The organism is Streptomyces sp. NPDC005820, from assembly GCF_040630255.1.
In the GTDB taxonomy this organism is placed as follows: domain Bacteria; phylum Actinomycetota; class Actinomycetes; order Streptomycetales; family Streptomycetaceae; genus Streptomyces.
This window is the reverse complement of the sequence record NZ_JBEXXE010000056.1, coordinates 1-56,561: the sequence shown is the minus strand read 5'-3', so window position 1 is coordinate 56,561 and position 56,561 is coordinate 1. Positions and strand designations below refer to the sequence as shown.

The 56,561-nt window shown below is 71.0% G+C and carries 47 protein-coding genes and 5 pseudogenes; 31 read left to right on the top strand and 21 right to left on the bottom strand.

The window, feature by feature from the left end; all coding sequences use genetic code 11:
* Positions 1-98: 98 nt before the first annotated feature.
* Positions 99-1,436, bottom strand: coding sequence for a PLP-dependent aminotransferase family protein (locus ABZ464_RS44665; protein ID WP_359287669.1), 1,338 nt, complete (start codon positions 1,434-1,436; stop codon positions 99-101).
* 86 nt (positions 1,437-1,522) lie between these two features.
* On the opposite strand from ABZ464_RS44665, the gene ABZ464_RS44660 reads away from it, so the two are divergent.
* The 4 genes from ABZ464_RS44660 to ABZ464_RS44645 all read left to right on the top strand — a co-directional run bounded on the left by ABZ464_RS44660 (position 1,523) and on the right by ABZ464_RS44645 (position 7,423).
* Positions 1,523-2,146, top strand: a complete 624-nt coding sequence (locus ABZ464_RS44660; protein WP_359287668.1) for a DJ-1/PfpI family protein — start codon at positions 1,523-1,525, stop codon at positions 2,144-2,146.
* 158 nt (positions 2,147-2,304) lie between these two features.
* Positions 2,305-2,937 carry a hypothetical protein gene (locus ABZ464_RS44655; RefSeq protein WP_359287667.1) on the top strand — a complete coding sequence of 211 codons (633 nt, stop codon included), beginning with the start codon at positions 2,305-2,307 and terminating at the stop codon, positions 2,935-2,937.
* A gap of 171 nt (positions 2,938-3,108) precedes the next feature.
* Positions 3,109-5,028: a pentapeptide repeat-containing protein gene (locus ABZ464_RS44650; protein WP_359287666.1), complete on the top strand. Its 1,920-nt coding sequence runs from the start codon at positions 3,109-3,111 to the stop codon at positions 5,026-5,028.
* 184 nt (positions 5,029-5,212) lie between these two features.
* Positions 5,213-7,423 carry an alpha-galactosidase gene (locus ABZ464_RS44645; protein ID WP_359287665.1) on the top strand — a complete coding sequence of 737 codons (2,211 nt, stop codon included), beginning with the start codon at positions 5,213-5,215 and terminating at the stop codon, positions 7,421-7,423.
* Between the two features lie 64 nt (positions 7,424-7,487).
* On the opposite strand, the gene ABZ464_RS44640 is transcribed toward ABZ464_RS44645, so the two are convergent.
* The 5 genes from ABZ464_RS44640 to ABZ464_RS44620 form a co-directional block, all read right to left on the bottom strand.
* On the bottom strand, positions 7,488-8,153 hold the full coding sequence (locus ABZ464_RS44640) for a hypothetical protein (protein WP_359287664.1): 666 nt from the start codon (positions 8,151-8,153) through the stop codon (positions 7,488-7,490).
* A gap of 28 nt (positions 8,154-8,181) precedes the next feature.
* Complete coding sequence (locus tag ABZ464_RS44635; protein ID WP_359287663.1) at positions 8,182-8,847, bottom strand: dihydrofolate reductase family protein; 666 nt, start codon at positions 8,845-8,847, stop codon at positions 8,182-8,184.
* Positions 8,847-9,380, bottom strand: a complete 534-nt coding sequence (locus ABZ464_RS44630; RefSeq protein WP_359287662.1) for an SRPBCC family protein — start codon at positions 9,378-9,380, stop codon at positions 8,847-8,849. Before ABZ464_RS44630 ends, ABZ464_RS44635 begins: the two co-directional genes overlap by 1 nt.
* Positions 9,364-9,726, bottom strand: a complete 363-nt coding sequence (locus ABZ464_RS44625; protein ID WP_359287661.1) for a metalloregulator ArsR/SmtB family transcription factor — start codon at positions 9,724-9,726, stop codon at positions 9,364-9,366. Before ABZ464_RS44625 ends, ABZ464_RS44630 begins: the two co-directional genes overlap by 17 nt.
* Before the next feature lie 244 nt (positions 9,727-9,970).
* Positions 9,971-10,891 carry a LysR family transcriptional regulator gene (locus tag ABZ464_RS44620; protein WP_359287660.1) on the bottom strand — a complete coding sequence of 307 codons (921 nt, stop codon included), beginning with the start codon at positions 10,889-10,891 and terminating at the stop codon, positions 9,971-9,973.
* A 117-nt stretch (positions 10,892-11,008) separates the two neighbouring features.
* On the opposite strand from ABZ464_RS44620, the gene ABZ464_RS44615 reads away from it, so the two are divergent.
* From ABZ464_RS44615 to ABZ464_RS44600, 4 genes are all read left to right on the top strand, one after another.
* Entirely contained in the window at positions 11,009-12,166 is a 1,158-nt protein-coding gene (locus ABZ464_RS44615) for a diaminopropionate ammonia-lyase (protein ID WP_359287659.1), read from the top strand.
* 205 nt (positions 12,167-12,371) lie between these two features.
* Positions 12,372-12,950, top strand: coding sequence for a LysE family translocator (locus ABZ464_RS44610; protein WP_359287658.1), 579 nt, complete (start codon positions 12,372-12,374; stop codon positions 12,948-12,950).
* A 48-nt stretch (positions 12,951-12,998) separates the two neighbouring features.
* Positions 12,999-14,273 carry a M20 family metallo-hydrolase gene (locus tag ABZ464_RS44605; protein ID WP_359287657.1) on the top strand — a complete coding sequence of 425 codons (1,275 nt, stop codon included), beginning with the start codon at positions 12,999-13,001 and terminating at the stop codon, positions 14,271-14,273.
* A 75-nt stretch (positions 14,274-14,348) separates the two neighbouring features.
* Positions 14,349-15,533 (top strand): ArgE/DapE family deacylase, encoded by a 1,185-nt coding sequence (locus tag ABZ464_RS44600; protein WP_359287656.1) that lies wholly within the window; start codon positions 14,349-14,351, stop codon positions 15,531-15,533.
* A 317-nt stretch (positions 15,534-15,850) separates the two neighbouring features.
* Here the strand turns inward: ABZ464_RS44600 and ABZ464_RS44595 are convergent, their stop codons facing one another.
* The 3 genes from ABZ464_RS44595 to ABZ464_RS44585 all read right to left on the bottom strand — a co-directional run bounded on the left by ABZ464_RS44595 (position 15,851) and on the right by ABZ464_RS44585 (position 20,595).
* Entirely contained in the window at positions 15,851-17,866 is a 2,016-nt protein-coding gene (locus ABZ464_RS44595; protein ID WP_359287655.1) for an FtsX-like permease family protein, read from the bottom strand.
* 21 nt (positions 17,867-17,887) lie between these two features.
* A complete protein-coding gene (locus ABZ464_RS44590) occupies positions 17,888-18,571 on the bottom strand; it encodes an ABC transporter ATP-binding protein (RefSeq protein WP_359287654.1) in 684 nt (227 codons plus the stop codon).
* A gap of 410 nt (positions 18,572-18,981) precedes the next feature.
* The gene (locus tag ABZ464_RS44585) at positions 18,982-20,595 is read right to left on the bottom strand and encodes an MFS transporter (protein WP_359287653.1); all 1,614 of its coding nucleotides are present in this window, start codon (positions 20,593-20,595) and stop codon (positions 18,982-18,984) included.
* A gap of 321 nt (positions 20,596-20,916) precedes the next feature.
* On the opposite strand from ABZ464_RS44585, the gene ABZ464_RS44580 reads away from it, so the two are divergent.
* Positions 20,917-21,708, top strand: a complete 792-nt coding sequence (locus ABZ464_RS44580) for a DUF2993 domain-containing protein (RefSeq protein ID WP_359287652.1) — start codon at positions 20,917-20,919, stop codon at positions 21,706-21,708.
* A 98-nt stretch (positions 21,709-21,806) separates the two neighbouring features.
* On the opposite strand, the pseudogene ABZ464_RS44575 reads toward ABZ464_RS44580, so the two are convergent.
* A pseudogene (locus ABZ464_RS44575) lies at positions 21,807-21,902 on the bottom strand (TetR/AcrR family transcriptional regulator); the annotation flags it as partial.
* A 134-nt stretch (positions 21,903-22,036) separates the two neighbouring features.
* Between ABZ464_RS44575 and ABZ464_RS44570 the strand changes: the two are divergent.
* From ABZ464_RS44570 to ABZ464_RS44555, 4 genes and pseudogenes are all read left to right on the top strand, one after another.
* On the top strand, positions 22,037-23,191 hold the full coding sequence (locus tag ABZ464_RS44570; protein WP_359287651.1) for a VOC family protein: 1,155 nt from the start codon (positions 22,037-22,039) through the stop codon (positions 23,189-23,191).
* The gene (locus ABZ464_RS44565; RefSeq protein WP_359287650.1) at positions 23,188-24,150 is read left to right on the top strand and encodes a fumarylacetoacetate hydrolase family protein; all 963 of its coding nucleotides are present in this window, start codon (positions 23,188-23,190) and stop codon (positions 24,148-24,150) included. Before ABZ464_RS44570 ends, ABZ464_RS44565 begins: the two co-directional genes overlap by 4 nt.
* A gap of 8 nt (positions 24,151-24,158) precedes the next feature.
* Positions 24,159-25,780: pseudogene (locus ABZ464_RS44560) on the top strand (bifunctional 3-(3-hydroxy-phenyl)propionate/3-hydroxycinnamic acid hydroxylase).
* Positions 25,777-26,459: pseudogene (locus tag ABZ464_RS44555) on the top strand (acetyl-coenzyme A synthetase N-terminal domain-containing protein); the annotation flags it as partial. The pseudogenes ABZ464_RS44560 and ABZ464_RS44555, both read left to right, overlap by 4 nt.
* On the opposite strand, the gene ABZ464_RS44550 reads toward ABZ464_RS44555, so the two are convergent.
* The gene (locus ABZ464_RS44550; protein WP_359287649.1) at positions 26,440-27,276 is read right to left on the bottom strand and encodes a fumarylacetoacetate hydrolase family protein; all 837 of its coding nucleotides are present in this window, start codon (positions 27,274-27,276) and stop codon (positions 26,440-26,442) included. The pseudogene ABZ464_RS44555 and the gene ABZ464_RS44550 overlap by 20 nt on opposite strands.
* A gap of 106 nt (positions 27,277-27,382) precedes the next feature.
* On the opposite strand from ABZ464_RS44550, the gene ABZ464_RS44545 reads away from it, so the two are divergent.
* The 6 genes from ABZ464_RS44545 (at position 27,383) to ABZ464_RS44520 (ending at position 31,655) form a co-directional block, all read left to right on the top strand.
* Positions 27,383-28,105, top strand: coding sequence for an IclR family transcriptional regulator (locus ABZ464_RS44545; RefSeq protein WP_359287690.1), 723 nt, complete (start codon positions 27,383-27,385; stop codon positions 28,103-28,105).
* Between the two features lie 112 nt (positions 28,106-28,217).
* A complete protein-coding gene (locus ABZ464_RS44540) occupies positions 28,218-28,880 on the top strand; it encodes a TetR family transcriptional regulator (RefSeq protein ID WP_359287648.1) in 663 nt (220 codons plus the stop codon).
* A gap of 89 nt (positions 28,881-28,969) precedes the next feature.
* The gene (locus tag ABZ464_RS44535) at positions 28,970-29,695 is read left to right on the top strand and encodes a GntR family transcriptional regulator (RefSeq protein WP_359287647.1); all 726 of its coding nucleotides are present in this window, start codon (positions 28,970-28,972) and stop codon (positions 29,693-29,695) included.
* Between the two features lie 139 nt (positions 29,696-29,834).
* Positions 29,835-30,905, top strand: coding sequence for an Ldh family oxidoreductase (locus tag ABZ464_RS44530; protein WP_359287646.1), 1,071 nt, complete (start codon positions 29,835-29,837; stop codon positions 30,903-30,905).
* Positions 30,902-31,204, top strand: coding sequence for a putative quinol monooxygenase (locus ABZ464_RS44525; RefSeq protein ID WP_359287645.1), 303 nt, complete (start codon positions 30,902-30,904; stop codon positions 31,202-31,204). Before ABZ464_RS44530 ends, ABZ464_RS44525 begins: the two co-directional genes overlap by 4 nt.
* Positions 31,205-31,217: 13 nt before the next feature.
* Positions 31,218-31,655, top strand: coding sequence for a cupin domain-containing protein (locus ABZ464_RS44520; protein WP_359287644.1), 438 nt, complete (start codon positions 31,218-31,220; stop codon positions 31,653-31,655).
* 185 nt (positions 31,656-31,840) lie between these two features.
* Here the strand turns inward: ABZ464_RS44520 and ABZ464_RS44515 are convergent, their stop codons facing one another.
* Entirely contained in the window at positions 31,841-31,966 is a 126-nt protein-coding gene (locus tag ABZ464_RS44515) for a hypothetical protein (RefSeq protein ID WP_359287643.1), read from the bottom strand.
* 17 nt (positions 31,967-31,983) lie between these two features.
* Between ABZ464_RS44515 and ABZ464_RS44510 the strand changes: the two genes are divergently transcribed.
* Complete coding sequence (locus tag ABZ464_RS44510) at positions 31,984-32,268, top strand: hypothetical protein (protein ID WP_359287642.1); 285 nt, start codon at positions 31,984-31,986, stop codon at positions 32,266-32,268.
* 13 nt (positions 32,269-32,281) lie between these two features.
* Here the strand turns inward: ABZ464_RS44510 and ABZ464_RS44505 are convergent, their stop codons facing one another.
* Positions 32,282-32,917: a TetR/AcrR family transcriptional regulator gene (locus ABZ464_RS44505; protein ID WP_359287641.1), complete on the bottom strand. Its 636-nt coding sequence runs from the start codon at positions 32,915-32,917 to the stop codon at positions 32,282-32,284.
* A 166-nt stretch (positions 32,918-33,083) separates the two neighbouring features.
* On the opposite strand from ABZ464_RS44505, the pseudogene ABZ464_RS44500 reads away from it, so the two are divergent.
* Positions 33,084-35,253: pseudogene (locus tag ABZ464_RS44500) on the top strand (SpoIIE family protein phosphatase).
* A 235-nt stretch (positions 35,254-35,488) separates the two neighbouring features.
* Here the strand turns inward: ABZ464_RS44500 and ABZ464_RS44495 are convergent.
* Together ABZ464_RS44495 and ABZ464_RS44490 are read right to left on the bottom strand one after the other, a co-directional pair.
* Positions 35,489-36,535 (bottom strand): annotated as a pseudogene (locus ABZ464_RS44495) (amidohydrolase family protein); the annotation flags it as partial.
* Between the two features lie 202 nt (positions 36,536-36,737).
* On the bottom strand, positions 36,738-37,370 hold the full coding sequence (locus ABZ464_RS44490; RefSeq protein ID WP_359287640.1) for a TetR/AcrR family transcriptional regulator: 633 nt from the start codon (positions 37,368-37,370) through the stop codon (positions 36,738-36,740).
* Between the two features lie 126 nt (positions 37,371-37,496).
* On the opposite strand from ABZ464_RS44490, the gene ABZ464_RS44485 reads away from it, so the two are divergent.
* The 4 genes from ABZ464_RS44485 (at position 37,497) to ABZ464_RS44470 (ending at position 43,216) form a co-directional block, all read left to right on the top strand.
* Entirely contained in the window at positions 37,497-39,113 is a 1,617-nt protein-coding gene (locus ABZ464_RS44485) for a bifunctional 3-(3-hydroxy-phenyl)propionate/3-hydroxycinnamic acid hydroxylase (protein WP_359287639.1), read from the top strand.
* Between the two features lie 8 nt (positions 39,114-39,121).
* A complete protein-coding gene (locus ABZ464_RS44480) occupies positions 39,122-39,994 on the top strand; it encodes an alpha/beta hydrolase (RefSeq protein WP_359287638.1) in 873 nt (290 codons plus the stop codon).
* On the top strand, positions 39,991-41,007 hold the full coding sequence (locus tag ABZ464_RS44475; RefSeq protein WP_359287637.1) for a VOC family protein: 1,017 nt from the start codon (positions 39,991-39,993) through the stop codon (positions 41,005-41,007). The genes ABZ464_RS44480 and ABZ464_RS44475 overlap by 4 nt, the downstream gene beginning before the upstream one ends.
* Before the next feature lie 1,063 nt (positions 41,008-42,070).
* Positions 42,071-43,216, top strand: a complete 1,146-nt coding sequence (locus ABZ464_RS44470; protein ID WP_359287636.1) for an arabinogalactan endo-1,4-beta-galactosidase — start codon at positions 42,071-42,073, stop codon at positions 43,214-43,216.
* Between the two features lie 276 nt (positions 43,217-43,492).
* On the opposite strand, the gene ABZ464_RS44465 is transcribed toward ABZ464_RS44470, so the two are convergent.
* Positions 43,493-44,077 carry a hypothetical protein gene (locus ABZ464_RS44465; RefSeq protein WP_359287635.1) on the bottom strand — a complete coding sequence of 195 codons (585 nt, stop codon included), beginning with the start codon at positions 44,075-44,077 and terminating at the stop codon, positions 43,493-43,495.
* 538 nt (positions 44,078-44,615) lie between these two features.
* Here ABZ464_RS44465 and ABZ464_RS44460 point away from each other — a divergent pair.
* The 5 genes from ABZ464_RS44460 (at position 44,616) to ABZ464_RS44440 (ending at position 51,058) form a co-directional block, all read left to right on the top strand.
* Positions 44,616-47,543, top strand: coding sequence for a SpoIIE family protein phosphatase (locus ABZ464_RS44460; protein ID WP_359287634.1), 2,928 nt, complete (start codon positions 44,616-44,618; stop codon positions 47,541-47,543).
* Positions 47,544-47,898: 355 nt separating this feature from the next.
* Positions 47,899-48,735 carry a DUF2182 domain-containing protein gene (locus ABZ464_RS44455; RefSeq protein WP_359287633.1) on the top strand — a complete coding sequence of 279 codons (837 nt, stop codon included), beginning with the start codon at positions 47,899-47,901 and terminating at the stop codon, positions 48,733-48,735.
* A 115-nt stretch (positions 48,736-48,850) separates the two neighbouring features.
* Complete coding sequence (locus ABZ464_RS44450) at positions 48,851-49,507, top strand: DUF1326 domain-containing protein (protein ID WP_359287632.1); 657 nt, start codon at positions 48,851-48,853, stop codon at positions 49,505-49,507.
* 77 nt (positions 49,508-49,584) lie between these two features.
* On the top strand, positions 49,585-50,067 hold the full coding sequence (locus tag ABZ464_RS44445) for a MarR family winged helix-turn-helix transcriptional regulator (RefSeq protein WP_359287631.1): 483 nt from the start codon (positions 49,585-49,587) through the stop codon (positions 50,065-50,067).
* Positions 50,068-50,179: 112 nt separating this feature from the next.
* A complete protein-coding gene (locus ABZ464_RS44440) occupies positions 50,180-51,058 on the top strand; it encodes a class III extradiol ring-cleavage dioxygenase (protein ID WP_359287630.1) in 879 nt (292 codons plus the stop codon).
* A gap of 32 nt (positions 51,059-51,090) precedes the next feature.
* Here ABZ464_RS44440 and ABZ464_RS44435 read toward each other — a convergent pair whose 3' ends face one another.
* The 5 genes from ABZ464_RS44435 to ABZ464_RS44415 form a co-directional block, all read right to left on the bottom strand.
* Positions 51,091-52,098: an Ldh family oxidoreductase gene (locus ABZ464_RS44435; RefSeq protein ID WP_359287629.1), complete on the bottom strand. Its 1,008-nt coding sequence runs from the start codon at positions 52,096-52,098 to the stop codon at positions 51,091-51,093.
* An 8-nt stretch (positions 52,099-52,106) separates the two neighbouring features.
* On the bottom strand, positions 52,107-52,913 hold the full coding sequence (locus ABZ464_RS44430) for an amino acid ABC transporter ATP-binding protein (RefSeq protein WP_359287628.1): 807 nt from the start codon (positions 52,911-52,913) through the stop codon (positions 52,107-52,109).
* 22 nt (positions 52,914-52,935) lie between these two features.
* Complete coding sequence (locus ABZ464_RS44425; RefSeq protein ID WP_359287627.1) at positions 52,936-53,907, bottom strand: amino acid ABC transporter permease; 972 nt, start codon at positions 53,905-53,907, stop codon at positions 52,936-52,938.
* A 17-nt stretch (positions 53,908-53,924) separates the two neighbouring features.
* Positions 53,925-54,857 carry a transporter substrate-binding domain-containing protein gene (locus tag ABZ464_RS44420; protein ID WP_359287626.1) on the bottom strand — a complete coding sequence of 311 codons (933 nt, stop codon included), beginning with the start codon at positions 54,855-54,857 and terminating at the stop codon, positions 53,925-53,927.
* 455 nt (positions 54,858-55,312) lie between these two features.
* Positions 55,313-55,984, bottom strand: a complete 672-nt coding sequence (locus ABZ464_RS44415) for a GntR family transcriptional regulator (RefSeq protein WP_359287689.1) — start codon at positions 55,982-55,984, stop codon at positions 55,313-55,315.
* Between the two features lie 235 nt (positions 55,985-56,219).
* Here ABZ464_RS44415 and ABZ464_RS44410 point away from each other — a divergent pair.
* On the top strand, positions 56,220-56,561 hold a 342-nt coding region (locus ABZ464_RS44410; RefSeq protein ID WP_359287625.1), incomplete at its 3' end, for an NAD(P)-binding protein.

Below are 56,561 nucleotides of genomic sequence, written 5' to 3'. Positions count from 1 at the left end.
GCGCCTGGCACTCCGTCAGGAGGCGGTGACGGCTGTCCCGTATGTCCTCCGGACGCGACCGTCAGCGCGGCTCCGCCGTCGGTCAGGTGGAGGGGTGATCAGGCGCGGGCGTCCTCGATGACGACGCGTCGCACTGTGCGCAGCGTCGCCTCGAGACTGTCCATATCGGTCGAGCCGAGAGCGAGGCGGAGCGCCTGTGGGGTGTGCTTCGTGGTGGTGAAGGGCTCCGCCGTGCTGACCGAGATGTGTTGGCGCGCGAGGGTGGCGGTCAGGCGATCGGCGCGTGCGTCGTCGGGCAGCGTCAGCCAGGTGAAGTACGAGGAGGGGTGGCTGATCAGGGACAGGCCCGCCAGTTCCCGTCGGGCGAGCGCCTGACGGGCCCGGGCGTCGTCCCGCTTCTGCGCCTCCAAGTGGTCCACCGTGCCGTCCTCGAGCCAGCGGCAGGCGATCGCGGCGGTGAGGGCCGGGGTGTTCCAGATGGTCGCCCGAATCGCGCGTTCGAGCGACGGCACCCTGGACGGCGGGGCGACGACGAAGCCGACCCGGAGGCCCGTGGCGACGCTCTTGGACAGCCCCGAGACGTACACGGTGATGTCCGGTGCACGCGCAGCCAGCGGCGGTGGAGGGTCCTCGACCAGGTACGCGTATGCGGCGTCCTCGATGATGAGCGGACCGTGTCGCCGAGCGATCTCGATCAGACGGGTGCGGTCGGCCGCCGACATGACCCAGCCCAGAGGGTTGTGCAAGGTGGGCATCGTGTAGATCGCGCGCACAGGGCGGGTCGCGCACAGCTGCTCGAAGGCATCGAGATCCGGGCCGTCGGCCGTGGTGGGCAGGGGCTCCAGATCGAGATGAAAGGCATGCGCGAGCACCTTGAACCCGGGGTAGGTGAGCGCGTCGACCGCGACGACGTCGCCGGCGTTGAGCGCGGCCATGACGGTGATGGCCAGGCCGTGCTGCGCACCGTTGACGATGAGGACCTGATCCGCGGCAGGAGCGATTCCTCGACGCCTCAGGTGCCGCGCTATCGAGGCTCGGTCCTGGGAACGCCCTCGATGGGGCTGGTAGCGCAGCAGCGACTCCAGCTCACCGGAGGTGGCCACCTCGCGCAGGGCGTGCCGTAGGAGATCGGCTTGGCCGGGCAGGGACGGATAGTTGAAGCCGAGGTCGACGGCATCGGTGGCGATGGCTTGTTGATCGATGCCGTGACCGGCGGGAACCGCGATGTCACGCACGAACGTACCGCGGCCCTGTTCCCGGCTCACCAGGCCCATCGCCTCCAGCTCGGCGTACACCCGGGTCGCGGTCACCACGGCGATGCCCTCACGCGCGGCGAGCCCGCGGTGGGTCGGCAGCCGCACGCCCGCGGCGAGCCGACCTGACCGGATCTCGGATGCGAGCGCGTCGACCAGGATTTTGTACCGCGGAGCTGCCACACCGCATTGTATCCATGACAATTCTTTGACTGTCCTGTTCGCGGGTCCTTACCGTCGAGCCCCACTCATCCGGAAGGACAGCCGCCGTGCACATCGCCATCCTCACCTTCGAGGGCTACAACGAGCTCGACTCACTGATCGCGCTCGGTGTGCTCAACCGCATCAGGACCGACGACTGGCGCGTCACCATCGCCACCCCCGGCCCCAGAGTGACGTCGATGAACGGGGTCACCGTGGAACAGATGTCGACCCTCGAGGAGGCGTGCGCAGCCGACGCCGTCATCGTCGGTAGCGGCATCGCCACCCGCGAGGTCGTCGAAGACCAGGCGATCATGAACGTCCTGCGCGGCCTGGACCCCTCGCGGCAGCTCATCGCCGCGCAGTGCTCCGGCGCGCTCGTCCTGGCCAGGCTCGGCCTGCTCAACGACATCCCCGCCTGCACCGACCTCACCACCAAGCCCTGGGTCATCGCGGCCGGCGTCGAGGTCCTCAACCAGCCCTTCTACGCCAGGGACAACATCGCCACCGCCGGCGGCTGCCTCGCCTCGCACTACCTCGCCGCCTGGATCATCGCCCGCCTCGAGGGCAACGACGCCGCCGAAAGCGCGCTGCACTATGTCGCCCCGGTCGGCGAGAAGGAGGAATACATCGAGCGCGCGTGGCGCAACATCACCCCCTACCTGCCCGCTCCCGCCCCGGCGCTCATCTGACCCTGCCGCCGCCCGTTCCCCTTCCCCTCCCTACGTAAAGGATTACGTACTTCTGCCGATGGATCGGGGACTGTGCGTTGCGAGGGTGGTGGCCCGTTGGCGTGGACGGGCCGGTACTCGGAGGAGCGAACGTGGGGTTGTCCCGGACAGGTAAGGGCATGCGTGCGGGGACATGGGTGACGGGCGCGGTGCTCGTCCTCGGCGCACTGGCCGGGTGCGGCGGCGAGGAGGGGAAGACGTCCACCGATGCCGCAGGCACGCCGGCCGCGACTGCCGCACGGACGGACGGGCCGGGCGACTACCGTGCACCGACGGACCTCTGTCCGAAGGTCGACTTCGGTCCGCTGACTGCCGCCGTCGCGCCGGCGGACGGTTCGCCGAAGGGACAGCGGACCGGCTCCGATCCGGCGACGGGCAGCGGTGCGGCCTGCCTGCAGGGCTTCGGGGCGGCCGGGGCGAAGACGGAGGGGCGTTCCGTCGTCTACTGCACGGCATGGAAGAACGTGGCCACCGCGATCAAGCAGTACAAGTACGTGCTGTCCACGGCGCGGAACGAGGCCCGGGGCCAAGTGGCGCAGATAGCGGACCTCGGCGACGGGGCCTTCCGCTACGAGAGCCTCAAGGAGGCCGCAGTGTTCCGTGACGACCTCCGACTGTTGGTCCGCGCCAGCAACATGGAGTGCGAGGTCCAGATGCAGAGCTTGAGCTCTCTGACGGCTCAACAGGTCACGGCGGCCTGGCCGGCCATGGAGGAGACCGCGCGGGCGCTGTTGCCCAGGCTGCGTTCCTGACCGGCGGCGGAACGGACGGCCCAGCGATGAGCCCGGGTGACGGTCCTTGTCCCACCAGCGACTCGAAGCTCCCGCTCAGGATCTTGAACATCATGACGCCAAGTCACGCAGCCGGACATGCGTTCGGTATGTTCGGGCCTCGGAGAGACCGATGACAGGGAGACAACGAGGATGCAGCCGGACGTCTCCGAGGTGTATCAGTCCGCCGCCGGCCGCTTGACCGGACCGGACATCGGCGTACACCGCACTGCGTTGCGGGAGTTGGAGGGACTGGCCCGGGCGCATCCCGCGCAGCGGCGACCCGTGGCCGACGCCGTGTGCCGCTACCTGCGTGGCCCGGACGGGCAAGCTGTTGACAGTTCCGTGGACCTACGGGCGGCGGCAGCCGCGACACTCGCCGCCCTGGCGCGCCGACATCCGGTCATGGACCAGGTCCCGGCCGGTGCCACGGCCGATGCCGGGTGCGGTGCCGACTGCGAGGACTGCCTCGACATCGACCTGACCGGCGCGGTACTGCCGGACGTCGACTTCAACGGCTGCCGTTTCGGCCGGGCCCGCTTCGCGGACGCCCACTTCCGTGGCGCGTGCGTGTTCGACGGCGCCCGCTTCACCAGGGAGGCGCTGTTCGAAAGGGCGGTCTTCGAGCACGACGCGCGCTTCGCGGGTGCCCGGTTCGGTGACACGGCTGTGTTCGGGCGTACCAGGTTCCGGGCGGACGCCGACTTCTCGGGCGCCCGCTTCCGGGGGATCGCCTGGTTCGGCCGGGGCGAGGAGACGCTTCCCGAGGACGATCCGGCATGGGAGCAGGTCGAGGCATGGCGTCCCGTGGCCTGGGACGAACTCAACGAGGACGACCCGCTCTGGCCCCTGGCCGTACTGGAGGACGACTACCAGAGCTGGGAGGAAGGCGGCGACGGGGCCCGTTTCAACGGCCGGGTGTCGTTCACTCACGCCCGGTTCGAGATGGCCGCCTGGTTCTGGAAGGCGCGCTTCGGCGGCGAGGCGCTGTTCCACCGGGCCGTCTTCGGTGGACGGGTCCATCTCGTGCAGCCCGCAGCCGACCTCACCGGCGCCACGCTCTCCCACACCGCCCATGCCGAAGAACAGGTCTGGCCCCTCGGCTGGACCGCGGCCACGCCGGGCACCGAAGACGGGAGCAGCGAGCGCCTGATCCCCGACGAGTCCGTCGCGCCGTACCACGGCCAGCTCGCCGACCCCGACCCCGAGGTCCGCCTCGCCGGCCTGCGCATCCTCGGCGAACTCGGGGACGCAGAGCCCGAGCTCAGACAGCGTGTGGTGGACACCGTCTGCGCGTATCTGCGGATTCCGCCGGCTTTCGACGTCACCGCCGACGTCTTCGCGCTCACCCCCTCCCAGTTCGGCGAAGCACGAACGCGGCGGGACGCCCAGCGGCTGCTCGCCGACCGCACGCGCCCCTCCGCCAACCGGCCGATCTGGGAGGACATACGTCTACCGCTCTCCGGAGCCGCACTCGTCGACTTCGACGCGAGCGGATGCCGCCTGGCGCACGGGGACTTCACCGGTACGCAGTTCCACGGGAGCACGACGTTCGCGGGCGCATCGTTCGGCGATGTGTCGTTCAGCCTGCCGTACGCGCGCGACGGACGCGCCTCCTTCCACGGCCCCGCCGACTTCTCCGACGCCCGACTCTCCCACTGGATGCTGCGGCACTGCCTTTTCCACGCAGACGACTCGGTACGCGCGACCGGAACCACCCAGGACCTGGTCCGGATGCTGTTGGGAGCCAGGGGCACCTCGGCCCCCGCCGGCATCACCACCGCATTCCGGAAGGCACTGCTGACAGCCGGCTCGGAAACCCCCGACAATCTCGCCTGCGTCCGGCACCTGGAGTACGGCACGGTGCCAGGACCCTCCTACGCCCCTGAGCGCGAGACATCCGGGCTGAAGATCACCGGCACCGACATCCTCGTCTCCGACGTGGCACGGCGTATCGAGGACACCCCCATCCCGGCCTCCGTCGCCGAAGGCTTTCCCGAACTCACCACCGAGCAATGGTCCGCCGCCACCCGTGTCATCACCCTCCTCCTGAGCGCACTCGAAGCGGACTGACCCAGGTTGGACGCGCCCTGTTCTGGGACCGGTTTCCGCTTGTTGGTGGCGATCCGGCGTCTCCTCGTTCCCCTCTGGTTGCGGGGTGACAGGGCGGACAACTACTGTCCGGGCAGTAAACGTTTCCTATCCTTGGTCTCCATCCCTGCCCGTCGTCTCCCTCGTCCCCACGGAGTCCGCCGTCATGTCAACCGCGTACCTGCGCTGGGGTACCCGCGACCTGTCCCTGCTGCTCTGCCACGAACCCGCGGGCCCCGTACGGCTGCTGGCGGTGGGGCAGGCCGCCGGACTGCCCGATCCCGTGCGTGATCCCGAATCGTGTGCCCGCCTTGCGCGGTGCGCTCTGCCTCTGGTCGAGGTCCAGGCCGCGGGCGGCGGGCGGGTCGGTACGTCGGGCAAGCGGCACGTGGACGGCGCCGCCGCGCAGGCCCTGCGTTACGCCGGACACGAGGAGGTCCGTGAGCGGGCGGCGGGCGGGTGCGGCGGGGATCTGCTGACTCTGCGGGTGCACCTGGCCGACGAGAGCACCGGGCTGCGGGTCACGGCCGTGTGCAGGGTGCGCGAGGGGCTGCCGGTCCTGCGGGCCGAAGCTCAGGTGAAGAACACCGGCGACGCCCCCCTCACCCTGGAGTACGTCTCCTCCTTCGCCCTCTCCCACCTCGCCCGCGAGCTCGGCGACGGCCGGCGCTGGGAGGACGGCCTCGCCCTCTGGACGGCGGCCAACCCGTGGAGCGGTGAGTTCCGCTGGTCCAGGGCCACTCTCGCCGAACGGGGCCTGTACGACGTGGGCATGGTGGCGTTCGGCCAGACCGGCTCCAAGAACCGCGTCGCCCTGACCAGCACGGGCTCCTGGTCGTCCTCCGAGTACCTGCCCATGGGCTGTCTGGAGGGGACCGGCACCGGCCGTGCCCTGCTGTGGCAGATCGAGCACAACGGCTCCTGGCACGCCGAACTCGGCGACCGCTTCGGTGATGTGTACCTGGCCCTTTCGGGTCCCACGGACCGCGAGCACCAGTGGCGCCGCCGGCTCGCCCCGGGGGAGTCCTTCCACACGGTCCCGGCTGCCGTCGCGTTCGTCGCGTCGGGCGGGTTCGAGGCCGCCCTCGCCGCGATGACTCGCCACCGCCGTGCCACCAGGCGGCCGCATCCGGACCACGAGGGCCTGCCGGTGGTGTTCAACGATTTCATGAACAGCCTGATGGGCGAGCCGAGCACCGGGGCGCTGCTGCCGCTGGTCGACGCCGCTGCGGCGGCGGGCGCCGAGGTGTTCTGTGTCGACGCCGGCTGGTTCGACGACGGGCCGCCCGGTGTCGTGGGCCCCGGCGGGGTGCCGGGCTGGTGGGACGCGCCGGGGGAGTGGGAGGAGTCGGCCCGGCGGTTCCCGGGCGGGCTGAAGGAGGTGCTCGGCCGGATCGGCGCGGCGGGCATGGTGCCCGGCCTGTGGCTCGAACCCGAGGTCGTCGGTGTACGCAGCGCGGTCGCCGCCGCCCTCCCGGACGAGGCGTTCTTCCGCAGGGACGGCGTACGGCTCGCGGAGTGGGGCCGCCATCAGCTCGACCTGCGTCACCCGGCCGCCCGCGGCCACCTCGACGTGGTGGTGGACCGTCTGGTGGGCGAGTACGGCGTCGGCTATCTCAAGCTGGACTACAACATCGACATCGGCCCCGGCACCGACGGCCCCGACCCCGGCGCGGGACCGGGCGACGGTCTCCTCGGCCACAACCGGGCCTACCTCGACTGGCTCGACGCGCTTCTCGACCGGCATCCTGCGCTGGTCGTGGAGAGCTGCGCGGCCGGCGGCAGCCGCACCGACCACGCGATCCTGTCCCGGCTGCCCATCCACTCCGTCACCGACCAGCAGGACTTCCGCCTCCTCCCCGCCATCGCGGCGGCCGCGCCCACCGCGGTCACTCCGGAGCAGGGCGCGATCTGGGCGTATCCGCTGCCGGAGCACACCGACGCGGAACTCGGCATGGTGATGGTCTCGGCGCTGCTCGGCCGGATCCACCTCAGCGGTCGCCCCGACCTGCTGACCCCGGATCAGGCGGAGGTGGTGCGGCGGGCGGTGGACACGTACAAGACCTACCGCCACCTGCTGCCGGGCACCCGGCCGCACTGGCCGCTGGGCCTGCCCGGCTGGCGCGACGGCTGGCTGGCCCTGGCCCTGAGCACCGACGGCGGCACGACCCTGCTGGCCCTGTGGCGGCGCGACGGCGCACCGGAGACGGTCGCCCTCCCGCTGCCCTGGGTCGCCGAGGCCGGCGGGCCGCGGACGCTGTTCACGGCGGGGCCGGCGCCGTCGTACGAGTGGGACGGCCGGGACCGGGTCCTACGGGTGGGGCTTGCGGCCGAGCGGTCGGCGGTGCTGGTCGCCTTCGGCGACGAGGCCGGCTGACAGTGACGCGCGCTGCCGACGGCGGCGCGGGCCCACGACAGCGACGCGGGCGGCACCGCCTCCGTCAGAGTCTGCGCAGTACCACGGTCGTGCCGGGCCGCACGCGCAGCTGGGCGTTGCCGCTCACCCCGGCCCCGGTGGCCAGGTTCACGGAGGCCCCGAAGCCCTTGGTGGTGAGGGTGTGGTCGCGGTCCGAGGTGGTGTTCATGGCGATCAGGTACGGGCCGTACGCGCACCGGTAGAAGGAGGCGCGTCCGGCGTACGGGCTCTCGGTGCCCACGGGGAGGTCGGGTGCGTCGGCGGGTGCCTTGGCCAGCGGCAGGACCTGGCCGGCGAACGCCTGGTGCAGGGTGTCGCCGGGCGGCGGGAAGCCGCCGTCGGGGATGTTCAGGTCGCCCACGCCGAACTCGGAGTTGACCCAGTCGCGCTCGGCGTGTGCACGGCCGTCGGGGATGTACTTGACGTCCTGCCACACGGTCGCCGAGTGCTCGATGCCGTCGGCGCCGATGAGGTGTACGCGGGCGAGGCGGTTGACGCCCCAGCGGGCCCGCCAGTACAGCGAGGCGTAGAGGATCTCGTCCCCGTGCTCGACGGCGACGAGGCCGTTCTCCTCGTCGCTGAAGACGAGGTCGGGCTGCCCCGGGGTCATGGGCAGCAGGGCCCCGCTGCCGGTGGCGCCGCTGATGTAGGCGTAGTCGCCGGCGGTGGAGAGCAGGTTCGTCGACCACACCTGACCGGCCCCGTCCCTTCGAATGCGGCTACCGCTTCCCGACGGTGTAGGTCAGGTGGGTCACCCGGGAAGATGCCTCCGCGCGGGTCTGGTCGAGGGCCAGGCGGACGGGGTCCACGCGGTCGAACAGGCGGATGCCGGTGCCGAACAGTACGGGCGCGACGGTAATCGAGAACTCGTCGATCAGGCCGCTGTCCAGGTACTCCTGGATCGTCTCCGCACCACCCGCGATGCGGACGTCGCGGTCGCCGGCGGCCTCGCGGGCCTGGTCCAGTGCGCTGGAGATGCCGTCGTTGACGAAGTGGAAGGTGGTGCCGCCCGGCCGCTCCCACGGGTCACGCTCGGTGTGGGTGACCACGAACACCGGGGTGTGAAACGGCGCCTCCTCCGGCCACGCCAGCTCGCCGGCGTCGAACATGCGCTTGCCCATGACGCTCGCGCCGGTGCGCTCGTATGTCGCCCGTACGATGTCGTTGTCGAGCCCCTCCTCGCCGCCCTCGCCGAGCTTGAGGTTCTCCCGGAACCACCGCTGCGGGAACACCCACGCCTGAAGCTCCGACCACTTCGCCATCCAGCGCCGGACCCTCGGGTCGTTCTGACCTTCGGGCGAGAAGACGTCCTCGACGGGCACGGCCTCCGGCGCCATGAAGCCGTCGAGCGACATCGTCACACTGAAGAACACCTTCCCGGCCATCAGCTCTTCGCCTCCTTCGGTGTGGCGTCGAGGGCGGTCCCGTTCCCGGTGAGTTCGGCGACGTAGGCCGCCAGGTTGCGCAGTGTCTGCTCGCCGCCCTCGATCGCGTGGTACTTCTCCACCGCCTCCTCACGGAGCTCCTTGGTGGGGAACACCGTGCGCATCACGATCCGGGTATCCTCCCCGGCCGGCTCGAAGGTCAGGACCGACTCGAAGGCGTTGGGGTCCTCGCGGGACTCGCCGTGCACCAGCGCGATCCGCTCCGGCGGGACGATCTCGGTCCAGGTGATCCACTCCTGGTAGTCGGTCCCGTCCGGCCCGTGCATCACGAAGTCCCAGACCCCGCCCGCGCGGAACTCGAAGGACCGCGTCGTGGTGGTGAACCCTTCCGGTCCCCACCATCGCGACAGGTGCCGGACCTGCGTGAACGCTGCGAACACCAGCTCCCGTGGGGCGCCGATGGCCCGGGAGATCATGATCTCGCGGTCCGCGGTCGTGGGGTCGGGCGCGCCGCCGCTACTGGTCGTCGTCATCGGTGGTTCCTCCTGCCGTGCCCTGTTTCAGATCTCGCACGTACTCGTCCAGTCGGTCGAAGGTCTCGTTCCAGAACCGTTCGAAGCCGCCCACCCACTCGTGGATCGGCCGGAGCCCGCGGGCGTCCAGGCCGTACAGCCGCTGCCTGCCCGCCCCGCGGACCTGCACCAGCCCGACCTCGCGGAGCACCCGCAGGTGCTTGGACGCCTGCGGCTGGGTCATCCCCAGGTCCCGCGCCAGTTCGGTCACGGGCCGTTCGCCGCCCCGCAGCAGTACCAGGATCTCCCGCCGCTGCGGCTCGGCGATCGCGTTGAACGTGTCCGAGGTCGTCGCCGCTCGTGCCATGGCGCCATCATATGCCTATATCGGCATGCGTCAACGTCCGTGTGACCACCGACCGGCTCGGGCCGATCCGGCTCGCAGGGCAGATCCCGAACCCGAGGGCGGGAGGGGCACACCGACCGGTGGACGAACCGGGACCCGGCCACCGGACCAAGAGGCCCTTGATGGCCGACGAGGCAGGGCCCCTTGCACCGCACCATCGCTACGGGTCGCGAGGGCCGGACCTGCCCGGCAATGGTGCGTCGACCTACGCCTGGCTCGAACGGAGGCCCACCGCCCGACGGAGCGCATCGCGGCACGCCCGGATGGCGGGGTGTCGGCTGCTGCCCTGCCGTACGACGGTGAAGATACGGCGTATGCGCCGGCCGCGGGGGAGTTGGCGCAGGGGGACGGTCGGGGGCAGTCCGCTCCAGACGAGCTCGGGGAGGAAGGCCGCGGCGTGTTGCTGCTCGACGAGGCGCTGGTGGAGCAGCAGGTCGGTGGTCTCGAACCGTACGTCGGGTTCGAAGCCGGCGTCGCGGCACAGGGTCATGGCCCAGTGCCGGGCGGCTGTGCCTTCGGGTTCCATCACCCAGGGGTGGCCGGCGAGGGAGCGCAGCGCCGCCGTCGGGCCTTCGGTGTCCCCTGCGCCGACCGACATCGGCAGGGCGAGGTGCAGGGGGTCGTCGAGTAGGTCCTCCTGTTCGAGTTCGGCGAGCCGCGGCTTGGGGTTGCCGGGATACTCCTCGGCGAGGACGAGGTCGAAGTCGCGGGCCTGCAGGGCGGGCAGGGCCTTCTCCGGTTCCATGTGCGTGACATGGACGCGCAGATGCGGATGCCGGTCGCGCAGCAGGCCGAGCGCGGCCGGGACGAGGGCCAGGGCGGCGGTCTGGAACGAGGTGATGCGCAGGGTGCCCGTCAGCTCGGTCAGGGAGGTGGCGATGTCGGCCTCCGCGCGTTCCAGGCGTTCGAGGATCGCCTCGGTGTGGGCGACGAGGATCTCGGCCTGCGCCGTCAGCCTCACCCGCCGCCCGACCGGTTCGAGGAGCGGTACGCCGACTTCGGCTTCCAGCTGGGAGAGCTGCTGGGAGACGGAGGAGGGGGCGTAGGAGAGGGCTGTGGCGACGGCCGCCAGGGTGCCGCGGTGCTTGAGCTCACGCAGCAGGCGCAGTCGGTGCAGATCGAACATCGCCGGATCACTTTCCTCGCCGTCCTGAACCGAGACTCCAATGATCGGTTTTTCCGATGAGTATAGGTCGAAAACATTCGCTGGACCGATCCCATGTATCCAGCGGACCCTGATCGTGTGTCCGACAACGCTTCCTCCTCCCGCCTGCTGCCGTGGTGCGCACGACCCGATGCCCGCGCCTGGCGATGTGAACCCGCGCCCTCCGATGTGCGGGCCTTCCACTCCTCGCTGCCCGACTACGCGCCCACCCCCCTGACCGAACTCCCTTCGCTCGCGGCGGAGTTCGGGGTCGGCCGGGTCTTCGTCAAGGACGAGTCGTGCCGTCTGGGGCTGCCCGCGTTCAAGGCGCTGGGTGCGTCCTGGGCGGTCCACCGCATCCTTGCCGAGCGCGCCGCGAGCGGCGCGGACCACAGCCCGATCACCCTGGTGACCGCCACCGACGGCAACCACGGCCGCGCGGTGGCCCGCATGGCACACCGTCTCGGCCAGGACGCCCACGTGTTCGTCCCCCAGGGGGTGCATCCGCAGGCGGTGGCGGCCATCGTCGCCGAACAGGCCGAGGTCACCGAGGTCCCGGGGTCGTACGACGAGGCCGTGCGCCTGGCGGCCGAGGCGGCCGCCACGCCGGACGCGGTCCTGGTCCAGGACACCGCATGGCCGGGGTACGAGCAGATTCCCGGATGGATCGTCGAGGGTTACTCCACGCTCTGCGCCGAGATCGACGAGCAACTGGCGACCGCAGGCGCCGTCGAAGGCGCCGAGCTCGTCGCCATACCGGTCGGCGTGGGGTCCTTGGCCCAGGCCGTGGTCACCCACTACCGCAGCCGCCCCTCGGGACAAGCCCCGGCGCTGCTGTCGGTGGAACCGGAGGCCGCGCCCTGCGTCCTGGAAAGCCTCACCCTCGACGAGCCCGTCAGTGTCACCACGAGCGAGACCGCCATGGCCGGGCTGAACTGCGGCACCCCGTCCAGCATCGCCTGGCCCCACCTGCGCGGCGGTCTGGACGCCGCCGTCGCCGTCACGGACGCCGACAGCGCCCGCGCGGCCACCGACCTCGCCGCTCTCGGTGTCTCCTCGGGCCCCTGCGGGGCGGCGACGCTCGCGGGTCTGCGTGCGGCGCTCACCGGAAACGGAGCCGACGAACGCCGTACGGCACTGGGACTCGGGCCGTCCTCGGCGGTCGTACTGCTGAGCACCGAGGGCACCGCGGCCAACCCGCACTCCACCACCGACCACCTAGCGAACGACCACTCACCACTGGCTACCGACCACTGACCACTCACCACTGACTACCGACCACTGACCACTGACTACCGACCACCGACGACTGACCACTTACTACCGACCACCTACCGAACGACCACCGATCACTTGACCACCGACCACACGACACCGGAAAGCCCTCTGCCTTGAGCCACCGTCCCTTCATGACCCCACCTCCGACCCGATCGAGCGGGTCGATCAGCAGGAGGCCGGCGGAATGCTGACCCACCTCGTGGCCGCGATCGGTGTCCTCGGCCTGCTGACCATCGTGCCCGGCCCGGACATGGCCGTGGTGACCCGACGTGCGCTCGTGGCCGGACGCGCCGCCGCGCTGCACACCATCGGCGGGATCGCGACGGGGCTCCTGCTCTGGGGAGCGCTGACGGTGGCCGGCCTCGCGGCCGTACTCGCCGCCTACACAGCCGTCAAGCTCCTCGGCGCCGGTTACCTGGTGTTCCTGGGCGCGCAGGCTCTGTGGCAGCACCGCCCCGCCGCATCCACCGTCTCGACGCAGGCCGCTCCTGCCGGGAGCCCGTGGCGGACGGGCCTGGTCAGCAACGTCCTCAACCCGAAGATCGCCGTCTCCTACACCGGGCTGCTGCCCACGGCCTGGGCCATGACGCTCCTCGTCCTGCTCCACACCACCCTCACCCTCGCCTGGCTGGGCGGCTATGTGCTCCTGCTGACCAAGGCCGGGCCGGTGCTCCAGAGGCCGCGGATCCACCGTGCGCTCGGCCGGACCACAGGGATCACGCTGATCGGCGTCGGCCTCGCGGTCGCCACCGCTTCCGGCTGAAGAGCAACCACCACCCACCCCTTCAAACACCTTTTCGGGAGACAGGTCATGACGAGCTCCACCCCCGACAAGATCACTGTCAACGGCGACCGCCTGTGGCAGTCCCTGATGGAACTCGCCGAGATCGGCGCGTACGACGACGAGCGCACCGGACTGCGCGGCGTCGACCGCCTCGCGCTCACCGACGCCGACGCGGCCGGCCGCCGCCAGGTCATCGCGTGGATGGAACAGGCCGGGCTCGCCGTCCGCATCGACCGCATGGGCAACATCTACGGCCGCCGCGAGGGCACCGACCCCACCGCGGCCCCCGTCCTGACCGGCTCGCACATCGACAGCGTCGCCACGGCCGGCGCCTTCGACGGCTGCCTCGGCGTCCTGGGAGGCATCGAGGCCGTACGGACCCTGAACGAGCGCGGCATCCGCACCCGCCGCCCCGTCGAGGTCGGCATCTTCACCGAGGAGGAGGGCGTCCGCTTCGGCACCGACATGCTCGGCAGCGCCGTGGCCGCCGGCCGGCTCACCCTGGAGTACGCCCACGCCCTGACCGACAGGGACGGCCTCACCCTCGGCGGCGAACTCGCCCGCACCGGCTTCGACGGCCCGGCGGACGTCCGTCTCGCTCCGCCCCACGCCTACGTCGAGTGCCACATCGAACAGGGCCCCGTCCTCGCCGAGCACGACCTCCCGGTCGGCGTGGTCACCGGCGTACAGGGAATCTCCTGGCAGGAGATCACCGTCCACGGCCGTGCCGCGCACGCCGGGACCACCCCCACCCACCTGCGGGCCGACGCGGGCCTCGCCGCCGCGCAGATCATCGTCCACCTGCGTGCGCTGGTCGACTCCGGTGACTACGGCGACCTGCGCGCCACCGTCGGTCATCTGATCGTCCACCCGGACCTGACCAACATCGTCCCGGCCCGTGCCGAACTGACCGTCGACCTCCGCAACCCCGACGACACGCAGATGGCGCGGGCAGAGGAGGCCCTGGCCGTGTTCCTGCGCGATCTGGAGGACAGTCAGCCGGGCCTGTCGCTGACCACACGGCGGCTGGCCAAGACCGCCTACGTCCCCTTCGACGAGGGCGTGCAGAAGGTCATCGCACAGGCCGCCGACGACCACGGCCTGGAGCACATGTCCCTGCTCTCCGGCGCCGGGCACGACGCCCAGGAGATCGCCGCGCTCTGCCCGACCGCCATGATCTTCGTACGCGGCGAGTACGACGGCATCAGCCACAACCCTCGTGAGTACTCCACCCCCGAGGCCTGCGCCCACGGCGTCGACGTCCTCGCCACCACCCTCCTGCGCCTGGCCGACCAGGACTAGCACCGTCCCCCCCGTGCCGTCCCCGCCACCCCGCCCCTGATCTCACGGGGCGGTGTCACACTTCGGAAGGCCCTCATGCTCCCCGAGACTGCCTCGACCCCAGCGGCCGCAGAGCCCCTGGACGCCGACCCCACCGCTCTGCTGGCCAGGCTGATCGCCATCGACTCCGTCAACCCGGACCTGGTTCCCGGCGGAGCCGGCGAGACCGTCATCGCCGACTTCTGCGGCCAATGGCTGGCCGCCCGCGGCTTCGAGGTCCACAGCCTGGAGAGGCGCCCCGGTCGGCCCTCGCTCGTCGCGATCGCCCGCGGCACCGGCGGAGGCCGCTCCCTCATGCTCAACGGCCACCTCGACACCGTCAGTCTCGCCGACTACGACGGCGACCCGCTCGACCCGCAGATCCGCGACGGCAGGATGTACGGCCGCGGCACCTTCGACATGAAGGGCGGCATCGCGGCCATGATGGTCGCCGCCGCCCGCGCCACCGCCCGCGGGCCCCTGCGCGGCGACGTCCTCCTCGCCTGCGTCGCCGACGAGGAGCACGGCAGCTCCGGCACCGAGGAGGTGCTGGAGTCCTTCACCGCCGACGCGGCGATCGTCACCGAGCCGAGCCACCTCGAAGTCACCCTCGCCCACAAGGGTTTCGTCTGGTTCGACGTGCGGATCGACGGCCGCGCCGCCCACGGCTCGCGGCCCGACCTCGGTATCGACGCCATCGCCAAGGCCGGCCACTTCCTGGTCGCCCTGGAGAAGCTGGGCCGACGCCTCGCGCAGGGCCCGGCACACCCACTCCTGGGCACCGGAACCGTGCACGCCTCCGTCATCCACGGCGGCGAGGAAGCCTCCACCTACCCCGCGCACTGCCGCGTCACCCTGGAGCGCCGCACCGTCCCCGGCGAGAGCCCCGACAGCGTCGAACGCGAACTGACCGCCGTACTCGACCACCTCACCGCCACGGTCCCCGACTTCCACTACGACCTGACCCGTGGCCTGCACCGCGAGCCCTTCGAGGCCGACCCCGAGGCACCCGTCGTCCGCACGCTCACCCACCACGCCGAGCAGGCCCTCGGCCACCCACCCGTGGTGCGCGCCGAGCCGTTCTGGACCGACTGCGCCCTCCTGGACCGCGCCGGCATCCCCTGTCTGCTCTTCGGCGTCGACGGCGAAGGCGCGCACGCGGACACCGAATACGTCGACCTCGCCTCCCTGGACCGCCTCACCGACATCCTCACCGCCACCCTCACCGACTTCTGTTCCTGAAGCCCGCGGCCGGACCCGGAGGGACCCGGGCCCGGTACGAAACGAAAGGTGCACCACCATGACCGCCTGACCGCCTGACCGCCTGCTACGCCGGAGCGGGCGTCGTCGTCTTGTTCATCAGGCGGGCCCTGGGCGAACTGCGGCTGGGCCTGGGCCGGTCCCGGTGATCCCGCCGGCGCCGCTTGCGCGGCAGAAGAATCCGGCCACCGGAGGCTCAAGGGGCGACATGAGGGCGCACAGGGCACACGTCAAGGGGGAAGCTACGAAGGGGCCCTCTCGCCGCGGTGGCCGGCGACCACGGTGATGACGGCCCGGCGTCAGTCCGAGGTCTGCACCGGGCTCGCCGTGACCTTCCGCAGCAGCGGCCTGCTGCCGGCGATCGCGGCCAGCATGGCGAGCGCTCCGAGGGCCACGCAGATCACCAGTTCCAGGGCGCCGGTGGTGTTGATCGTGGTGCCGGCCGCCTTGTTGAGCTGCATGGCGCCGAAGACGCCCATCGCGGTGGTGCCGCCGGCCAGGACGGCCAAGGGGATGACGGTCTCGCGGGTCCGGGCCCGGTCCAGTACCTCCAGCGGGGTGCCGGCCAGCCTCAGAAGGCCGTAGACCCGGCGCCGGTCGAGGACGTTCGCGGCGGCCGTGAGACCGGCGGAGGCGGCGGCGACCAGGAAGCTCAGCACCAGGGTGGCGGTGCTGACGGTGGCGACACGGTCGGTGATCGTGTCGTCCGACGACGACACGTAGTCCTGTGTGACGGGGTATCTGCCCGACCCGAGGGGCGTCAGGGCGGTGACGGCGGCGTCGAGGCGTTCCCGGCCGCCGGAGACACTGGCCGTGATGCCGGGGACACCGCCGAGCAGGCTGTCGTAGTCGTCCTCGCTCGTCACGGCGACGGTCGCCGTGACGCCGGCCCGGTGCAGTGCCGTGCGGGCCGCGATGACGGCGTGCCGCGCCTCGGCGGCGTTCGCGGTGATCACCGCCACCTGGCCCTGGTGCGTGGCGCTCTCGGCGCCCAGAGTGCTGACGGAGAAGAACCCGGCCACGAATCCGGCGAGGACCAGGCCGCTGACGGTACGCCAGGCCCCGCGCGGGTCGTCGCTGAGCCGGCGCGCGGCCAGCAGGGTGGCCGGGCGTGTGGCGCGGCGGCCCACGATCCGGCCCAGCCGGTCCACGACCCAGGGGCCGAACAGCCAGAACGCGCCGTAGAAGAGGGCCAGCAGGGCGAGCAGTTGCCGGGTCTTGAGCTGACCGCCGTCGCCCGTGCTCATCCAGATGTAGAGGAGGACGGCGACGAACAGCACCATGCGGATCGCGCGGGTGCGGCGCGGGTCGGCCTGCTGGGCGACGCCGAGGGGCGAGGTGGCCACCTGGCGCAGCATCGTCACCGCGCTGACGGTGATCAACGCCGTCACGGCCGGCACCACGGCCGCGAGCCACGGCAGCCCCACCCACAGCTGACCGGGGTACCAGCCACCGACGCCGTACGGCACCTGCGCGAGCGCCGGGAGCAGCGCGAGGTAGGCGAGCGCGCCCGCCAAGGCCCCTGCCGCGCCGACTCCCGCGGCCTCCACGGCGGTCATGGCGAGGATCTGCCGCGGGGTCGCCCCGGCCAGCCGCAGTGCGGCGAGCCGCTGTTCCCGCCGGGCCGCGCCGAGCCGTCCGGCGGCCGAGGCGAGCACGACGACCGGCATGATCAGCAGCACCACGCCGAGCAGCACGGTCCCCTGGTCGTTGCCCGTGAACAGGCTCTTCTTGCTGCCGGAGAACCCGGAGACCGATGCGCGCCGCGTCACCCCGTCGTCGTAGAAGTTCTGCTCACCCGCCGACGTGGAGACGGCCGCGTCGCCGGGCGCCCGTCCGACGACGGCGACCAGTTCGTCCGGGGAGGCGAGACCGGCGGCGCCGATCGTGCCGTACGACGTCACCTTCGGGAAGCGGTCGGCGAGTTGGCCCGCGGGGAGCCGGTGCAGCAGCTCGGCCAGGGCGGGGGAGACGTATACCTCGCCCTGCTTCGGGAAGGCGCTCAGGCCGGGCGGCGCGGGGGTCCGGCTGCGGCCGGGGAGCTGGGCCAGGTTCACGACCGTGACGGGCTCTCGGCGCGCGTACGTCGTCGTCGTGACCTGGACCGCGGTCGCCCGCTTCGCCGGTACGGCGTCGGGGGTGCGCCAGGTGGTGTGGTCGGCTCGGGCGCCGGCGCCGAGGGAGAAGGCGATCATGATCAGCAGGAGGAACGAGCCGACGGCGGCGGCGCCGGCCGCGAGCAGCTGGGAGTGCAGGCCGCGACGGCCGGACGATCTGGCGAGGTGCCAGGTCAGGGGCAGAACGGGGGAACTCATGGCGGTGGTTGCTCCTGCGGATCAGGCGACGGTGAACTGGCTGTGGCCGCTGATCCGGCCGTCACGGACGTGCAGGACCCGGTCGCAATGGGCGGCGACGTCGGGGTCGTGCGTGACCATCACCAGGGCGGCGCCGGTGTTCCGGGTGGCGGAGGTCAGCAGTTGGATCACCTCCGTGCTGGTGCGCTGGTCCAGGGCGCCGGTGGGCTCGTCGGCGAAGACCACGTCCGGCTCGACGGCCAGTGCGCGGGCGATCGCGACGCGCTGGGCCTGGCCGCCGGAGAGCTGGCCGGGGCGGCGCTGTTCCAGGCCTTCGAGGCCCAGCGGCGCGAACCAGTGCCGCGCACGGGTGACGGCCTCCTTGCGCGGGACGCCCTCCAGCATCAGCGGCAGGGCCACGTTCTCCTCGGCCGGCAGCTCCGGCAGCAGCTGCCCGGACTGGAAGACGAACCCGAAGCGCTTGCGGCGCAGGGCGCTGAGCCGGTTCTCGCCGAGCCGGTCGATACGTTCGCCGCGCAGCAGCACCTGGCCGTCGTCGGGGCGGATGATCCCGGCGAGGGTGTGCAGCAGGGTGGACTTGCCGGAGCCGGACGGCCCCATGATCGCCAGCGAGTCGCGCTCGCCGACCTCGACGTCCACCCCGGCCAGGGCGGTGGTGGGGCCGTACTTCTTGACGAGGCCGTACCCGGCCAGAACGGTGCTCATGATGTGGTCGTGGCCCTTCTCAGCGTTGAGGATGCGGCTCCACCCTCGCCCGCACACCCAGGGGCGCACCTCGGCCGAACGGCCGGGATCGAAGGACCGGGCCCACCGGACTCCTCGGCCATCCGGCCGATCCATCCGCCCCAGAGCCGGCCCGCGTTGACCGTCATGACGTCTGTCCCCGCCCGGCGCACGGCCCCGTGGCCCGCCGTGGCTGGCGTACTACGACGAGGCGCGGCACCACGGCGGCACAGCCCCTGCGCTGTGGGACCTGGCCATCCATGCCGGCCAACACCCGGGCCGGGCCGCGGAACGTTCACCAGGACGGTCTCCGGGCACGGCGACGGCGGCGCATCACGACTGCCTTGCTGGTAGGACGAGATCGTGTCCGACCTGCCACCTCGTGGGGCAGCTCAGGCGGCGCCCACGGTCTCGGTCTCCTCCGGCGTCGCCGCCGTTTCCGCCTCCTGGTGCTCCCCGGTTTGCTTGCGGCCAGGCAGGACGCCGATGACGATCACGGTCCCCGCGGCCATGATGATGCCGCCGATCAGACTGGTGTGGGCGATGGCGTGGGCGAAGGATTCCTGGACCGCCCCGACCAGGGCCTGGGCCTGCTGCGCCCCGGTGCCCGGGGTCCTCGCGACCTGTTCGGCGACGGCGAGGCCGCCGCCGACCGAGTCCGTGGCGGTGTCCATCGCGGCGGCCGGCAGGTGGCCGCCGACCAGGTCGGTCAGCTTGTCCTTGTAGGACGTGGCGAGCAGCGAGCCGAGGATGGCGATACCGAGGGAGCAGCCGAGCTCCAGCGCGGTGTCGTTGGCGCCGCCGCCGACGCCCAGCTCCGACTCGGGGAAGGAGCCCATGATGGTGTCGGTGGCCGGCGACAGGCTCAGGCCGATCGCGAAGCCGAGCGTCAGCAGCGACGGCAGGAAGTCGGTGTACGTCGAGCCGGAGCCGACCCGGGTGAGCAGGAAGACGCCGGTGGTGCCGAGCACCATGCCGATGCTCACGACCACCTTCACGCCCAGCTTCGGCGCCAGCTTCGCGGTCGCTGCGGCGCCGACGAAGACGGCACCGGCCAGCGGCAGCAGTCGTACGCCGGTCTCCAACGCGTCGTAGCCGAGGACGAACTGCAGGAACTGGGTGGAGTAGTAGATCGAGCCGAAGGTGCCGAAGAAGAAGAACAGCACCGCGAGCATCGAGCCGCTGAAGGGACGCTCGGCGAACTTGCGGACGTCCAGCATCGGGTTCGGGTGGTGCAACTCCCAGGCCATGAAGGCCACCAGGCCCACGCCGGCGACGACAGCCGCGGTGATCGGGCCGACGCCCCAGCCGAAGTGCGGGCCCTCGATGGTCGCGTAGACCAGGGAGCCGACCGAGAGGATCGACAGCAGACCGCCGATGTAGTCGATACGGCCCATGCCCTCGGCCTTGGACGGCGGGACCAGCAGCAGGGCGCCGACGACGCCGAGGACGGCGATGGGGACGTTCATCAGGAACGTCGAGCCCCAGGCGTGGTCCTCCAGCAACCAGCCCGCGGCCAGCGGACCGGCGGCGATGGCGAGACCGGAGGTGGCGGACCAGGCGGTGATCGCCTTGGCGCGCTCCGCCCTCGGGAACATCGCCACCAGGAGGGAGAGCGTGGCCGGCATGACGACGGCGGCGCCGACACCCATGATCGCGCGGGCCGCGACGACCAGGTCGGTCTGGTCGACGAGGCCGCCCATGACCGATCCGCCGGCGAAGATCACGAGGCCCAGGATCAGGGCCCCGCGGCGGCTGTACTTGTCGCCGATCGAGCCCAGCACCAGCATCAGCGCGGCGTAGGGGACGGTGTAGCCGTCGATGACCCACTGCAGGTCGCTGCTGGAGAGGTCCAGGGCCTTCGTCATGTCGGGCGCGGCCACGATCAGCGACGTGTTCGCCATGACGACGATCAGCAGGCTCAGGCACAGCACGAGCAGTGCCCACCAGCGGCGTGGATAGGGCCCCGTCATCTTCTCGACGGGTGTCTTCGCAATGAGCGGCATCGAAAGTTCCTCGGTAGGAGGCGGAAGCGCAGGCTTCGAGGTGCGCGGATCGGTGTGAGCCGTACGGGCGTGGCGGTGGGGCCCTCCACCACGTACTTAGTTGCACACCGATGTGCAGGCTAATTTATTGCCCGCTGGTGTGCAACTATCGAGAGGTCTCCCACCGTCGACCGGCGGTCCACGGCCATTTCGACGGGCGGGCCGCGCTCGTGGAGGGCGGGCTTGGTGGAGGACGCCGCTCGGGCCCTCTGGCAGCGCGCCGCGGCCCTGGAGAGTCCCGCCGACGAACGTCCCGATCACCCTTTTCAGGAGAGGACACCCATGCCCATGTACCGACCCCGGAACGATGACGCGTTCGTCGACGAGCCCCCGTACGGGGACGCCGCCACGTATGTGAGCGCTCCGAGCGCGTGGCGGCGGCGACGGATCATCCTCGCCGCGTCACTCGCGGCGCTGCTGGTCGGCACAGTCGTGGCCGACAGGGTCGCGGCCGCCCACGCCGAGAGCCGGACGGCCACGGCGTTCCAGGAAGGGATGGAAACCGTCGATCGGCCTTCTGCGCGCATCAGCGGCTTTCCCGTGCTGACGCAGCTGGCCGAGGGCAGCCTCCGGCACGTCGACCTCACGGCCCACGACATACCTGCCCGCGGCGCGAGTCGGCCCCTGCCGGTGACGAAGCTGACCGTGGGGCTCGACGGGCTGAAGGCCTCGGGGAACGCGACCGAGGCTCATGCCAGTGGTGTCGAGGCGACCGCGTTCCTGTCGTACCGGGACCTGTCGGACACCCTGGGTCTGAACGTGTCCCAGGGCGACGAGCCTGGCCGTGTCAATACGACCGTCGGTCTGCCGCTCGCGGGTGACGTGACCGTGAGCACGGCGGTCTCGGCGGCGACGGGCAACCGCATCGCCTTCACGGACCTCCGTGTCGTCCAGGGCGAGTTGGTCCCTCCCGCGAGGGCGCTGCTGGAGAAGGCCCTGCAAGAGCCCGTCCCGCTGCGGAACATCTCCCAGGGGCTGCAACTGCGGTCGGTCACCACGACGGAGAGCGGGATCGACGCCCGTTTCACCGGCCGCTCGGTCACCTTCCGCCCCAGCTCGTCATCCACCGCTTGACGGAGGACGCCGGCCGACGGTCGGACGAGGTCGGGCAGGGGTGACGGGCGACCTCGTGTGCCTCGTCGGCCCGGACGCCCCAGCATGCCCAGGACCATCTCGGCGAGGATCTGCCGGGCCGCGCGGATGCGTGCCTGACGGGTTTCGGTGCGGCGCCGCTCGAACCGGTTGCTGGGCCGGGCTGACGTAGGCATGCGCAGAGCGTGACGGCCGGGCGATGACATCAGCAGTTCTGATGAATCTATCAATTCCTGCCGCGAGCGCCTTGACGAGGGAATCATCACACTTGATGATTCCCTCAATATGGCGATGTCGCTCGGAGGGCACCATGTCTGAAACCCGTTTCCAGGGGGCTGATGTCAAGACGGCCCACCAGGACCTCCACAGTGAGCGGGGCGCCCTGCGGGGCGAGCACCCGGGCCGGGCCCGGAATCCCGTGATCAAGGTGGCGGACCTGGCCTGGCTGGAGTTCGAGAAGCCGGACCTGGACCGGGCCGAGGTCTTCGCCCGTGACTTCGGCTTCCAGATCGCCGCTCGGACCGAGCGGGAGCTGTGGCTGCGCGGCACCTTCGCCGGCTCCCCCTGCACGGTGATCCGGCGCGGGCGCACGTCCCGTTTCATCGGGCCGGCGTTCAGGGCTGCCGAGCGGGCCGATCTGGACCGCCTCGCGCGGGCCACCGGCGCCGATGTGCGAGACCTCAGCAAGGACGCCGTGCCCGGCGTCGGCAGGGCGGTCGACCTCCTCGACCCCTCCGGCCTGCCGGTGCGCGTGGTGCACTGCGCCGAGCGACTGCCCGCACTGCCCGGACAGCAGGCGCTGCTCCTCAACTTCGGCACCGGTCACCGTCGTACCAATGCCACGCAGCGCCCGCCGCGGGAGCCGTCCCGGATCCAGCGCCTGGGACATGTGGTGCTGGAGACGCGGGTGTTCGCCCGGGCCCTGGACTGGTACCTGGACACCCTCGGCATGATCGTGTCCGACTTCCTGTTCCTCGACGGCCGACGCGACCGCGGGCCGACCATGGCGTTCATCCGCTGCGACCTGGGAAGCGTGCCCGCCGACCATCACACGCTGGCGATGCATCTGGGGCCGGGCAATGGTTACGTCCACTCGGCGTACCAGGTGACCGACCTGGACTCGATCGCCGCCGGCGGCGAATACCTGAAGGAACGCGGCTACCGGCGCAGCTGGGGCATCGGCCGGCACATCCAGGGCAGTCAGCTCTTCGACTACTGGCGCGACCCCGACCACTTCATGCTGGAGCACTTCGCCGACGGCGACCTGTTCTCCTGCGACCTCGAACCCGGCTGGGCGCCCATGTCCACGAGCGGTCTCGCCCAGTGGGGGCCGCCCGCCACCCGGGACTTCCTCGGCACCACGCCGACACCCGCCAAGCTGCGCGAGGTGCTGCACGCCCTCCGCGCCGACAACGAACTCGACCCCGCCCGCCTGCTGGGCCTGCTGAAAGCTGTGAACTCATGAGCACCAACGTCCTGCGCACCGGTGGGGGAGGCTGGTGGGTCGTCCGCGGCGACCGGGCCGTCCCCGTCGACACGAAGGCCGTCACCACCGCCGAGCTGATCGCCGACCGCGCCGCCGTAAGAGAGGCGGCTCTCTCCGGCGAACCCGGCACGCCTGTCGCCGACCTGGTCGTCCTCTCGCCGGTCACCACCCCCTGCCGAGTGGTCGCCCAGATGGTCAACTACCGCAGTCACGCCCGTGAGTCGGGCTTCACCGGGGACATCCCGCCCGCCTTCTTCCGCAAGGCGTCCGGCTCGGTGAGCGGCCCGCACGACACCGTCGTACGCCCCACCCATGTGCGGTTCCTCGACTACGAGATCGAACTCGGCCTGGTCATGGGCGCATCCCTGCCCGTCGGCACCGTCGGCACCGTCGTCGAGGAGCGGGACCTGCCGTCGTACGTCGCGGGACTCGTCGTCACCAACGACGTCAGCGCCCGCGAGATCCAACTGACCAGGACGCAGTTCTACGAGAGCAAGTCGTACCCGACCTTCACTCCGGCGGGTCCGTACCTGGCCCTGCTGGAGCCGGAGGACTTCGACCGTCTCCTCGACCTTCGGCTGAGGCTGAGCGTCAATGGCGAGCCGCGTCAGGACCGCACCCTCGCCGACATGATCGTCCGCCCGGCACAGGCCCTCACCCTGCTGGCCCGCTTCCAGACCCTCGACGCCGGCGACCTGCTGCTCACCGGCACCCCGGGCGGCACCGCGCTCAAGGCCCCGCCGAAGCCGGTCGAGAAGATCGGCGCGCTCCTGCCGCCCGCCCTGAGGTGGAAGGCGTTCTTCAAGAGCCAGGCGAAGAACCCGCACTACCTGCACGCGGGGGATGTGATCACGGCGACGATCGCGACCCCCGACGGCCGGATCGACCTCGGCGAGCAGCGCACGCCCGTCACGGACGCGAACCAGAACCCGGGGTGAGCCGCACCATGACCGCCGACGAGGCCGGACCTCGGGACACCGCGCCCGGATCGGCACAGAACAATCCCGCTCCCGTCGTGATCATCGGTGCCGGACCGGTGGGCGTGACCGCCGCCCTCCTCCTCGCCCGTCGCGGAGTCCGCAGCGTCGTCCTGGAACGCCACCAGGACGTCTACCCGCTCCCGCGCGCCGTCGCCACCGACGACGAGATGCGCAGGATCCTCCAGGCCGCGGGTGTGGGGGAGGAGTTCACCGCGATCGTCCGCCCGGCAGGCGGGCTACGGCTGCTGGACGGCCGGCACCGGGTGATGGCCGAGTTCAGGCGAACCGCACACGGCCATCACGGTTACCCGCAGACGAGCATGTTCGACCAGCCCGAGCTGGAGCGACTGCTGCGCGAGGCCCTGGCCCGGCGTCCGGAGTGCGAGCTGCGCGGTGGCGTGGAGGTCACCGGCATCGGCCCGGACACCGTCGGCCCGGTGCGTGTGACGTACCGCGACGACCAGGGCGACCACGAGGTGTGGGCGGAGGCGGTGCTCGGCTGCGACGGCGCCAACAGCCTCACCCGTCGAGCCGTCGGCGCGGTCTGGGAGGATCTGCGTTTCGAAGAACGCTGGACCGTCATCGACGTCCGGACGAGCGCTGATGTGCGCTGCTGGGAAGGGGTCGACCAGGTCTGCGACCCGGACCGGCCCGCGACCTTCATGCGCGTCGGCGAGGACCGCTATCGCTGGGAGTTCCGGCAGCGCGACGGGGCGGAGCAGCCGGTCCGTGAGCTGGTCGCGCCGTGGCTGCCGGCCTCGTACGACGGGGACTTCGAGGTCGTCCGGGAGACGCAGTACACCTTCCGGGCGCGCGTCGCCGACCGGTGGCGCAGCGGACGGGTCTTCCTCCTCGGCGACGCCGCCCACCTCACGCCGCCGTTCGTCGGGCAGGGGCTCTGCTCGGGAATGCGTGATGCCCACAACCTCACCTGGAAGCTCGCCCGTGTCCTCCACCAGGGGGCGACGAGCGGCTGCTGGACACCTACGAGAGCGAGCGCAAGCCGCACGCCCGGCATGTGATCCGGCTCGCGGTCGCCATGGGCTGGGCCATGACCGGCGGCCAGGACGGCGCCGCGGCACTGCGCCGCAAAGTCCTGGCCGCGGCCTGCCGCATCCCCGGCCTCACCGCGGCGGCCGGCCGCGACCTCAGCCGGCCCCTGACCGCGGGGCCCCTGGTGCGGCGCCGTGCGCGCCGAGGCCTGGTGGGCGCCCACTGCCCGCAGCCGTGGGCCCGAGACGCCGACCGACGGCCCACCCGTCTCGACGAGCTCCTCGGCGACTCCTTCACCGTCCTGACCGCCGTCGACCCCTGGCCCTCGCTGAACGCGCTCGCCCACGGGCTCGGCGTCCGGGCGGTCCCCGTGGCCGATCTCGGCGACGACGGCACACTGGCCGCCTGGCTGCGCACCGGCCGGGCCGACGCCGTGCTGCTGCGTCCCGACCGCGTCGTCATGGACGTGGTCCCAGCCGGGGGCCGCGACTTCACGGACACCGCCGACTGGGCGTCCCTCCTGCACACCACGCGCACCCCCCACCTCTCCCCACGGACCGTGGAGAAAAGCCCGCCGAGGAGCACCGCACGATGACCAGGCCGTACCCGGAACCCTTCACCACGCCGGACCCGCAGGCCGTCGCCGACAGCCGCATCGTGGACTTCGCCCGCCACGCCGGGGTGGACGGCACCGACTACACCGCCCTGCACCGCTGGTCGATCACCGACCTGGAGGGCTTCTGGTGCGCGGTGTGGGAGTACTTCGACGTCGACGCGCACACGCCGTACGAGCAGGTCCTGGCCGAGGAGACCATGCCGGGCGCCCGCTGGTTCACCGGCGCCACCCTCAACTACGCCCACCACGCGCTGCGCAACCTCCCCGACGACGGCGTGGCGATCATCGCCCTCGACGAGACCGGCGCCGGCTACGAGGTGACCGGGAAGCGGCTGCGTGCCCAGGTCGCCTCGGTGGCCGCGACCCTGAGCGACCTGGGGGTCGGGACGGGCGACCGGGTGGTGGGCTACCTGCCCAACACCCCGCACGCGATCGTCTCCTTCCTGGCCGCCGCGAGTCTCGGCGCGGTGTGGTCGGTGTGCGGGCAGGACTATGCCTCCAAGGCGGCCGCCGACCGGTTCGCCCAGCTCGAACCGACCGTGCTGATCGCCGCCGACGGCTACCTCTTCAACGGCACGACCCACGACCGACGTGAGGCCGCTCTCGAACTGGCCCGCGCACTATGGCGACCTTGGTGCTCACCGCTGTTCTCCTTCCTCGGCGAATCCGACCCGCACGGAGCCCAGACCGGAGACGGTGGCCTCGAACACGTCACCCGGCGTGGCGGGTGTCATCGGGCCCAGGGCGCCGGTCAGGACGAGGTCGCCCGCCCGCAGCGGGTCGCCGCGTTCGGCGAGGGCGGAGGCCAGCCAGACCGCCGCGTTGAGCGGGCTGCCGAGACAGTCGGCGCCCGTTCCCCGCGAGACCGGCTCGCCGTCGCGGGTCATGGTCATCGACACCGTCCGCAGATCCACGGCGGTCAGCGGTACGGGCGTGGCGCCGAGGACGTACAGCCCGCAGGAGGCGTTGTCGGCGACCGTGTCGAAGAGGGAGATGTCCCACCCCCGCACCCGGCTGTCGACGATCTCCAGCGCGGGCAGCGCGAAGTCCACCGCGCGCAGCACGTCCACGACCGTGCACTGCCGGTCCGGCAGATCCCGTCCGAGGACCAGGGCGACCTCGGCCTCCACCTTCGGCTGGAGCAGACGCCCCACGGGTACCTCGCCGCCGTCCGGTACGGCCATGTCCGCGAACAGCGCGCCGAAGTCGGGCCGGTCCACGCCGAGCTGGCGCTGTACGGCTGCGGAGGTCAGTCCGATCTTCCGGCCGACGATCCGGCGGCCGGCGTCGAGGCCGCGCCGCACGTTGAGCTGCTGCACGGCGTACGCGGTCGCCAGATCGCCGCCGTCGTCGAACAGATCACGTACGGGCGGGCAGGCGGCCCCGGTGCGGGCGGCCTCCGCGAGCCGGTCGGCGGCCTCGACCACGGCCGGTGGGGTGGCGTCCGGGCGGACGCCGGCGGGTGCGGTCGACACAGGTTGCCTCCAGGGAGGGAGAAGTGGTGGGTGAACACCGATATAGACAGGGTCCTTCGAAGGCGACAAACTGCGTTCCGTGACACGGAACAATGCGGCCGGCAGCATGCTGGAAAAGGCGGCGGTCATCCTCGACTGCTTCATCCCGAGCGGTGGCCCGTACCGTCTGTCGGAACTTTCGGAGCGCGCCGGACTGCCCAAGCCCACGGTGCACCGGCTGGCGGCGGACCTCGTCCGGCTGGGCTGGCTGGAGCGATCGGGGCCTCGGTACCGTCTTGGGGCGAAGCTGTTCGAACTCGGTTCACTGGTGCCTCACCGACTGGACCTGAGGGAGGCGGCCCTGCCCTTCCTCCAGGATCTGTTCGAGGCCACCCGCGAGACCGTCCACTTCGGTGTCCGCGAGGGCATGGATGTCGTCTACCTGGAACGGATCCATGGTCACGAGGCCCTGCGACTGCCCTCGCGGATCGGCGGCAGTCTGCCGCTGACCTGTACCGGCGTCGGCAAGGCGCTGCTGGCGTTCTCCGGAGCCGAACTGGCCGACGAGGTGCTGTCCCGGCCGCTGCCGAGCCTCACCCCGCACTCCATCACCGACCCGGACCGGCTGCGCATGGCCCTGGAGAAGATCCGGGTGTCGGGCCTCGCCTACGAGGAACAGGAGGCCGCGCTGGGGGTGAGCTGCATCGCGGCCCCCGTCTTCGCCGGCGGCACCACCGTTGCCGCGCTTTCGGTGGCCGTGCCGCGCTCCCGTTTCAGCCCGGCACAGCTGGCCCCTGCCGTGCGCACGGCGGCGCTGGGGTTGTCCCGGGTGCTGAGGGGCAACGGCTGATCGCCCGCATGCCGAGTTCTGCCTCACCGCACGCTTTGATTGCTCGTTGGTGTGCAAGTATCATGCTATGTGGTCACCTGGCATGTAGTCGAACGATTCCCGCGAGGTTCGCATGACGAAGGCTGTGGGGCGCGTGCCGCAGCGACAGAACGCGCGGTCGAACCGGGCACGCATCCTGGCGACCGCCCGGGAGAAGCTGGGGGCCGATCCGGACATCACATTGGAGGAACTGGCGCGCGCCAGCGGAGTCGTGCGGCGCACACTGTTCGGGCATTTCCCGGGCCGTGCGGCTCTGCTCGAAGCCTTGGCGGACGAGGCGTCCGAGGCGTTGCTCGCCGCCTTGCCCGACGGCGCACGGTCCGAGGAGTCGGCCGAGCGGGCGCTCGCGCACTTCGTGTTCGCGATCTGGCCCCTTGGTGACCGGTACCGCATGCTTCTGGCGCGCGGTCGGCGTGAGTTGAGCGCGGAGCGCGTCGCCGCGATCCTGGGACCGGCTCGAAGCGAAGTCGCAGGCATTCTGGAAAGAGGGCAACGGGAAGGCGTTTTCCCCGGGCACCTGCCGCCCGCCGTTCTGGGTTTCGGGCTGGAGGCGATGCACTTCGCATTGCTCGAGGAGATCCACGCCGGTGCGATGGAGAACGACGAGGCCCGCGTGGCCGTCGCCACGCTCATCGCGGCCGGAGTGCCGGAGGAACGTGCGCGGGCGGTCGTGGACGACATCGGTCGCTCTCCCGCCGAGGGCCCTGCGGTGGAGCGGAACCGCGCCGAGGGCTGAGCCGGCGCCGTCCCACGTCGTTGAGGCGCGTCCGATCCGTGCGTAGGCTGTATACAGGCGGGTGATCCAACGGCTGGGCAGGGAGTTCCGTGGCGCGGGCGACTGGCAAGGGTGAAGCGGTCTACGAACGGCTGAAGAGCGACATCGAGTCGCTCCGGTTGCGGCCGGGGGCCAAGCTCGGCGAGGTCCAGCTGGGCGAGGAAATGGGTGCTTCGCGGACTCCGGTGCGGGAGGCGATCCGGCGACTGGCCCAGGAGGGGCTGGTCGACTTCGTGCCGGGGGAGGTGGCGCGGGTCGCCGCGATCTCGCTGGGCGGGGTGCGGGCCCTGTTCGAGTTCCGCATGCTGCTCGAGCCCAGGGCGGCCGCCTCGGTCGCCGCGTCCGGCGTGACGGACGCGCGGGTCCTCGTGCCCTTCCGCGAACTCCACGAGCGGCTCGAGGAGTTCGACGAGTCCTTCCGCGCGCTGGACGCCGCCGCGCAGGCGCGCTCGTACCAGGAGTTCTACGACATCACCGAGGCGTTCGACCAGGCGGTCATCGTCGCCTGCCGCAATCCCTACCTCGCCCGTACGATCCGTGACCTGCGCAGCCAGACGGTGCGCCTGCGACACCTCTCGCACAGCGGGCCGCGCCGCATGCTGACCTCGCTGGAGGAGCACCGCGCGATGCTGAAGGCGATTCGGCAGGGGGATGTCCAGGCGGCTGAGGCGGCCTGCCTGCACCATCTCGCCCAGACCCTCCAAGCCCTCATCGACAGCCTGACCAGCCAGGATCTGACCCTCGGCGCGGACGTCCGGCTGGATGCCGTGAGCTGAGACCCGCTCTCCGTCCAGCGTCCGCGCACCCCGGCGCGGGCCATCCTGTGGTTTCATGCACCCAGTGCTGTATACATAACTGTATACAGATTTGGATGCATCACTGGATGCATCGTTTCTCGACGTGAGGGGCCGTCTCATGCCGCACACCGTCGGCGCCGCCGAGCTGCTGGGGTTCGCCGCCGCGACCGCCGAAGCCCATGGCGTCCCGTCCGAAGACGCCCGTCTGTTCGCCGACACCCTGGTGACCGCCGAGCTGTGGGGGCATCCGTCCCATGGCATGCTCCGTCTGCCCTGGTACCTCGACCGTCTCGCGAGCGGGGCCACCGCGGCCGTCGCGGACCCGCACGTGGTCAGCGACAACGGTGCGGTGCTCGTGGTCGACGGCCGGGACGGTCTCGGGCAGATCCTGGCCGAGCGTGCCGTGGCCTGGGGTGCGGAGCGCGCCCGCCGGCACGGCATCAGCGCGGTCGCGGTCCGTAATTCGGGTCACTTCGGGACCGCCGCGTACTTCACCCGCAGGGCCGCCGAGCAGGGCTGCGTGGCGCTGCTGGCCACCAACGCCAGTCCGGCGATGGCCCCCTGGGGCGGCCGGGAGAAGAGGGTCGGCACCAACCCGTGGTCGATCGCCGCCCCGGGCGGCCGGTACGGCACGGTCGTGATGGACATCGCCAACACGGCCGTGGCGCGCGGCAAGATCTACCACGCCAAGGAGCGCGGCGAACCGATCCCCGAGGGCTGGGCGGCGGACGCGGACGGCGTGCCGACGACCGATCCGCAGCGCGCGATCGAGGGCCTGATCCTGCCGATGGCCGGCCACAAGGGGTACGCGATCTCCTTCATGTTCGACGTGCTCGCGGGCGTGCTGACCGGCAGCGCCTTCGGCTCCTCGGTCGTCGGTCCCTACCGGTCCACCGGCCGCAGCGGCGTCGGCCACCTGCTGATCTGCGTCGACATCGGCTCGATGGCCGACCCGGCCGAGTTCGAGCGGCGCATGGAGGCCCTCGTCGAGGAGACCAAGTCCACCCCCGTCGCCCCGTACGCGGCGGAGGTCTTCGTCCCCGGCGAGCCGGAGACCCGCACCGCCCGGCGGCTGCGCACCGAGGGCATCACGCTCGTCGACGACACCTGGGCCTCCCTCGCCCGGATCGCCGACGCCACCGCCGTACCCCTGCCTGCTCCTGTCGACTCCAAGGAGTTGTCCGCATGATCGCCCTGACCGTCACCCTCCAGGTCAACCCCGGCTGCCGTGAGGACTTCCTCGCGGCCATCAAGGAGAACGCCGAGCGCTCCTTCACCGACGAGCCCGGCTGCCGCTGGTTCGACGTCGTCTGCGACCTGGCCGACGACCACCATTTCGTCTTCCACGAGATCTACGACGACGAGGCCGCCGTGGAGGCGCACCGCTCGGCGCCCCACTTCAAGGTCTGGCGTGAGGCGGTGGCCCGGTACGTCGTCCCCGGCAGCCAGGTCAACACGCTCTCCCGTCGCCTGTTCCACCACTCCTGAAGGAGCCGCTCTCATGTGCACCGATCGCCCTGCCGCGCCGAACCTGCTCATCCACCCCGACAAGGTCGAACGCTTCGACCGCGGAGGCGGGGTGGCCACCGTGCCGTACGTCGGCAAGTGGAACTCGTCCACCGCCGTCGTCACCACCGGGCAGACCGTCTTCCAGCCCGGCACCGGCCTGCCCCTGCACAGTCACAACGTCGAGGAGTCCGTCCTGATCCTCGAAGGCGAGGCGACCGCCGAGATCGACGGCGAGTTCTTCGACCTCGAGCCCGGCCAGGCCACCTGGGTGCCGGCGGGCATCCCGCACCGCTTCTTCAACCGCGGCGAGGGCGTCATGCGGATCTACTGGGTCTACGGCGGCCGGGACGTCACCCGCACCATCACCGCGACCGGCGAGACCTTCGAGCACCTCTCGGAGCACGACAAGGGCGGGGCCCCCACATCATGAAACCCACCCTCCACACGGTCGACCCGAGCACGGGACAGCCGGTCGCGGCGAGGTGGCCACGGCAAAGGGATAGTCGTCTTCCGCGTCGACGCCCCCCGACCGGGTCAGCGTCTTCGCCGTCGACCACGACACCGGACGCCTCACCCCCACCCCCACCTCGACAACCGGCGCCTCTTGGTCGCCGGTTACGCCACCGGTATCCCCGCCGTGCTGTGCCCCGCGCCGCCGACGGCCGCCTCCAGCCGGCCGACCAGGTCATCGGGCTGACGGGCGCCCCCGGCCCCGACCACACGCAGCAGACGGGTCCGCACCCCACCACATCCCGTTCGTGTCCGACCGACAGCACGCCCTGGCGCCCGACAAGGGCACCGACCGCATCTCTCACTTCACCTACGACACAGCCCGCGGGGCGCCTCACCTCCGCTGCCCCCCACGGCCACCACCATCCGCTCCGGCGCGGGACCCCGTCACATCACGTACCACCCCCACCTCCCCCTTGCCTGCGCTTCCGCGCTCCTGGCTGCCGACCCTGCCGCCCGCCTTCACCGGCGTCAGCACCGCCGCCGAGATCCGGGTCTGCGTCGTTTTCAGCACGCGCGGCGGAGTCCGGTAATCGCCCACGTCCGTCAACCGACGTCCGGGAGAGGCCTCCGGGCGACCTCCCGGGCGTCGTCCGGGGGTACGCCGAGCATGCGCAGGACCATTTCGGCCAGGTTCGACGCAGCCGTGTCGCCGTCGAGATCGGGGCGGGCGAACCTGAGTTCCACCAGGGACAGCAGAGTTCCGCCCAGGGCGGTGAGGGCGACGACGGGGTCGAGGACGGTGAAGCGGCCGGAGTCGATCCCGATCTGGAGATCACGGAGCGCCCGCACGGCCAGACCGTTGTCCGAGAAAAGGTGACCGAGCCCCCGCCGGCGCAGCACCTGCATCATCCGCGGGTGCGATTCCGCCATGCGGGCGCTGAGCCGGAAGCCGGCCGAGACGAGCTCGGCGGGGTCCTCGATGCCCGCCAGATGCTCGTCGAAGGTCTGCCCGAACTCGTCCAGGGCGTCCAACACCGCCGCCTCGAACAGCTCCGTCTTGGACTGGAAGTGGTTGTAGAAGGAGCCGAAGCCGACGTCAGCACGCTCGGCGATCGCCTGGATGCTGGCGCCGGTGTCCCCGGTCTCGGCGAGAATCTGTTGGGCCGCGCGAACGAGCGCCCGCCGTGTCTCGGCGCGGCGACGCTCGAAGCGATTGCTGGACGGGGCTGACGTCTGCATGGACCGAGTGTAGTCACCGAGGCGTGGGCGCCCCCAGTTCTGATCGATTCATCAGTCCAAGGTTGCTCGACGGTGTCGGGGCTCCGGGCGTGCGGGCGTCCGGAGGAGGTGTGACCGCAGGCCCCTCACCAGATGCAACGCGCTCGGACGGCGTAACGTCGGGAGTGTGGGGCCCCCGGCCGACAGCCTTCTGTCGCGTGCCGCGCACGAGCTCGGCTCGCGCGCGGACGAGGTGACGGCGGAGGTCGAGCGGTGCCTGCGGCGTGAACTCCCCGAGTTGTGGGAGGACCCGGTCGTGGCCCGGACGGCGGCGGAGAACATCGAGGAGCACCTGACCGCCGCGCTGTTCGGCCTCGAGCACGGCGTCGAGCCGAGCCTGATCCAACCACCGCTCGCCGACGCGGACCGCGCACGGCGGCTGGCCCGGCACGGTACGCCCCTGAGTACGATGCTGCGCGCCTTCAGGCTGGCACAGGGCATCGTCATCGACGAGCTGCTCGCCGAGATGTCCCGGCTGGAGGACGATGCCGAGCAGGTCTCTGCGGCAGCTCGCGAGCTGATCGCCACCTCGACCCTCTACGTGGAACCGGACGTCGGAGCAGGGCGTCGCCGCGTTCCAGGAGGAGCGGGACCGACGGCTGCAGTGGCGGCTGGCGATGCTGAACGAGGCGGGCATGCGCATCGGCACCACCCTGGACATCGCCCGCACCACCCAGGAGCTGGCGGACCTCGCCACCGAGCACTTCGCCGACCTCGTCACCGTCGACCTGGTCGATGCCGCGCTCCGCGGACAGGATGGCGTGGGGGAGGGCGGCCCGCGCTTGCTGCGCCGTATGGCACAGGGGCCGAAGTCCGGGCCCGCGTCGGACCCGGTGACCCCGCCCGGGCGACTCCACCCCTGCCCCGACGGCTCGCCGGTGGCCGACGCTCTGGCCGGCGGGCAGCCGTCCCGGCATTACGACCACCGGGTCGAGGACGCCGGGCGAGTCCACTCCGCGTTGGTCGTACCGCTGCGCGCCCGGGGCATCACCCTGGGCGTCGCCGAGTTCCTCCGGCACAGCGGGACCGCCCGCTACGACGACGAGGATCTGCTCCTCGCGCAGGACATCGCCGCCAGGGCGGCCGTCGCCGTGGACAACGCCCGCCGCTACACGCACGCCCGCTCCACCGCGCTCACCCTCCAGCGCAGTCTGCTGCCGCGACCCACATCGCAGCAGTCCGCCGTCGAGGTCGCCTACCGCTATCTGCCCGCCGGCTCCGAGGCGGGGGTGGGGGGCGACTGGTACGACGTCATCCCGCTGTCGGGCGCCCGGGTCGCCCTCGTGGTGGGGGACGTCGTGGGCCACGGCATCCGCGCCGCCGCCACCATGGGCCGGCTACGGACCGCCGTACGCACCCTGGCCGACATCGACCTGCCGCCCGACGAACTCCTCACCCATCTCGACGACGTCGTGTTGCGCCTGTCCGCCGAAGCCTCGTCGGACGCGGACGCGGACGCCGAGGCCGCCCCTGACGTCGGTGCCACCTGCCTCTACGCCGTCTACGATCCCGTCGCCTGCCGCTGCACCCTCGCCCGGGCCGGGCATGTGCCGCCTGCCGTGGTGATCCGGGGCGAGGCGGCCGACCTGCTGGAGATGCCCTCCGGCCCACCCCTGGGGCTCGGCGGCCTGCCGTTCGAGACGGTGGAGGTCGATCTTCCCGAAGGCAGTCTGATCGCCCTGTACACGGACGGCCTGATCGAGGCCCGCGACCACGACGTCGAAGCGGGCCTCAGCGCGCTGCGGCACGCCCTCAGCCGACCGGCTTCCTCCGTGGAGGAGGTCTGCGACACGGTGCTCGACGTCGTGCTGCCGGCTCGGCCGCTCGACGACATCGCCCTGCTTCTCGCCCGTACCCGTGCTCTCGGGGCCGACCGGGTCGCCACCTGGGACCTGGACGTCGAGCCCTCGGTCGTCGCCCGGGCCCGCTCGGACGTCTCCCGGCAGTTGAGCGTCTGGGGACTGGAGGAGCTCGGCTTCATCGCCGAACTCGTGGTCAGCGAACTCGTCACCAACGCCATCCGCTACGGCCGGCCCCCCGCCCGGCTCCGACTCATCCACGACCGCACCTTGATCTGCGAGGTCTCGGACGCCGGCAGTACCACTCCGCACCTGCGCCGCGCCCGCGACTTCGACGAGGGCGGCCGCGGCCTCCTCCTGGTAGCCCAGCTCGCCGAACAATGGGGGACCCGCCATGCCCGGTGCGGGAAGACGGTCTGGGCCGAACTGAGCAGTTCCGCCGTGCGGAAGCGGCAGCCGATCGCAGTGGCCGGCACGACGAGGCACACGGCGAGTTGAGAAGCGGACAGGCCGTCCATGAAGGCCGACTTCACTCCGCCCGTGAGGGACTCGTCATCCCGGACGCGACACCCTGCTGGCCCCGGCCCAGGGATCCGGTGACAGCGTTCATGCCTGTGAGCAGAGGGCTCGGTGCGCAGGCCGAGCCAGGCGGAGGCGGCGAAGGACACCACGGTGACCACGAAGGCGCCGATGAGGGCGGCCAGGGTGACGGTGTAGGCGTCGACGATCCGGGTCAGCGCCCCGGCTCTCCATCGGTTCCGGGCTGGACCAGCTCGAAGACGAGACGGGCTCCGACGCGTTGCGCCCGGTGGCGCAGGCGTGCCGGGAGGGACCGGGCCGCGGTGGGGGCGGGGGCGTGACCCAGCCGGGAGAAGAGCGCTTCGGCGCTGGTCCGGTTGACGGTGGTGAGGGTGGCGTGGTCGACGCCGCTGTCCAGGCCGTTCGCGAAGTACTGGCCGGCGGGGGTGGGAGCGAAGGGCCAGTCGCTGCCGAACAGGATGTGGCCGGGACGGGCGAAGGCGAGCAGGGTGGGCAGGGCGGCGGGGCTGGAGGAGAGCGCGGTGTCGAAGTAGAAGCTCCGGAAGTCGTCCAGGACGTCGAGGGGGCTGCGTCCGGTGGTCCCGGCGATGGTGACGGCCATGCGGTGGGAGGCGTAGGGCAGGAAACCCCCTGCGTGGCTGAGGATGAACCGGATGTTCGGGTAGGTGCGGACGACGCCGTTGCGTACGAGGAGATAGGCGGCGCGGGTGGTGTCGAGGAGGAAGTCGGCGGCGAACGGCGGGATGCCGTCCACGGCCGGGGCCGGCAGGTCGGCCGGGTGGACGAACACCACGGCACGGTGTGCGTCGAGGACTCGCCACAGGGCGTCCTGGCCCTCGGCGCCGAGGTAGGTGCCGTTGTTGTTGGCGAGCAGGGTGACGCCGTCGGCGCCGAGTTCGGCCAAGGCCCGCCCGGCCTCCTGGACACTGGCGTCGATGTGGGGCATCGGCAGGGTGGCGAAGTAGCCGAAGCGGCCGTGGTGGTCGGCGGTGAGGGAGGCGGAGAAGTCGTTGAGCCGACGGGCCAGTGCGACGGCCTCCCGGGAGTCGTCGAGGAAACCGGTTCCGGGGGTGGAGACCGAGAGGATCGCTGTGGCGGTGCCCAGCAGATCCATCGTCTCCAGTGCCGCTTCGGGGCTCCAGTCGGGCAGGGCGCGCCCGCCCGCCTCGGCGATGCCGGTCTTGGCGAGAGCGTCGCGGTAGAAGGGCGGCACGAGATGCTGGTGGACGTCGACGCGGCGGGAGCGTAGGTCATGGTGCGGCCTCTTGGTTTCTCGGGGAACAGGTCGAGGCCACGTGGTCCGGTCGGAGCTGGGTGGCCTGGGCGATGACGCTTTCCGGTGAGGGCTCGGCGCCGGTGGGCATGTGTTCTCCTCGGCCTGCGGTGGTGCTCCGCGATGAGCGGCGGGCGCCCGGCCTGCGGGTGCTGCTCACCGGTGGGCGTCATGCCTCGCTTGCGGAAGCCATGTGCACCGCGGCCTCGTACACCAGCCGGGCGTGCAACTGGAACATGGCCACGAGGTCGACCGAGTCGCCGCTGATCTCCCGCTGGATGAACAGGCCGTCGGCGCCGGCGACGGCGTAGGTGGCGAGGGTCTGCACCGCGTCCTCGCCGAGGGTGGGGAACAAGGTCTCGATGACCTCGCCGATCTTGGCGCGGGCAATGGCACGGACCTGGAGGAACACCGTCCGGCCCTGGGGTTCGGTGGGCCGCCGTTCCAGGGCGAGCATCAGGCCGAGGCGCAGGAAGTCAGGGGCGTCGACCAGGGATCCGGCGACGTTGGCCGCCATGGAGGCGACGCGTTCCAGCGGTGTGCCGGTGTGCTCGCCGGGGAGTTCGACGGCGACCAGCCAGGTCTCGAAACTGCGCTCGATGACCGCGGCGATCAGGTCGTCCTTGTCCTTGAAGTGCCAGTAGATCGAACTGGCGGGCAGCCCGCACTTGGCGCTGACCGCGGCGATCGAGGTGCCCTCGTAGCCGCGCTCGCCCGCGATCTCGACGGCGGCGTCCAGGATGCGCCGCCGCGACTCCACCCCGTTCGCACGCTTCTTACGCACATTCTCCGACCTGGTCATGGGAGATGCCCTTCCTTCGTGCCCCGCACTTGACCGTTCTCGAGGTCGAGCCTACCGTAGCGCCCATTCCAATTGGAGTGAACGCTACAACAAGAGCCGCGACAGGGACGACAGCGAGGTGACCCGGTGAGTGGGATCAGTGCCGAGGGCAGAGCCGAGGACGGCGCGTACGACGTGGCGGTGATCGGCTACGGACCGACGGGCGTGACGGCGGCGAACCTGCTGGGGGCGGCGGGCCTGAAGGTCGTCGTGCTGGAGCGGGACGCGGAGGTCTATTCCCGGGCCCGGGCCATCTCCACCGACGAGGAGGTCATCCGCATCTGGCAGCGGATCGGCCTGGCCGACCGGCTCAAGCAGGACATGCTGGCAGAGCGCCCCCTCGACTTCGTCGACGCGGACGGCCGCACCTTCCTCAGCGCGCGCCCCACACCCCGCGGCCACGGCCATCCGCCGCAGATGTTCATCTACCAGCCGGCCCTGGAACAGGTCCTGCGCGACGGCGTCGAGCGCTACCCGAACGTGGAGATCCTGCTGCGACACGAGTGTCTGCGGCTGCGCCAGTCCGCAGACGGGGCCGGGGTCGAGCTGACGGTGGTGGGCACCGCCGACGACTCCGTACGACGGCTGCACGCGCGGTACGTGATCGCGGCCGACGGCGGCTCCAGCCTCACCCGCGCCCAGCTCAACGTGGGCTACGAGGGACGGACGTACGAGGACCGCTGGGTCGTCGTCGACACGAAGATGCTGAAGCCCTGGCCGGACCACGACCGGCTGCGCTTCCGCTGCGACCCGGCCCGCCCGGCGGTGGACTGCCCCACCCCGCTCGGCCACCACCGCTGGGAGTTCCCGATCCTGCCCGGCGACGACGAGGCGCACCTGACCACCGACGACGCCATCCTCGCGATGGTGTCCCGGTACGGGATCGGCCGCGACCAGATCAGAATCCTTCGGGCCACCGTCTACAGTCACCACGTCCGCTTCGCCGCCCGCTTCCGGGTGGGCAGGGTCTTCCTCGCCGGCGACGCCGCCCACGCGATGCCGCCATGGATCGGCCAGGGCATGGCGGCGGGCGTCCGCGACGCCGCCAACCTGTGCTGGAAGCTCGCCGCCGTGCTGCGCGGCGAACTGCCCGAGTCCCTGCTGGACAGTTACGAGGCCGAGCGCAAGCCGCACGTGCGCGAGGTCACCCGGCGGGCGGTGTTCGTCGGGCGGATCATCACCGAACGCCGGCTCCCCGTGGCCCGGGTCCGCAACACGACGCTGCGCGCGGTACGCCGGGCGGCGGGCGTCGGATCCCGGCTGGTCGACTCCCACTGGATACCCGTCGCCCGCTACGCCAAGGGTTTCCAGACCCACCCGCGCACCAAGGCCTCCGGGCGCCAGATCCCCCAGCCCCGGGTGACCGGCCCCGACGGCGGCCGGGTCCGCCTGGACGACGTACTCGACGGCCGTTGGGTGCTCCTGCACGCCCGCACCGCCACACCCCAGCCCGGCTGGGACCGTCTGGACGTCCCGTCACTCACCGTCCTGCCGACGGGCTCGACCCCGGCCGAGGAAGCCCTCGTCGACAGCGACGGTGTGCTGCTGGCCTGGCTGGACCAGCACCGCGCCGCCACCCTCGCCCTGCGTCCCGACGCCTACGTGTACGCCGCCGCCCCCGCCGGCTCCCCCCTTCCGCCGCCGCCTTCCGGATTCGCTCCGGCAGTGCGTCCGTCCGCCCCGACCACCCCGATCGCGAGCTGAGGACCGTCATGACCACACAGACCGAACTGCCTCCGATGCAGGAGTCGTTGCTCGAGGTCGCGGGTAGGAAGATCTTCGTCGCGGAGACCGGTGACGGGGCGCCCGTCCTGCTGCTGCACGGCGGCGGCCCCGGCGCCTCCGGCGTCTCCAACTACGCCCGCAACATCGCCGAGCTGGCCAAGCGCCACCGGGTCATCGTGCCCGACCTGCCCGGCTACGGACGCAGCACCAAGGGCATGGACGGGGCCGACCCCTTCGGCTACCTCGCCGACGGCATCCGCGGTGTGCTCGACGTCCTCGGCCTGGACAGGGCGCACCTGGTCGGCAACTCCTACGGCGGAGCCTGCGCCCTGCGTCTCGCGCTCGACACCCCCGACCGCGTCGAGCGCATGGTGCTCATGGGGCCCGGCGGCATCGGAACCACCCGCGCCCTGCCCACCCCCGGTCTGAACAGCCTGCTCAACTACTACACCGGCGAAGGGCCCTCGCGCGTCAAACTGGAGAGGTTCATCCGCCAGTACCTCGTCTTCAACGCCGCCGACGTGCCGGACGGCGTCATCGACGCGCGCTACGAGGCCAGCATCGACCCCGAGGTGATCGCGGCTCCGCCGCTGCGTCGTCCCTCCGGCCCGAACGCCCTGCGCACGCTGTGGAAGATGGACTTCACGCGTGACCCGCGACTGGCCCGGCTGCCCGTGCCCACCTTGGTGCTGTGGGGTGCCGCGGACAAGGTGAACCGCCCCGAGGGCGGCCGTATGCTCGCCGAGCGCATGCCCGACTGCGACCTGTACATGGCGGCCAACACGGGGCACTGGGTGCAGTTCGAGCGCGCCGAGCTCTTCAACCGGCTCTGCGCCGACTTCCTGGCGGGCCGTCGATGAACAACACCGCCCCGGGAGCCTCCGTCTTCGGTGCCGTGCACCTGGGCTACATCGTCATCGAGACCGACCGCTTCGCCGACTGGCGGCGCTTCGGCACCGACGCCATCGGCATGCACCACGACGACCTGGACAAGGACGTCATGCGGTTCCGCCTCGACGACCAGGAGTGCCGCTTCCTGCTGCGGCGCGGGCCGGCCGAGGACGTCGTCGCCACCGGCTGGCACATCGACGACCACACCACCTTCGAACGCATCGAGCACCGCATACGAGCGCACGGAGTGCCTCTCGTCGAAGGTACCGACGACGAGGCGCAGGCGCGGAGCGTGGAACGCCTGTTGCGCTTCCCCGGCCCCAAAGGCATCACCCAGGAGATCTACACGACGCCGGTGAGATCGGCCGAATCCCTGAGGATGCTCGCCTCCGGCTGGGTCACCGGCGACGCGGGCCTGGGCCATGTCGCGATCACCTCCGCCAAGCCCACCCTGATGCGCGGCTACTTCCACACCGTCTTCGACGCCCGCCTCACCGACTTCATCGACGAGACGATCAGCGGCGTCAAGCTCAAGATCCGCTTCCTGCGCGTCAACGAACGGCACCACTCGATCGCGATCGCCGCAGTGCGGGGCCTGCCGATCGACCCGGTCCGCACCCGCGTCCAGCACCTCAACATCCAGGCCGCCTCCCTCGACGACCTGGCCCGCAGTTACGACCGCGTGCACGAACTCGGCTTCGACATGGCCCTGTCCGTCGGTCGGCACACCAACGACAAGGAACTCTCCTACTACGCCCGCACCCCCTCGGGCTTCGAGTGGGAGGTCGGCTGGAACCCGATCGTCATCGACGAGAACACCTGGGAGCCCTCCACCCACCAGGGCATCAGCATCTGGGGCCACACCCCCGTCGGCCAGACCATCGTCGACAAACTCGACCAGTTCCGGCTCGGCGCCCGTTCCCTCGTCCATCCGGAGCGGACGGTCCCCGCCCTCAGCGGCGCAGGCATCCCCGACGCCTGACCTCCCCGACCCACGGCCGGGCCGGACCGTCCTCCCTACGACCCGGCCCGGCCGTGCTCTTCACCATCACCGGCGTGACGCCACCCCCCGTACACCACGTACGGTCCGGGCGGGAAGTTCGCGGTGGAGAGTCACTGCCACTGCCCCACCAGCCCGAGAGCGTCGTGGCCTGTGCCGCCGACTCCTCGTGGAGTCCAGCCTGCCGGTGACCATGGGTGATTGCCGACGAGGATGTGAGCGGCGGTCGGCAGGGGAGCAACCGCGAGCGGACGCTGCTGCTGTCCGGGGAACCAAGGCCAAGCGACACCTGCCGGTGCGGCACGACGGCCCGTGTGCCTGCTGGGCCGCGCAGGCTCGGTCGCCGGGGCTGCGGGCTCCGAGGCGCGCTGGGAGGCGGGAGACGGATCCGTGGCGACTGCGCCGAGCGCCCGCGTGATTCTGTGAGCGTGCACAGAAGAATATCGTTACCTGCTCTTGTCAACGGGGCGAGCCTCGGGTTACCTACGTGTAGCTCATGGGTGTCAGTCGAGATGCATTCTGTGCACGTTCACGGAAACCGGCTGACGCCATCCCGCCGATCCTGCCGGAGTAAGACGTGCTCTCCTCCCTCTTCGACTGCCTGCCGCTCGCACGCGGGGATGACGGCGACTTCGAGCAGACGAGGAAGACAGGCACCGAGCGTCCAGATCACCGACAAACGCGCCGGAGACTACGGCCGGTGCCCCGCGGGCGTCCCGTGGCCCGCCCGCCCGCCTGACCGGCGCGGATCCGACAGGCGTCGTGGGCCTCGGACCGGTCGGCACCACCCGTATCCCCACCGCACTGCACCTCCCGCATCGATCTCGTTGTACGAGAAGGCGAGCCGGGTGCCATCCGCGTCGCCGTCAGCCACACCGCCACCGAAGCCGACGTGCGCCCGCGGGAGCCGACCCAGTCGTGCCGGCGCACGACGGTCGGGCACCCGGAATCGGATCCGACTGGTCCAGGCAGTACCCGCCCCCCGGCCCCCCACGCCCCCCCGTGTCATCCCCGAGCCCATCCCCCTGTGAAAGGACCCTTTGACATGCGCAGACGCAGCATTCTCACCGCAGCCGGTGCCGCGGTGCTGGCGGTGCCGGCCCTGGGCGCCGCACCGGCCTTCGCGAGCTCCGCGACGCACGGCGCCGCGCCCCGCTGCCTTCCGATCCGCGGCATGGACATCTCCTCGCTGCCGAAGAACGAGGAGCACGGCGCCGTCTACCGCCGGGCCGACGGCCGGCTCGACGACCCGATCCACATCCTCGCGGAGGCGGGCATCACCCACGCCCGGCTGAAGGTCTGGGTGGACCCGGCCGACGGCTACAACAACAAGAGGCACATCCTGCCGCTGGCCCGGCGCCTGAAGCGGGCGGGCATCGGCATCTGGATCGACTTCCACTACTCGGACAGCTGGGCCGACCCGGCACACCAGACCAAGCCGGCCGCCTGGGCCGACCTGGACGTGGCGGGCCTGACCAGGGCCGTATACGACCACACCGCTGACGTCCTCGGCGCCCTCAAGCGCCAGGGCACGCCCGCCGAGCTGGTGCAGATCGGCAACGAACTCAACGGCGGCATGCTCTGGCCGACCGGCAACTGGGACCACTGGGACAACCTGGCCGCCTTCCTCAAGGCCGGCCTGCGCGCCGCACGCGACACCACCCCACGCATCCGCACCATCCTCCACCTGGCCAACGGCGGCGACAACGGCCTGTACCGCTGGTGGTTCGACAACGCCGTCGCCCACGGCGTCGACTTCGACATCATCGGCCTGTCCTACTACCCCTTCTGGCACGGCTCCTTGGACCAGGCAGCCGACAACATGGCCGACATCACGGCCCGTTACGGCAAGCCCTGCGTGATCGCCGAGACGGCGTACCCGTTCTCGCTGAGCAGCGAGGACGAGACCAACGACATCATGAACAGCCCCTCCCAGCTCACCGAGGGCTACCCCGCCACGCCCGAGGGGCAGGCCGCATGGCTGCGCGCGGTGGCCGACTTGGCGGCCGCCGTCCCCGATGCCAAGGGCCTGGGCTACTGCTACTGGGAAGGCATGTGGACCTACCGCGCCGGCAGCGGCTGGAACCCGGAGGATCCGAAGTCGGGCAACGCCTGGGAGAACCTGGCCCTGTTCGACTTCGACGACAAGGCGCTGCCCGGCATGCGGACCCTCGGCCACTACCGCTCCTGACCCCCACCCCGTCGGCGTCCGCCCACCGCAGCCGACAGGTCCTTCTCCACGCGGGCGTCGCCCTCCCGGCGCCCGCTCCGCGAGGCACCCCTCATCCGTAGGTGGGGATGGTCAGCAGCGGCCGCAGGTACTCGCGGCACGGGCCGTAGAGTCACCGGTCGGTCCCGGCCACCTGGTCGGAAGCGACCGGTGGCCGGCATGGAGGGCTGTCGTGCGGCTGTTGCCCAAGGGTTCGCCCAACGGAACAACCGCAGGCGGGCGGAGGGGGGGAACGTCTCATCCGACAGCCGAGCCGTGGCCCGGGGGGCGACGGAGCAGATGCAGGCAGATGACCATGGTGAGGAAGGTCTGCCGTTCGGAGGTGTCCAGACGGCGGGTCGCTTCGACGACGTACTGCTGTAACCCCAGCCAGGGGTCGACGGTGCTCACCGTGACACGACCGAGGGTCTCCGGTTTCGGGGTCCGCAGCGGATCGGTCTCCGTGAGCTGCCATTCGACCGAGAGGTGAGCCAGCCACGTCAGGAAGAGCGGTCGGCTCCGCTCCGTCCGGAAGCTCAGCTGCCGGGTCTTGACCAGGCCGGAGGCGCGGGCGCAGCCGACCTCCTGGCCCTCGGCGTCGATGAACCGGAAATGCACCGGGCTCATGGGCCCGAACCTGGCGTGCTTCTCGATGCGGACGATGAACTCGCCCGACACCTGGGCCAGGAGGAAGTCCGTGTCGTCGGTGTTCGTCACCTCGGCGAGCGGTGTTCCCTCCACGGTGGATACGGCCAGTTCGGGACCCCTGTAACGGCGCCACCACGAACGCTTCGGCTGCCTCACCACGACGACCGCCACCTCGAACAGGTCGGGTTCCGTCATCGGTCTCCCTCTCCGCGCCGGCTTCTCCCTTGACCGACCACGCCCACCCACTGTGACCGAGCCCCCCTCGGTTTCCCATCCCTCCGACACATATGGTCGTGCTCGGCCAGGAGGAGGCCGGACTCGGCGGACGGCCCTTGTCCGTCCGTCGCCCTGTCAGCCGCTCGAAACCCGGTCGGCCTCAGCTGCGAGTCTGCGGGTGCCTCCCTTGGGCCTGCCGTCGGGCCAGAGGCGCGGCCGCCGCTTCGCGGCCAGGTCTCCGCCCAGCCCACGCCCGTCGGCCGGGGACCGGCGCGGACCTGCGCATTCCGGCCACGAGGCGCCGGACGCCGGGCCGCACGGGCGAACGCGCTGACGTCAATCGAGGTGCCGCCAGGCAAGGAGGCGACTCCGGGCTGCTCGTGAGGCACAGGCCGCCGCATTGAGATTGGCATCACAGACGGTCTACCGTGAAAACACTTGGAGGGCTCCCCTCCCTTGGGGCGAGCCGAGCAGCGGTGTGCGATGAGGCCGTCTCCAGGTGAAGGAAGTGGTGCCGATGACCGTCGCCTGGGACCAGATAGGGGGTCTGGTCGATGCCCACGAGCGTTTCCTGACCGGTGCCCGGGTCGACTCGGATGTGCGTGGCTCAGTGCTCGAGTCCTGGAAGCGGTGCAGGTCCGCCGGGCTGGAGCCACACCAGTTGCTGGTTCCCTACAGGTCTGACCTGGAGCTGGACGACCGTTTCCTGCGCGCGGCCGACCCGGTGCTGAAGGACCTGGCCGCGTCGCTGGTCGACGTGAGCATGACGGTCGTGCTCTGTGACGGGCGGGCCCGCATGATCCAGCGGTACGGCGGTGACCGGACGCTGCGCCAGCGCCTCGACGACATACGGTTCGCCCCCGGATTCGACGCATCCGAGCAGGTCGTGGGCACCAACGGCGTCGGCACCGCGCTGGCCGAGCGATCTCCTTTCTACGTCGTCGGCCGTGAGCATTTCGCCGACTGCCTGCAGCCTTTCACCTGTGCGGGCGCGCCGGTCCGCAATCCGCTCAGCGGACACGTCGAGGCGGTCCTCGATCTCACCTGCCTGCGCGCCGACGGCGACCCCGCCATGCTGCGGATGGTCCGTGAAGCCGTCCGCGGTATAGAGGGGCGGTTGCTGGAACAGGCCACGCAGCGCGAGCAGGCGTTGCTTGCCGCGTATCGGCGGGCCGAGCGGGACACGAGCGGCACGCGCGCATGGCCACAGCAGCCCGCACACGCCTTCTCGGAGCATCGCACCACCCACGACGACGGCGACCTCGGCCGGATCGACCTGGCCGTGCTGCGGGAGAAGGCCGAGGAACTGATTGCCGCACCGCACCGGGCCTTCGACGAGGTGGCCCTGTCCGGCGGCCGGATCGCCACCCTGCTGCGCCGCCCGGTCATCGGCGCGGCGGGTGAGACGGGAGTGGTCATCGAGGCCCGTGTCCTCGGTGGCCCGCGTCTGCGCCATGTCGAACTCACCGCACCGGAGGTGCCGGCCGGGGCCGCCGCAACGGCCACGACAGCGTCCCCCGCACGGACCGCCACGACGACGGTCCTCTCCGTGACGCCTGCCGTCGACATGCATACCGTCGTGCCGTCGCCCTCGCCCAGCGTGCCGCTATGGCCCAAATCGCCCGCGGCCTCACCCACGCCCGGGGCCGCGACGGACACCGACGGATCCGGGGACGACGCCTGGTTGCTGCTCGTCGGCGAGCCCAGCGTCGGTCGGCTGGCCGTTCTGGCCCGTAAGCGTCTCGAGTTGCTGTACGACGCCGGCGTCCGCATCGGCACCACCCTGGACGTCACGCGCACCGCGGAGGAACTGGCGGACGTGGCCGTTCCCCGGTTCGCCGACTTCGCCGCGGTCGACCTGGCCGACCCGGTGCTGCACGGAGAGGAACCGGTGCCGACCGGGGCGGGTACCCCGCTGCGCCGGGTCGCGCTGGGCGCCGTATACGCGGAGCCCGCGCTGTACGGCGTCGGCGACCGGGTCGGCTATGTCCCCTCCACGCCGCAGGCCCGGAGCCTGGAGAGCGGGCAGTCGGTGCTCGAACCCGTGCTGGCCGAGGCCCGCGGCTGGATCGCCAACGATCCGGGACGCGGCGGACGGGTGCTCGCGGCGGGCGTCCACTCCCTGATCACGGTCCCGCTACGGGCCCGGGGCGTGACCCTCGGTGTGGTGAGTTTCTACCGCTGCCGGCAGCCGGCCCCCTTCGAGGAAGACGATCTGTCCCTGGCCCAGGAGCTGGTCGGCCGGGCGGCGATCTGCATCGACAACGCCCGCCGCTACACGCGCGAGCACAACACGGCCCTCGCCCTTCAACGCAGCCTTCTGCCCCGCGGCAGGCCCGAGCAGAACGCCGTCGAGGTCGCCTACCGCTACCTGCCGGCGCGGGCCGGGGTGGGCGGCGACTGGTTCGACGTCATCCCGCTGTCCGGTGCCCGGGTTGCGCTGGTGGTCGGCGATGTGGTCGGCCATGGTCTGCACGCCGCCGCCACGATGGGCCGCCTGCGCACCGCCGTGCACAACTTCTGCTCTCTGGACCTGGCACCCGACGAACTCCTCACCCACCTCGACGACCTGGTCGGCCGACTCGACCGGGGCGAGGGCTGGGCGGTGGAGAACACGCAACCGGACACCGGAATCATCGGCGCCACCTGTCTGTACGCCGTCTACGACCCCGTGCTGCGGCGCTGCACCTTCGCCCGTGCCGGGCATCCGCTTCCCGCGGTCGTCCGCCCCGACGGCACGGTGGACTTCGTCGATCTGCCGCCGGGGCCGCCGCTCGGGCTCGGTGGGATGCCCTTCGAGACAGCGGAGCTGGAACTGGCCGAAGGCAGCCAGTTGGTGCTCTACACCGACGGTCTGATCGAGGACCGGCTCCAGGACATCGACGTCGGCCTGGAGCGGCTCCGCACCGCCCTGGCCTGTGCGGAGCGGGCGCCGGAGGACACATGCGAGGCGGTCCTGGACGCGCTGCTCCCGGCCCGGCCGGCCGACGACGTCGCTCTGCTCGTCGCCCGTACCCGCGCGTTGGGGCCGCAGCAGGTCGCCCAGTGGGAGCTGCCCAGCGACCCGGCAGTCGTCGCCCGCATCCGCGCTGCCGTCACGCGTCGGCTGGCCGCCTGGGGACTCGACGAACTGGCCTTCACGACCGAACTCATCGCCAGCGAGCTGGTCACCAACGCCATCCGGCACGCGACCGGGCCGGTCCAGTTGCGGCTGCTCCGCGACCGCACGCTGATCTGCGAGGTCTCCGACGGCAGCGGTACCGCGCCGCGGCTGCGTCGCGCCAGAACGGAGGACGAGGGCGGGCGCGGCCTCTTCCTCGTCGCCCGGCTCACCGAGCGCTGGGGAACCCGTTACACATCCACAGGCAAGATCATCTGGACGGAGCAGCCCCTGCCGCGATCACCGTCCGTCGCCTCTGCGGACCCCCTGGATCCCACTCCGTAAGTACGACACGTCGGCATCGGGGCGCTCATCCCCCCCTGTTTCCCGACCACCAGTGCGTGGGGCACGGTCATCGACCCTGCGATCCGGTGGTGTTCGAGGTCGTCCGGATGGCATCTTCCGCCGCACCGGTGGAGTGTGGCGGCCGCCTGCGGGCGTGATCGTTCACCTGGTCGTGGTCGCTCCTGCTGTCGTGACGACGGTGGCGGGCGAGGCAACGGGCCCGAGCGCATGGCCGGCTGCGATGGGCGCTGACTCTTCACACCGCTGTCGTCACCCGCAGGAAACCGCGTCGGAGCGCGGTCGCGATCAGGTGGACGTCGTGCTGTCCTGGGGTGGTAGGCAGGGGAGTGAACCGATGCGGCATCTTCCGACTTCTGTCCTCGTCCCCTCCCGGTCGCCGGCGCCGACCGGGGCGGGTGGCGCGTTGCTGCCGGCGCGGGAGCTCGCGGTCGCGTGGTCGGTGGTCGTCCTGATCGCTGTGCCGGCCTGGGTGCTGACCGTGGGGCAGGCCCGCGAGATGGGGGTCGAGCCGGGGACGATGGGGATGGCGCTGCCGCTGTTCTTGTTGCTCTGGGTGACGATGATGGCGGCCATGATGCTGCCGTCCATGGCGCCGGTGGCCCTGACCTGGGTGCGGGGGATCGGGCGGCGGTCCTCCGGGTGGAGCCGGGTGGGGCGCACCCTGGAGTTCGTCGGCGGGTATCTGCTGGTCTGGACGGCCTTCGGGCTGCTCGCCTACGTGGCTCTGGCCGTCACCGGCGACCTCGTGGGCGACCACCCCACAGCAGGACGCTGGATCGGCTCGGCGGCCTTCCTCCTGGCGGGCCTCTACCAGCTCGGGCCCCTCAAGAACGTCTGTCTGCGGCACTGCCGCGACCCCATGAGCCAGCTGGTGCGCTACGCCGGGTTCCGGCAGCCGGCCCGCGATCTGCGGGTGGGCGTCCACCACGGCGGCTACTGCGTCGGCTGCTGCGCGGGGCTGATGGTCGTCCTCGTGCCGCTCGGGGTGATGAACGTGGCGGCGATGGCCGGGCTGGCGGTGGTGATCTTCGTGGAGAAGCTGTGGTCACGGGGACCGCTGCTCGCCCGGGTGATGGGCGTCGTCTTCCTCGTACTCGCCGTACTGGCGCCGTTCCAGGATTGGCTGCTGCCGGGGCTGCAGGAGTCGGCGCCGTCGATGGGCGGCATGTGAACACCTGCGGCAAGCTGGAAGAGAGAGACCGCCTCGCGATCCGCGTGCGGGCTCGGGATGTGCGGTCTCGCCACTTTCGACGGAGCTCCCTCGGGCTCGACGGGAGGGAAGCGAGATGACGGAACAGGTCACCACCAATACCCGCTGGCATCTGGCCGGCGACTGGTTCGACGTGTGCAAGTGCGCCATACCGTGCCCCTGCACGTTCGCGCAGCCTCCGACCTACGGTGACTGCGAAGGCGTACTGGTCTGGCACATTCGTGAGGGCAACTACGGCGACGTGCGGCTCGACGATCTCAACGTCCTGATGCTCGGCACTTTCGTGGGCAACGTCTGGGCCGGCGAGCACACCGACGCGTACGCCGCGGTCTTCCTCGACGAACGCGCAGACGACCGACAGCGGGCCGCGCTCGGAACCGTTTTCGGAGGTGAGGCCGGTGGCTGGCCGGCACGGTTCGGGGAGATGCTCCGGCCCGAGATACGCGGCATGGACATTGCGCCGATCCATGTGGAGATCGACGAGGACCTCGCCACCTGGCGAGCCGAGATCCCCGGCCGGGTCACGGCCACTGCCGAGGCACTCACCGGCCCGACGGCACCGGAAGGCGCCCGCGTCCAGCTCCACAACGCCCCGGGTGCCGAGATCGGACCGGGCCAGGTAGCCACCTGGGGCCGATCCACCGCCGACCGTGCCGACGCGTTCGGCTTCTCCTGGGACCGTTCGGGAAAGTCGAGCAAGCACTTCCCCTTCGACTGGGCGGGACCCGACTGAGCGCCGGGATCAAGGAAGCTGCTCTCAACTTGAAGCGTCAAGTGAGATGACTTGATGCTTCAAGCTATGCTCGTCGCATGAGCACAGATGGGCCCCGCTGGCTCGACGACGAGGAGCAGAGCACCTGGATGGCGCTGGCCGGGCTGCTGATCCAGCTTCCGGGCGCACTCGACGCCCAACTCCAGCGCGACGCCGGGATCAGTCACTTCGAGTACCAGGTGCTCGCGGGGCTCTCCATGACACCGGAGCGCACGCTGCGGATGAGTGTGCTCGCCGAGTTCGCCGTCGCCTCGCTCTCCCGGCTGTCCCACACCGTCAAGCGGCTCGAGAAGCAGGGCTGGGTGCGTCGTACGCCCGATCCCGACGACGGCCGCTACACCCTGGCCACCCTCACGGACGCCGGCTGGGACAAGGTCGTCGCCACCGCCCCGGGCCATGTCGCCGAGGTGCGCCGCCTGGTCTTCGACCCGCTCACCAAGGCTCAGCAGAAGCAGGTGCGGGAGGCGGGCCGCCGTATCAACACCACCATCAACCCCGAGGGCTTCTGCCCCGACGCCTGACGCACACCGACGGCGCCCGACCCGGCGTCCGGCACCCGACGGCGATCGGCGTCGCCGGTTCCGGCCGCGTCCCGCGCCCCCGACCTCCGCCCTCCCCACCGAAAGGCCCCCTGTGCGATCCATCCTCGACCCCGAGACGCCCGGCGGCGCCTATGACGCCTTCCTGACCGGGGCGCTGCCCCGGGCCCGTGCGCAGCGGGCCTGGACGCCGGCCGACGGCCCGCTCCCCGCTCTCTACCTCAGCCACGGCGCACCCCCGCTCTTCGACGACGGTCCCTGGCTGCGGCAGCTCTTCGACTGGGCGCAGTCCCTGCCCAAGCCCACGGCGATTCTGATCGTCTCCGCGCACTGGGAGGACGCCCCGCTCGCCGTCTCCGCCGCTGCCGCGGGCACTCCGCTGGTCTACGACTTCGGCGGCTTCCATCCGCGCTACTACCGGATGCGCTACGACACCCCCGACGCGACCGCGCTCGCCCACCGCGTCGCGGCGACCATGCCCGCCGGCGAACCCCTTCACCAGCACACCGACCGCGGCCTGGACCATGGCGCCTGGGTCCCGCTCATGGCGATGTACCCGCTCGGTGACATCCCCGTCCTGCAGATGTCCATGCCCTCCCACGCCCCCGGGCGGCTCATGGACATCGGGCGGCGTCTCGCCCCTCTGCGCGAGGAAGGCGTCCTCGTCATCGGCTCGGGCTTCATGACCCACGGACTGCCCTTCGTCACCCGGGCGATGTTCGAAGGCGCCGTCCCCGCCTGGTCGTCCGAATTCGACGCCTGGGCCGCCGACGCCCTCGCCCGCGGGGACGTCGACGAACTCGCCGCCTACGCCACCCGAGCCCCCGGCATGCCCTTCGCGCACCCCACCCCCGACCACTTCCTGCCGATCTTCATCACGCTCGGCAGCGCCGACAACGCCGAACGGCCCGCCCACACGGCCATCGACGGTTTCATGATGGGCTTCGCCAAGCGCTCCTTCGCACTGGCCTGACACGGTTCCGGCGCCGGCATGATGCGCGGGCCTCATCGTCGGCGGGTCGCGGCGAGGAGCCGGTCGGCCAGGTCGCCGTCGAGGCGAATGGATTCCGGCCGCTGTGGGGGCGTCGTCCACGGGGGCAGTCGTACGGAGTGCTCGTCGTGCAGGCGTTGGATGTGGTGGGCCACGCGGTGCACGGATCCGGGGAACGTCTCCGGGGCCAGGCACAGGATGAACATGCCGATACCCGGGGGCTCCGATCCGCGATCGAAGGGGGCCGCGTCGATCGAGAAGGCGGCCCCTGCCCAGGTGGCCAGCAGCTCGCCGAGGAGCGCGATGTTGCCGCCCCGGTGACCGCCGAACGGCAGGAGCGCGCCCTGGAGAGCCAGGTCGGGATCGGTGGTCGTCGCACCGTCCGGTCCGACGGCCCAGCCTTCGGGAAGCGGGGTTCCCGCCTGTGCCGCCCGGCGCACATTGACGTACGCCGTCTGCGAGGACGCCTGGTCGATGACGAACGGCTGGGCGTCGGCGCGCGGCACGGCGTAGGCGATCGGGTTGGTGCCGAGCACCCTGGTGGCCGAACCCCCGAGTGACATGAGCGCCGGGCTGTTGGCGCACGCCACGGCGACCAGTCCCGCTTCGGCCAGCCGTCGCGGGTAGGAGCCGAGCTCTCCGCAGGTGTAGGAGTTCCGGATCCACAGGGTCGCCGCCCCCAGAGATGCCGTCGTCTCCACCAGCTCCGTGAAGGCCTCGTCGAAGGCGACCTGGGCGAGACCGTGACGGGCGTCGGCCACGAGGCAGGCCGGTGCGGCCCGGAACACCTCCGGGGATACGCCGGCGACGATGCGACCGGACTCGTAGGACCGGAGGTAGTCGAACAGGTGCGCGACACCGACGGCGGTGTTGCCCGCGCTCTCCGCCGTGACGGTGGCCAGGGCCAGTGCCTGCGCGGCGCGCTGATCGGCACCCGCGGCCACCGCGGCCCGCGTGCAGAGGTCGATCAGCCGGTCACGCTCGACCGTGACCGTCCCGGCCTCACCGGACCGCCGTGCCATGGGTGTCCTCACAGAATGCTGTCGATGAACGTGCGTGTGGACTCGTGCACGGGTGCGTCGATGACCTGGGACGGCGGGCCCTTCTCCACGAGCCGGCCCTCGGACATGAAGACCACCTCGTCGGCGACGCCCCGGGCGAAGCCGATCTCATGGGTGACCACGATCATCGTCATGCCGCTGGTCGCCAGCCGCTTCATCACATTCAGCACCTCACCGACCAGTTCGGGGTCCAGGGCCGAGGTCGGCTCGTCGAAGAGCATGACGCTGGGCTTCATCACCAAAGCGCGTGCGATCGCCACGCGTTGCTGCTGGCCGCCGGACAGCGTGCTCGGATAGACATCGGCCTTGTGGGCCATGCCCACTTCCTCCAGCGCCTGCCTCGCGTCCCTCATGGCCTGCGCCTTGTCCACGCCCTTCACCCGGCGCGGCGCCTCGATGAGGTTCTCCATCACCGTCATATGAGGAAAGAGGTTGTACGACTGGAAGACCATGCCGGTCTTGGTGCGCTGCTTCGCGACGGCCGCCGGCGACAGTTCGTGCAGCTTGTCGCCCTTGATGCGGTAACCGATCACCTCGCCGTCCACGACGACGGTGCCGCTGGAGGGACGCTCGAGGTGGTTGACGCACCGCAGCATGGTGCTCTTCCCCGAGCCGGACCGTCCGAGGATAACGACCACCTGGCCGCGGTGCACCTCCAGATCGACGCCCTTCAGGACCTCGACCGGTCCGAAGTTCTTGTGGAGGTCGATGATCCGGACGATGGGGTCGGCCGTCGGGGCGGCCGTGCCGCCAGGCGCGGACGTTGTTGCGCTCATGAGTGATTCACCGGTCCTTTCGTCACGTCGTGGTCGGGTTGTCGTGGGACTGGGACCGCTGAGAGAACCGGGAGTTGAGCGACCGGAGCTTCGCGAGTCCGCTCGGCCGGTGTGCGCCGACCTGGACGCCGCGCCCGTAGTGACGTTCGATGTGGCTCTGGGCGTAGGACAGCACGGTGGTGCAGACCAGGTACCAGATCGAGATGACGACGAGCAGGGGGATCGTGCGGAAGTTCTGGGAGTAGATCAGCTGTGCCGAGTACAGCAGGTCGGCCAGGGCGATGATGCTGACCAGCGAGGTGTGCTTCAGCATGCCGATGACCTGGTTGCCGGTGGGCGGGACGATGACCCGCAGGGCCTGGGGCAGGACCACCCTGCGGAAGGTCAGCCACCGGTTCATGCCGAGCGCGACGGCCGCCTCCGACTGGTGTCTGGGCACCGAGAGCAGACCACCGCGCACGATCTCGGCCATGTAGGCCGATTCGTTCAGGGTCAGTCCGATGATGGCGACGGCCCAGAGGTTCAGCACGCTGTTGGTGGCCGCGCCGGCGATCTCGGGACCGCCGAACGGCACGCTGAGCGACAACCGGGGGTAGAGGGCCGAGAGGTTGAACCAGAAGATCAGTTGGACGAGGAGCGGTGTGCCTCGGAAGAACCACAGATAGGCGCCGGAGAGGTACGAGAGCACCCTGTTCTCCGACATCCGGCAGGCGGCCAGAACGATGCCGAGGACGATGCCCAGCGTCATCGACACCCCGGTGAGGAGCAGGGTGGTGCCGAGGCCCTTCATGATCTCGGGGTTGAAGAGGTACTCCCGGACGACCCCCCACTCGTAGTTGGCGTTGGTCATGACGGAGTAGCCCAGACTCGCCGCGACGAGGAGAACCAGCAGGGCGGCGAGGCGCCGGCCGGGATGCCGCATCGGGACGAGTTCCGAGGGCGGGGTGTCCGACGGGCCCACACGGGTGGAGTCCAGGGCGATGGCGGTTTTCATCAGTCGTCTCCCCTCGATCAGCCGGTGGAGGCCGGGAGGATCTCGGCCTTCTCGATCAGCCCCTGGCCCTCGTTGAACTTGTCGAGGATCTTCTGCAGCTCACCGTTCTCGATCAGATGGTCGGTCGCCGCCTTCACGGCCACGGCGAACTTCGCCGAGTCGCCGTCGCGCCCCAGCACCAGACCGGTCTTGTACTTGGGAGCCCAGGGCAGCTCGATCAGCGAGAACTGGTTCTTGGCCTGGCTCATCACATAGGCCACCTGGCTCGCGCTGCTCACCGCCGCCTCGACCCGACCTCCGCGCAGGGCGAGGTTGACGCTGGCCTGCGAGTCGAAGGTCTTGACGGTGATCGGGTCCTTGCCCGCGCTCTTGCACTTGCTCACCAGCCCCGAGGCCAGCTTCGCCTCGGCGGATCCGAGCAGCGCCGCCACGGTGTGACCGCAGAGGTCCGTCTCGCTGCCGGCGCTGGTGATCTTGCTGCCGGCGGGCACCATGAGGGCGTCGCTCGACTCGTGGTTGGTGACGAAGGTGACCGTCGCCGTGCGCTCGGGCGTCGCGTAGATCTCCCCGGTCGCTGCGTCGTAACGGGCTGCCTGCAGGCCGGCGATGATGCCGTTGAAGGGGACGATCTTGATCTTGACCTTCAGCCCCATGACCGCGGCGATCTTGTTCACGTTCTCGATGTCCCAGCCGGTGGGGGTGCCGCCGTTGGCGGGCTCGATCACCGCGGGCGGGTAGGTGGCGGCGGCGATCGTCAACGTCCCCTTCTGCGCGATCGACTTGGGGACCATGGCGGCGATCGAGTCGACCTTCGCCGACGTGTCGCCGGACCCGGTGGACCCGGAGGACCCCGCATCGGACGAACCGCACGCGGCCGTCGATCCGATCAGGGCGACGGATCCGGCGATCGCCGCGAGGTGGACCAGACGTGGATGACGCAGACGCTTCATGACGCGCTCCTTTGGCGGAAAATGCCAGGGCGGATTGATTCCGACTCGTGCCCGGTTCGCGTTGAAGCGGGGCTCGGTGGTGGCAGGTAACTTCGCACCTCCACCCAGGCCTGACAAGATGTGATCACAGATCTTTTTTGCTTCGTTACGTGCGAAATGGCCTGTGACCTGCGAAAACGTGTCTTCCGAAAAATTCGATGCGCGACTGCGGGGCCGATCATGAGGATCGCGAGCACGCCTGGGGGAGCGGTGGCGTGGTCGCCTGCCGCCCAGCGCGGGGCACAAGAGGATTCCGGTCAGCGGACCGGTTCGCGTGGGACTGCCGGCGACTCGGCTACGGCTCACATGGCGGCGTGGGGGCGCAGCGTCGGCCGCGCCGGAACGTCAGAGTCGGGGACGTCGGGGGTGTCGGGGGTGTCGGGGGTGTCGGGAACGGCCGGGGGGCTTCAGCCGCTTCAGCCGTGGGACTCGAGTTGCGCCTTGATCCGGTCGGTGGCATCGACGAGCGACTCGTTGGAGATGGCGGCCGCCGCCTCGGCGTCGCTCGCGTCGGCGGCCGCGACGAGGAGTTCCTGGTAGCGCCAGAGTGAGGTGTCGCCCGGCGTGTCGAGGGCGGCCCGGGCGCCGACGATCTTGTAGGCGCGGCAGTGCTGCCACATCGTGCGGATGGTGCCGAGCAGTACGGGGTTGCCGCCCGCCTCGTAGAGGATGGTCAGCAAGGCCTCGTCATGGTCGAGGTAGGGGATGACGGCGCCCTCGGTGATCGCGCGCTGCATCAGCTCGAACTCCTGGCGCATACGGGCGACGTCCACGGAGCCGATCTGCGCGGCACCCCGGCGCGCGGCCTCGACCTCCAGGAGACGTCGCGTCTCGTAGACGTGGAGCAGTTCGGCGGGGTCCAGGCCTTTCACGACCGAGCCCTTGTGCGGAACGCGTTCGGCGAAGCCGGACTCCTCGAGGCGTCGGATCGCCTCACGTACCGGCATCACGCTGGTTCCGACTTCGGCGGCGATGTCCCGGATCCGCAGACGGTAGCCGGCCGGATACTCACCGCTCGTGATCGCCTCATGCAGAACCGCGTACACCTTGTCGGTCAGCGAGGGCGACGGCTCGACGCGTTTGGACATAGGCACGACTGAATCATAAACAGCCTGGTCGGTGGAGGGATTCGGGGCTTCACGTCCGCCGTGACCCGGACGGGAAGCGCCTCGCACGTGCTCCTCGTGACTCATCCGTGCGAACTCCTTCCGAACCATTGTGTGATCTGTGATCACATCCTAGGGTGGCCGCAACTCGTGCACGTCACACGTCCCTGCCGCAGCCAAGGGAATCCGCATCACGCCATCGAGAAGAGGAACGCTCATGAAGGACGTGGTCATCGTCGGTGGTGGTGTGGCGGGGTTGGCCGCGGGCTGGCGGTTGCGGCACTGGGACACGCTCCTGCTGGAGTCGGAGGGCCGGGTCGGCGGACGCGTCCGCTCGGAACGCCGCGGACCGTACTGGCTGAACTGGGGCGGGCATGTGTATGCCGGTGGTGATTCGGCGACGTCGTGGCTGCTGAACAGCACGGGTGTGGACTCCGTTGAGGTACCCGGCTCGCTGGCCGGGCTGTCGATGAACGGCAAGCTGCTGCTCAAGGGCCGGGTGGAGACGTACCCCTTCCGGATCCCGATGCCGATGGCGGCGAGGGTCGGCATGGTCAGG

Coding starts and splice junctions, on each gene's coding strand:
- ABZ464_RS44655 (WP_359287667.1), top strand. CDS start 2,305: ATGCGTGCGGGGACATGGGTGACGGGCGCGGTGCTCGTCCTCGGCGCA.
- ABZ464_RS44650 (WP_359287666.1), top strand. CDS start 3,109: ATGCAGCCGGACGTCTCCGAGGTGTATCAGTCCGCCGCCGGCCGCTTG.
- ABZ464_RS44645 (WP_359287665.1), top strand. CDS start 5,213: ATGTCAACCGCGTACCTGCGCTGGGGTACCCGCGACCTGTCCCTGCTG.
- ABZ464_RS44635 (WP_359287663.1), bottom strand. CDS start 8,847: ATGGCCGGGAAGGTGTTCTTCAGTGTGACGATGTCGCTCGACGGCTTC.
- ABZ464_RS44630 (WP_359287662.1), bottom strand. CDS start 9,380: ATGACGACGACCAGTAGCGGCGGCGCGCCCGACCCCACGACCGCGGAC.
- ABZ464_RS44625 (WP_359287661.1), bottom strand. CDS start 9,726: ATGGCACGAGCGGCGACGACCTCGGACACGTTCAACGCGATCGCCGAG.
- ABZ464_RS44620 (WP_359287660.1), bottom strand. CDS start 10,891: ATGTTCGATCTGCACCGACTGCGCCTGCTGCGTGAGCTCAAGCACCGC.
- ABZ464_RS44610 (WP_359287658.1), top strand. CDS start 12,372: ATGCTGACCCACCTCGTGGCCGCGATCGGTGTCCTCGGCCTGCTGACC.
- ABZ464_RS44605 (WP_359287657.1), top strand. CDS start 12,999: ATGACGAGCTCCACCCCCGACAAGATCACTGTCAACGGCGACCGCCTG.
- ABZ464_RS44600 (WP_359287656.1), top strand. CDS start 14,349: ATGCTCCCCGAGACTGCCTCGACCCCAGCGGCCGCAGAGCCCCTGGAC.
- ABZ464_RS44595 (WP_359287655.1), bottom strand. CDS start 17,866: ATGAGTTCCCCCGTTCTGCCCCTGACCTGGCACCTCGCCAGATCGTCC.
- ABZ464_RS44590 (WP_359287654.1), bottom strand. CDS start 18,571: ATGAGCACCGTTCTGGCCGGGTACGGCCTCGTCAAGAAGTACGGCCCC.
- ABZ464_RS44585 (WP_359287653.1), bottom strand. CDS start 20,595: ATGCCGCTCATTGCGAAGACACCCGTCGAGAAGATGACGGGGCCCTAT.
- ABZ464_RS44580 (WP_359287652.1), top strand. CDS start 20,917: ATGCCCATGTACCGACCCCGGAACGATGACGCGTTCGTCGACGAGCCC.
- ABZ464_RS44570 (WP_359287651.1), top strand. CDS start 22,037: ATGTCTGAAACCCGTTTCCAGGGGGCTGATGTCAAGACGGCCCACCAG.
- ABZ464_RS44565 (WP_359287650.1), top strand. CDS start 23,188: ATGAGCACCAACGTCCTGCGCACCGGTGGGGGAGGCTGGTGGGTCGTC.
- ABZ464_RS44545 (WP_359287690.1), top strand. CDS start 27,383: ATGCTGGAAAAGGCGGCGGTCATCCTCGACTGCTTCATCCCGAGCGGT.
- ABZ464_RS44540 (WP_359287648.1), top strand. CDS start 28,218: ATGACGAAGGCTGTGGGGCGCGTGCCGCAGCGACAGAACGCGCGGTCG.
- ABZ464_RS44530 (WP_359287646.1), top strand. CDS start 29,835: ATGCCGCACACCGTCGGCGCCGCCGAGCTGCTGGGGTTCGCCGCCGCG.
- ABZ464_RS44525 (WP_359287645.1), top strand. CDS start 30,902: ATGATCGCCCTGACCGTCACCCTCCAGGTCAACCCCGGCTGCCGTGAG.
- ABZ464_RS44520 (WP_359287644.1), top strand. CDS start 31,218: ATGTGCACCGATCGCCCTGCCGCGCCGAACCTGCTCATCCACCCCGAC.
- ABZ464_RS44505 (WP_359287641.1), bottom strand. CDS start 32,917: ATGCAGACGTCAGCCCCGTCCAGCAATCGCTTCGAGCGTCGCCGCGCC.
- ABZ464_RS44490 (WP_359287640.1), bottom strand. CDS start 37,370: ATGACCAGGTCGGAGAATGTGCGTAAGAAGCGTGCGAACGGGGTGGAG.
- ABZ464_RS44480 (WP_359287638.1), top strand. CDS start 39,122: ATGACCACACAGACCGAACTGCCTCCGATGCAGGAGTCGTTGCTCGAG.
- ABZ464_RS44475 (WP_359287637.1), top strand. CDS start 39,991: ATGAACAACACCGCCCCGGGAGCCTCCGTCTTCGGTGCCGTGCACCTG.
- ABZ464_RS44470 (WP_359287636.1), top strand. CDS start 42,071: ATGCGCAGACGCAGCATTCTCACCGCAGCCGGTGCCGCGGTGCTGGCG.
- ABZ464_RS44465 (WP_359287635.1), bottom strand. CDS start 44,077: ATGACGGAACCCGACCTGTTCGAGGTGGCGGTCGTCGTGGTGAGGCAG.
- ABZ464_RS44460 (WP_359287634.1), top strand. CDS start 44,616: ATGACCGTCGCCTGGGACCAGATAGGGGGTCTGGTCGATGCCCACGAG.
- ABZ464_RS44455 (WP_359287633.1), top strand. CDS start 47,899: ATGCGGCATCTTCCGACTTCTGTCCTCGTCCCCTCCCGGTCGCCGGCG.
- ABZ464_RS44450 (WP_359287632.1), top strand. CDS start 48,851: ATGACGGAACAGGTCACCACCAATACCCGCTGGCATCTGGCCGGCGAC.
- ABZ464_RS44445 (WP_359287631.1), top strand. CDS start 49,585: ATGAGCACAGATGGGCCCCGCTGGCTCGACGACGAGGAGCAGAGCACC.
- ABZ464_RS44435 (WP_359287629.1), bottom strand. CDS start 52,098: ATGGCACGGCGGTCCGGTGAGGCCGGGACGGTCACGGTCGAGCGTGAC.
- ABZ464_RS44430 (WP_359287628.1), bottom strand. CDS start 52,913: ATGAGCGCAACAACGTCCGCGCCTGGCGGCACGGCCGCCCCGACGGCC.
- ABZ464_RS44425 (WP_359287627.1), bottom strand. CDS start 53,907: ATGAAAACCGCCATCGCCCTGGACTCCACCCGTGTGGGCCCGTCGGAC.
- ABZ464_RS44420 (WP_359287626.1), bottom strand. CDS start 54,857: ATGAAGCGTCTGCGTCATCCACGTCTGGTCCACCTCGCGGCGATCGCC.
- ABZ464_RS44415 (WP_359287689.1), bottom strand. CDS start 55,984: ATGTCCAAACGCGTCGAGCCGTCGCCCTCGCTGACCGACAAGGTGTAC.